Genomic DNA, 55921 nt, shown 5'->3' on the forward strand with positions numbered 1-55921 from the left:
GACATCAGCCGCAAACTAAAATCCCCATAGCCATCAACTGTGGCCCGCGGGTTCCTGCATGAGAGGCTTTCGTACGCCTCACGGCACCCGAAACCCTTCAGCATAGCAGTCATTAGAGTTAGCTGTGCCACTGCCTTAAAGCGGACAATACCGGCGACCGCGCTGGAGGTCGCGGGTGCGCCATTTCCAGATACTCCCGACACTTTTCGGGAGCGGACTTTCGCTTATCGTCCGGAACCGGACCGTTGGCAGTCCTTGGCGGCGGGGCGTAACGAACGGCTCGATTGGGCGGTTCCACGCTGTTCCGGGAACTTGCATGCTCCTTTCCGTTCAAAAACGTTGATCCGCAGGCGGACGCCGCCCCGCCGGCTATCCATTCTGGCCAGCCGGCGCTCGTCGTCGGGCGGTCGTTGGCGTGGCGTACACCGGGAGCGGGAACACTCCTCTGCGGACCAATGATGCACCGTAAATACCGTAGGTGCAAATTTCGGGTGTTCGAAACGCGAAAACCAAGGCCAATAAATCAAATTAAATCAATGACTACCTCATCTTAGCAAGCGAGGCATTATTTCTTTTTTGTCGTCGTTACTATTTATGTATTCCCGTCGGCATCCGACGGACGACTGTGAAGGCAGCCTGAAAGGAACCATGGGGGAAGCTTTCTGATTTGGTCCCCGAAAACCAATGAAATCAATGATCCTGGCACATCCTCCGGGCCCGCCCACGACTCAGTTTGCTAAAGCGCGTCGCGACGGCTGCCCCTTCACATCCTCGAGGCCACAACTTGTGAACTCAAGGCTGCTTCTGAGTGGGGTGCTCCGTTGATTTCATTGGGAAATTCCGTCCGGGGGCGCTACCACAGAAGGGAAGATTTAGTATATATTTCAGTGAGTTAATATGATTTTGGTAGCGGGAGAGCGCTACCGCCTTTCCCCCCACTCATCGGATCGGCGGTTCCTGCTCCGTTGTCTTGGATGAGGATTCATTTTGAATTGCCCGCAGCCGAAATCGTCAGACCGGCAGCCCGAGCTGCTTTCGAAGGCTTTTGTCGAATGCGGACGCGGGGACGAAGCGGCGCAGGAGACTGACCTGGCGCGCCATTTTGCCCGCCGCATAGCGCCTCTTGGGCGCGGGATCCGTCGCAGCCGCCAAAACGGTCTTGGCTACCACTTCGGGCGCATCGCCTTTTTCCATCGATTTCCGCACGGCTATGGTCATGCCAGCGCGCGCGGAGTCATAGACATCAAGCAACTGATCGGGCGCGGCGAGATTGTCCTCGAATGACGTACGGGTATAGGCGGGCTCGACCAACGAAACGCGAATGCCGAACGAGCGCAATTCGTGATCGAGCGATTCGGAATAGCCCTCGATGGCATGTTTGGTCGACGCGTAAAGCGCGAAATAGGGAGCGGGGATGAACCCCTGTACCGAACTCAAATTGACGATTCTGCCCTTCCCTTGGCGTCGCATTGCCGGCAACACCGCGTTGGTCACGCGAAGGACGCCGAAGACGTTCACGTCGAACAGCGCCAGAGCCTGTGCGATTGAGGACTCCTCCGCGCCGCCAAACAGACCCATGCCGGCATTGTTGACAAGCAGGTCGATGCGTCCGGCCTTGGCTATGACGTCATCGACCATTTTCGAAACGGACGCGTCGTCGGTCACGTCGCACGTCAGCATGGTAACGCCGTCGGATTGTTTGGAGGCAGTGCGACGACTGGTTCCGAATACGCGATAGCCCGCGCTTAGCAAGGCGTCGGCGGTAGCCCGCCCGATGCCGGAAGATGCCCCTGTCACAAGGGCGACGCCTGGATTGGTCTTGTTCATGGAAATTATTTCTTTCTTTGTGTTGAACCGGAGTTGGAGAAGCATGGAAGGTCGGTGTGAAGGGTGCCAATCATGAGCGCCCCTGGCGCTCGCGTCGGGCCGCTGGGGCGGTCCAGCGCCTGAACAAGGCGCTGGCATTCACGCCGCCAAAGCCGAAACCATTGGAGATCGCGTACTCCATCTCCGTTGGCCGGGGCTCGTTTGCGACGAAGTCGATGCCGTCGGCGGCCGGATCGGGAGCGCTCAAATTTAGTGTCGGCGGTGCCACCTGGTCCCTGATCGCCAGGATCGCGAAGATGGCACCAAGCCCTCCGGCCGCGCCCAGCAGGTGTCCGGTCGCGGATTTCGTTGCGCTGACAGCTATCGCGAAATTGCGCCCGAATACGCTCTTGATCGCTTCGATCTCACCCAGGTCGCCGACTGGCGTGGAGGTCGCATGTGCATTGAGATGACGAACCTCGCGCGGCGAAATCCCTGCTTGCGCGATTGCGATCTCCATGGCCCGGCGCGCACCGCCGCCGTCCTCGGGGCCAGAGGTGACGTGGTGAGCATCCGCTGTCGTGCCGTAGCCGATGAGCTCGGCGAGCGGTGTTGCGCCGCGCGCCAGCGCGTGGCTCAACGCCTCGATGACCAGCACGCCGGCTCCTTCGCCCATGACGAAGCCGTCCCGCGATATGTCGAAGGGACGCGAGGCTTGCGCCGGCGCCCAATTGAAGCCGGTTGAAAGAGAGCGTGCGGCAGCAAACCCACCGAGACTGACGATGTTCATGCATGCTTCCGTGCCGCCGCACACGGCAATATCAGCTTCGTTCGCGCGGATGAGACGGGCCGCGTCGCCGATCGCCTGGATGCCGGCCGCGCACGCCGTCACCGGTGCGCCCAATGGACCTTTGAAGCCATGACGGATTGAGATCTGGCCCGCTGCGAGGTTCACCAGGAAGGATGGCACCGTAAAGGGCGACAGGCGGCGGGCGCCACGCAGGTCGACCGTGCGCACCGCCTCGGTGATGGCGGGGAAGCCGCCGACCCCTGAAGCGATGATCGTTGCTGTGCGCAGGCGATCCGTTTCCGAGGCAGGCCTCCATTTCGCCTGCGCAAGCGCCTCTTCCGCCGCGGCCAGCGCAAAGAGAATGAACCGATCTACCTTGCGCTGATCCTTCACGGACAGGACGCCATCAGGATCGAAGCCAGCGTCGGGGTCTTCTTTCAAGGAGGGAACCACGCCGCCAATCTTCGCCGGCAGGTCTCCCACCACATCGTCCGGAAGCCTACGGACGCCCGAACGACCGGCCAGCAGGCGCGACCATGACGCTTCGACATTGGCAGCAAGGGGCGTGACCGCCCCCATGCCTGTAACAACAATCCGTCGCATCTATTCTCCTATCACTTGGGTGCGCCGACAGCACTGCCCACGCCGTTCAAGCGGCGACTGCTTCGCGAACCCGATCGGACGCCGCATCCAGAAAAGCCTGCGCAAGGTCGGGGTCGTTGACGACCCGTGAGAGCAGCACCGCCCCGACCATTGTCGACAGAATGGCCATGGCCTTGCCGCCGGTCTCCTCGCCGTCGGCCTTGCCAACCCAACTAGCGAGCATCTCAAGGTATTCCTTGATCCCGGCTTCGAATGACGCCTTCACCTCGGCGCCCTGCCTGGCAGCATCCGAGCCGAGCGCAACGACCGGGCAGCCGTCCATCCTTTCTCCGCGATGGTCCATGCTGAGATAGAATGAGATCACTGCCTCGAGTGGATTCTCAGGGTTTGCCGCAGTTGCGTCCGACCACCTGTGGGTGGCGCTCTCCATCGCCCGCCTGGACGCCTGCGCCGCCAGGTCCTCCTTTGACGCGAATTGCTTGTAAAAGGCGCCCTGGGTCAGCCCCGCGCCCTTCATCAGATCCTTGAGGCCGATGCCGTCAAAGCCGCGCTCCCGAAAAAGGCGGCTTGCCACATTGATCACGGTTTCGCGGTTTTCTGCGGCTTGAATTCGGCTCACGCGCATCGTCGATTTCCTTTTTGATTGCGTTCGTAATCTATAATAGATATAGAGGATGAATGCAATCTATCAAGAAGAGAGACGAGATGATCCGCAAAACCCCGAGGGCATCGCTCGCCTGGCAAGGATGTGACGGTCTCGACCGAGACTGACACGCATCTGCGGGCCGACGCGACAATGCGTTGATCCTACACGCATACCGCACTGCTTCCGGCAACGGATTCTTTGCGTCCGTGCGGCTTGCCACACGGTGCTCTCGATCGTGCCATCCATTAAATTTGGAGGAGAGGTGAAATGCTATACAGTTATTTTGTCGAGAAATCGATCCGACAGAGCTTCGACCACATCAACAACCATCGCTGGGATGCGGCGGTGAAAGCACTCGCGCCGCATGTCCATCACCGCGTTTCCGGCGCCCACGCACTTGGCGGTGAGCGCCACGATAAAGAAGCTCTGCGCCGCTGGTTTCAGCGCTTCGGCCGTGTCCTGCCCACTCTACATCTCACGGTCAACCACATCTGGGTGAAGGGCTGGCCGTGGCATACCACCGTGTTTGCCCACTGGGACGGTACCGCAACGCTGCTCAACGGCGACACGTCGTACGTCAACCGTGGTCTCCACATGTTCACCCTGCGGTGGGGAAGAGTCTATGCAATTGAGGAATTTTTCGATTCGCAAGCGGCGGCTCGCGGTCTTGCCGCCCAAGGTGCATCTGGCCTCGAAGAAGCTGTTGCCGAACAGATTGTAAGCTAGCAGAAGGGGCAGTCAGAGGCCCACTGGTTACTTGACCGCTGGTGCGCTACCCGTGGCCATCATCGCTAGGCGGGCGGTCGCCAGTACATCTGTTCGGAAAATGCGACCTGCCACCCGGGGGCGTCCTCCGGTCCTCGATTATCAGAATCGACCCGCTGAACTCGCGTGGACGAGCACTATGAAGCTTGCCATGTGCTCGGGGTAACGTTGCGGCGGCGACTCCGTTCTTGGCGCGCTCCTGAAGAAAGCGGCTTGCCACATTGATCACGGTTCGCAGTTTTCCGCAGCTTGAATTCGGCTCACGCGCATCATCTTTTTTGATTGCGTTCGTAATCTATAATCGATATAGAAATCGAACGCAATCTAATTTGAGATGAGGCGACGAGCGTGAAAAAGAGAACCGTTATCGTATTGGGATCGACCCTGACGGCGATGTCATGGGTGGCGGCATTCGCCACGTTTGCTACTCCCGCGCAGGAAGCTCCTTTGGTGACCGACCCAAGGCAGGAGGCACCATTCGTCAGACTTGTGTCGGCAGCGCCGGTCACCGAATCAGAACGTGGCTTCACCGGCATCATCGGGGCGAGGGTGCAAAGCAATCTCGGCTTTCGGGTTCCCGGCAAGATCGTGGAACGGTTGGTGGACGTTGGTCAGCAGGTCAAAGCCGGTCAGCCGCTGATGCGGATTGACGATACCGATCTGCGCCTCGCGCTTTCGGCGAAACGCAATGCCGTCGCGGCAGCGCGTGCAACAGTCGTTCAGACTGAGCCGGATGAACGGCGGTACGCCAGCTTGCTCCGCGCCGGTTGGGTTCCACGGCAGCGCTACGAGCAGGCGAAGGCTGCGTTGGATACTGCCCAAGCGCAACTTGCCTCGGCCGAGGCCGACGCACGGGTCGCCGAGAACGAGGCGGCCTATGCAGTCCTGTTGGCGGATGCGGATGGAACGGTGATTGAAACGCTTGGCGAGCCGGGGCAGGTCGTCGCTGCCGGCCAGCCAGTGATCCGGACCGCCAAGTCCGGCCCGCGCGAAGCGGTTGTCGCGTTTCCCGAAACGATCCGGCCGGCGATCGGCTCGGCAGCCGAGGCCAGCGTGTATGGTGGCGATGTGCGTCGTTATTCAGCGCATCTCCGGCAGCTGTCGGACTCCGCCGATGCCCAGACTCGCACTTATGAGGCCCGCTATGTGCTCGACGGCGAGGCTGCCGCAGCACCTCTTGGTGCGACGGTCACCATTCGGCTCGCAAACCAGGTGAAACAGCCGGAGGTCCAGGTGCCGCTGGGAGCCGTGCTCGATGACGGCCGGAAGACCGGCGTTTGGGTGTTGGACGGCGCCACCTCAACCGTACACTTTCAGCCCGTCCAGCTTGTTCGTGTAACCAGCGAAACCGCTGTGATCTCCGGATTGAACTCCAACGTTCCCATTGTGTCGCTAGGCGCCCACCTCCTGCAGGAAGGCGCTCGCGTCCGGACCGAGTCCGAAAGCGGGAGCAACTGATGAGCTTCAATCTTTCCGCGATCGCCGTTCGCGAACGCGCCGTCACCTTGTTCTTCATCCTCCTGCTGGTGGCTGCCGGAGCCTACGCCTTCCTCATGCTCGGCCGGGCGGAGGACCCGAATTTCACCATCAAGACCATGACGGTTACGACGGCATGGCCGGGCGCGACGGCGCGCGAGATGCAGGATCTCGTCGCCGAACCGTTGGAGAAGCGGCTTCAGGAACTGACCTGGTACGACAGGGTGGAGACGACCACACGGCCAGGTTATGCGTATATGACGGTCACGCTGAAGGACAGCACACCGTCATCCGTCGTGCAGGAGGAGTTCTACCAGGCTCGCAAGAAACTCGGTGATGAAGCCCGCAACCTGCCGCCCGGCGTCTTCGGCCCCTTCGTGAACGACGAATATTCGGATGTGAGCTTCGCCCTCTATGCGCTGAAGGCCAAAGGCATGCCGATGCGGGAGCTGGCGAGGCAGGCCGAGGTGATCCGCCAGGACCTCCTGCACGTGCCCGGCGTCAAGAAGATCAACATCCTTGGTGAACGCCCTGAACAGATATTCGTCGAGTTTTCCTACGCCAAACTGGCAAACCTCGGCGTGTCGGCACAGGACATCGTCGGTGCCTTGCAGCGGCAGAACACCGTCACGCCAGCAGGTTCGATCGACACCCTAGGGCCGCGCCTCTTCATTCGGGTCGACGGCGCCTATGACAGCGTTCAGGCGATCGCCGACACCCCGATTGTCGCTGGGGGGCGGACGCTGAAGCTATCCGACATCGCCGAGGTCAGCCGCGGCTATGAGGACCCTCCCACATACCTCATCCGACGCCAGGGCGAGCCCACCATCATGCTCGCGGCCGTTATGCAGGAGGGCTGGGATGGTCGCGCGCTCGGCAAGGCCCTGGAGGACAGGACTGCCGCGATCACACAGACACTGCCGCTCGGCATGACGCTCGACAAGGTGTCCGACCAGGCCGTCAACATCACCTCGGCGGTCGACGAATTCATGTTGAAGTTCGCGATGGCGCTCGGCGTCGTGCTGCTGATCAGCCTGCTCAGCATGGGCTGGCGCGTCGGGATCGTCGTGGCGGCTGCCGTCCCTCTGACGCTCGCCGTGGTCTTCCTCATCATGCTGGAAACCGGCCGGTTCTTCGATCGCATCACGCTCGGCGCCCTCATCCTGGCGCTTGGTCTTCTCGTGGACGACGCCATTATTGCTATCGAGGTGATGGTGGTGAAGATGGAAGAGGGGATGGACCGCATTAAGGCGGCGGCCTATGCATGGAGCCACACTGCGGCGCCGATGCTATCGGGAACTCTGGTGACGATCGCCGGCTTTGTGCCGGTGGGTTTTGCGCGCTCGACGGCTGGCGAATACGCCGGCAACATCTTCTGGGTCGTGGGGTTCGCCCTCATCGTCTCCTGGATCGTCGCGGTAGTCTTTACGCCCTATCTCGGTGTCAAGATGCTGCCCGCGATCAAACCGGTCGAAGGCGGTCACCACGCTATTTACGACACGCGTAACTATCGACGTTTGCGGCGGGTCATCACGTTTGCTGTGCGCCATAAGTTCGTAACCTGCGGTATCGTTGGCATCGCCTTCGCGCTTTCCGTCGTCGGTATGGCCGGCATCAAACAGCAGTTCTTCCCGACATCCGACCGCCCTGAAGTGTTGGTGGAGGTTCGCCTGCCGGAAGGTGGTAGCATCGAGACAACGACCGCTGCGGTCGAAAAGCTCGAAAATTGGCTGGACAGCCAGCCCGAGGCCAAGATTGTCACGAGCTACGTCGGCCAGGGCGCTCCGCGCTTCTTCTTTGCGATGGCTCCGGAACTGCCTGATCCTGCTTTCGCCAAGATCGTCGTGCTGACCCCCGACGCGGAGGCGCGTGAGGCGTTGAAGCACCGGCTCCGAGAGGCAGTGGCGCAAGGGCTTGCGCCCGAGGCGAATGTCCGCGTTACGCAGCTCGTGTTCGGCCCCTACACGCCGTTCCCCGTCGAGTTCCGGGTCATGGGCCCCGATGCGACGCAACTCTACAGCATTTCCGAAAAGGCTCTCGACATCATGCGGAGCGTCCCGGATGTGCGGCAGGCCAACCGCGACTGGGGCAATCGCACGCCCGTGCTTCGCTTTGTCCCCGATCAAGATCGACTGAACCTCATCGGCCTCTCGCCGGCGGAGGTGGCTCAGCAACTGCAATTCCTTCTCACCGGCATCCCCGTTACGCAGGTTCGCGAGGACATCCGCAACGTCCCCATCGTGGCACGCAGCGCCGGCGGCGAGCGGCTGGATCCGGCGCGTCTGGCGGATTTCTCGCTGATAAGCCGGGACGGCCGCTCGATTCCGCTCGACCAGATCGGGCATTCGGAAATCCGTCAGGAGGAGCCAATCCTGAAGCGCCGTGACCGCACGCCCGTTGTCACGATTCGCGCGGACATCAATGAGGCTACCCAGCCTCCGGAGGTCTCCAAGCAGATCATGAAGGCCCTTCAGCCGCTGATCGAGTCCCTTCCGGTCGGCTATCGCATCGAAATGGGCGGATCGATCGAAGAGGCTGAAAAGGCCAACACCGCGCTGGGCAAGGTTTTCCCGGCTATGATAGCCGCCATGTTGATCGTCATCATGCTGCAGGTGCGATCCTTCTCGACGATGTTCATGGTTATGCTGACGGCGCCGCTTGGCCTTGTCGGCGTCGTGCCGATGCTGCTCACCTTCCACCAACCTTTCGGGTTCAACGCCATTCTGGGTATGATAGGACTGGCCGGCATCCTGATGCGCAATACGCTGATCCTGACCGAACAGATCAAGGAGAACCGTGCTGCCGGCATTGACGACTATCACGCGGTCATCGAGGCCACGGTGCAACGCACACGGCCCGTCATCCTGACCGCACTTGCCGCCGTGCTCGCCTTCATCCCCCTCACGCACTCGGTTTTCTGGGGATCGATGGCCTATACGCTGATCGGCGGAACGGCGGCTGGCACGGTGTTGATCCTGCTCTTCCTTCCCGCGCTCTACACCGCGTGGTTCCGGATCAAGCCGACTGCGGATGAGGTCCCGACTGCGGATGAAATCCATGAGGTTTCGACGGAGGAACTGGAAATGCGACCAGTTATGGCTGCTGAGTAGGGCACCGTTGCCGAGCCTCGTTTGTCTGCACGGGGCGACTGGCGGGTTCGTGTGCCGATGCTAGTGAGAGCAATCAGTATGGCTAACGGTAGCGGATGCCCACGTAACCGATTGATCTTATTGACCAAATGGTAGCGGGAGAGGGACTTGAACCCCCGACCCCAGGATTATGATTCCCGTGCTCTAACCAACTGAGCTACCCCGCCAGGGCGGCGAAAGGCCCGAAATCCGCCTCAAATCGAAAGGCATGTCGGGGCGTTCGCCAAGGTCGCGCGGATATAAGGTTGGGAGGGTGAGCCTGTCAAGCTTCGAAGCAACCGCCGTGCCGGCTTATTGTCGTTGTCGAAAAGCTTTGCTGCGCAGACATTTGGTTGCTGCCGCCGGGGTTGAGTTCGCAGGGGCACGTCGCTATGTCTCGGCCACGAGTTTTTAGAGTTGAAACAGATGAAACCGCGCATTGCAGTCCTCGGTTGCGGATACTGGGGCAGCAACCACATCCGCACCCTCAAGGCGCTCGGCGCGCTGCACGCGGTCTCCGACGCCAACCGGGCTCGCGCCGAAGGCTTCGCCAGCGAGCAGGACTGCCTGGCGATCGAGCCCGACCAGCTGTTCGTCCGTGACGATATCGACGCCATCGTCATGGCGTTGCCGCCGCAATTCCATGCCGACCTTGCCGTGCGCGCCGTCGAGAGCGGCAAGGACGTGCTGGTGGAAAAGCCGATCGCGCTGACGGTGCCGGACGCCGAGCGCGCGGTGCAGGCGGCCAAGGACAATGGCCGCGTCTTCATGGTCGGCCATGTCTTGCGTTTCCATCCCGCCTTCGAGACGCTGAAGGGGCTGATCGACAAGGGCGAGCTCGGCGAAGTCCGCTACATCCATTCGCATCGGCTCGGGCTCGGCAAGTTCCACACCGAGAACGACGCGCTGTGGGACCTGGCGCCGCACGATTTGTCGATGATCCTGGCGATCACCGGCACCGAACCGATCGAGGTGCGCGGCGAGGGCGCTGCCCTGCTCGACAATCTCAGTGACTTCGCGCATCTGCACATGCGTTTTCCCAACGGCCTGCGCAGCCATCTCTTCACCTCGCGGCTCAATCCCTATCGCGAGCGGCGGCTGACCGTGGTCGGCACCAAGGCGATGGCGGTGTTCGATGACGTCGAACCATGGGAACGCAAGCTTGCCGTCTACCGTCACGCTGTGTGGCAGGACAGCGGCCAATGGGCCTTCACCACCAATGAGCCGTCCTATGTCGCGGTTGCCCAAGGCATGCCGCTGACGCGCGAGCTGGAGCATTTCATCCAGTGCATCGAAACGCGGGCCGAGCCGCGCACCAGCGGCGAGGAAGCGATCAGGGTGTTGCGTATCCTGACCGCGGGTACGGTCACGCACACCACGTCCAATTCCTGAGAGCCCGTTTGGAAACTCTACTCTCGCGGCCATCCGATGGCGTTTTCTGCGCTTCCGTTGCTCACGGACCAAGTGTCCGCTGCGCCACGGTTCTCGAAACCACCATCACATGACTCGCCAGAGCGAATTTCGAAACAGTCTCTGAGAGGGTAGCGGTTTACTCGGCGGGGATCTGCGCCGGCCTGGCGGCAAGCCGGGTCAGCATGGCTTCGGCCTCGGCGCCACGCTCCGAGCGCTCGATGAAGCCGCCGCCGAACACGCGCGCTTCGTTGCCGTCATCGGAATAGAGCACGCAGGCCTGTCCGGGCGCGATGCCGGATTCGCCGTCGACCAGTTCCACCCATGTGGCGCCATTGCCGTGATGCAGCACGGCAGGGCGGGGCGGGCGCGTCGAACGGACCTTGGCGAACAGCTCCAGGCCGCCGGCGGGGACATCGGCCAGCGGCCCGTCGCCCAGCCAGTTCATGTTGCGCAGATAGATCTTGTGCGTCTCCAGCGCCTCGCGCGGGCCGACCACGACGCGGGCGCGGTCGGCGTCGAGATGGACGACGTAAAGCGGCTCGCCGGATGCGATGCCGATGCCGCGGCGCTGGCCGATCGTGTAGCGCAGGATGCCTTCGTGGCGACCGAGCACGCGGCCGTCGATATGGACGATGTCGCCCGGATTGGCCGCCGTCGGCTTCAGCTTGGCGATGATGTCGGAATATTTGCCCTGCGGCACGAAGCAGATGTCCTGGCTGTCCTGCTTGGCGGCAACCGTCAGCCCCATCTCCTCGGCGATGGCGCGAACCTGCGGCTTCGACAGGCCGCCAAGCGGGAAGCGCAGATAGTCGATCTGCGCCTGCGTGGTGGCAAACAGGAAATAGCTCTGGTCGCGGTCGGCGTCGACCGGCCGGAAAAGCGCGCGGTGGGAGCCATTGGCGCCGGAGCGGATATAGTGGCCGGTGGCCAGCGCGTCGGCGCCAAGCTCCTTGGCGGTGGCCAGAAGATCGGCGAACTTCACCGTCTGGTTGCAGGAAACGCACGGGATCGGCGTCTCGCCGGCGACGTAGCTCTCGGCGAAGGGATCGATGACCGCCTTGCGGAAGCGTTCCTCGTAGTCGAGCACATAATGCGGAATGCCAAGCGTCTCCGACACCCGGCGGGCATCGTCGATGTCCTGTCCGGCGCAGCATGAGCCGGCCCGGTGCGTCGCCGCTCCATGGTCGTAGAGCTGCAAGGTGACGCCGACGACGTCATAGCCCTCGCGCTTCAACAGGCCGGCGACGACGGACGAATCGACACCGCCCGACATGGCGACGACGATGCGGGTGTTTTCGGGACGTCCGGGAAGATCGAGGCTGTTCATGGTTCTTTCGTTCTGCGCGGCGCCTAAATGCCAATGACGGGAATATAGGTCAAGCTTTCCGGCTACGCCAGCTTGCACGGCCGATCGACAGGCAGCGACCGGTCTGGCGAATGGAGAGATTTTTCCGCGTGGCGCCGGCGCTTCCAGGCTGATGTTTCAAATGCCGACGAAAAGACTAACGCGGCGTTCATGATCCTTACCTAGTCATTAGGGTCTGCTTAGGCAATTTTTAAAGCTGTGGCGGTAACGTGGCGGGGATTGGGTCTTTGAGTTTTTTGTAGAGAGTACGATGACCGATCTGATTAGACCGAGAGTCAAGTATGTTATCGGGCCTGACGGCAGCCCTCTTACGATTGCCGATCTGCCGCCGACGAATACACGTCGCTGGGTTATCCGGCGCAAGGCGGAAGTGGTTGCTGCGGTGCGCGGCGGGCTCTTGAGCCTTGATGAGGCATGCCAGCGCTACAAGCTCACCACCGAGGAATTCCTGTCCTGGCAGGCGTCGATCGACGAGTATGGCCTTGCCGGGCTGCGCACGACGCGCATCCAGCAATACCGGCATTAGAGTCGGTCTAAACACGATCAAAGGGCGCGGCAATCCGCGCCCTTTTGTTTTCGAGGCGATCTTTTGGCGCTCAGGCCGTCAGCGCCACTTTGCCGATCGGCCTGGTGGCGAGAAAGGCGTGAGCGGCACCTGCCTGCTCGAGCGGGAAGCTTTTCGCCACGTGGACGGTGAGCTTGTTCGCATCGATCAACCGGGCGAGTTCCAGCAGGCCTTCGCGGTCTGGCACGACGGACATGCGCTCGACCCGGATGCCCCGCGCGCTGGCCTGCGTCTTCGTCGCGTCGCTGACATTGAGCAACGACACCAGCACGCCGCCGCGCTTGAGCACCTTCAGCGAGTGTTCGGCATGGTCGCCGCCAATAGGCTCCAGTACGAGATCGATGTCGCGAACCTTGTCGGCGAAATCGCCCTTGGTGTAGTCGAGAACCTCATCGGCGCCGAGCGAGCGGGCGAAATCGAGCTTCTGCGGGCTGGCGGTGGCGATGACGTAAGCGCCGCGCGCCTTGGCGATTTGCACCGCCAGATGGCCAACGCCGCCGGCTGCGGCGTGGATCAGCACGCGCTGGCCTGATTTCAGTCCGCCATGGCGGACGAGGCCTTGCCAGGCGGTGAGGCCGGCCAGCGGCAATGCACCTGCCTGGACCTGGTCGGCGCCCTTCGGCTTCAGCGCGATTTCATCGGCTGGCACAGCCGCCAGTTCGGCGTAAGCGGCCGCCTGCTTGGGGAAGCGCGGCATGCCGAACACCTCGTCGCCGACCTTGAAGCGGGTGACGCCGGCGCCCAGCGCCTCGACGGTTCCCGAGATATCCCAGCCCAGGATGAAGGGCGGCTCGCCGAGCAGGGAGTAATAGCCAGCGCGGACGGAGCCATCGACCGGATTGATGCCGGCTGCCTTGACACGGACCAGCACCTCGCCGGCCTTTGGTGTGGGGTCGGGCCGATTGGCGATGACAAGGACGTCGGGTCCGCCAACGGAATTCTGGATAACGGCACGCATGGGATGTCTCCTGCTTGGTTGGTGCCACTATCATTTGGATAGTAATAGTCTCTTGTCCAGTATGTACCTATTTGATATATAGGTACCCCATGGATAGTGGTGACGGTTCTCCTTTCGGCTATGATGCGTACCGGCGGACATGTGCTTCGCACACCGTGCTCGAGATGCTGGCCAGCAAATGGGTCTATCTGGTGGTTTGCGCGCTGCGCAAAGGCCGGCTGCGCAATGGCGAGCTTGCCCGCAAGCTCGAAGGCATCACGCCAAAGATGCTGACGCAGACGCTGCGCGTGCTCGAGCGCGACGGCCTGGTGCGGCGCGAGATCTTCCCTGTCATTCCGCCGCGTGTCGAATATGAATTGACCGACCTTGGTCAGAATCTGGCGGGACTGCTCAACCAGATCAGGTCCTGGTCGGAACAGCATGCGCCCGACATCAAAGAGGCCAGGGCGCGGGCGGCTGCCGAAAATGAAGGCGATTGGGCCGCTTAGCGGAGCTCTCAGCTCTGCTCAATCGAGCCTTTCGTGGCCGTCCGGCCAAGGCCGGAAGCCGAATTTTGCGCTCGCCGGCAAACGCCGACGTCGCGGACAGACCCGACTTCAGCCGATCATGGCGCTGCGGCCACCGACCTCGGATTCGCGAATCTTAGTGTCGCGCGATTCGAGCATTTCAGCCTTGGAAAGCTCCGCTTCAGCTTCGCCGAGTAATGTTTCGGCAGTGCTTCGCTGCTGGGCGAGGTCGCTTTGCGAATTTCTGAGGTTGTCGCGACGCAAACGCGCCGCCTTGGCAAAGGTCGGATAGGCAAAATGGTTGATGTCGGTGATGCCGGCTTTCTTTTCTTCGGCGGTGATCTGAAGCTCCAGTTCGACGGCCATGCGCTCGAACTCGGCGATCATCATGTCGAGCTGCAGCAGCTGCCGCCGCTTCTCATTCACCTGAAACTGTTTCAGCCGAACGAGGTTTTCACGTGACTTCATGATTCGGTACTCCCGGAAACGCACACCCGCACATATCGTCCAAACCACTTGGAAAGGCCCAAGCGTCACCCGTGTCCACCGGCTTTCCCCGAACTATGGGAAACAAAACCCTAAAGTTTTTTGCCGGCGGTAACCATTCGTTTACGGGCATTGTTAATCATACGGGTCAGGACTTAAGGCCGGGTAAAAATTCCGGCCGCCGATGCGGGAGCCGCGTCGATGAGTCTCTGGAGTCGCTTAGTCCAGGTTGTTAATGTGTTGCATTAGGAATTGGGTTCTGTGATTCGTTATTAGATTCAAGAGGGTGTAGAAAGAGGTTAAAAAATCTGGTACCGTCGTGGACGGGAAATTAGGTTTTGTTAACCATTTAATGGCAGCCTCTGCACAAGGCAACCACTGCTCCGGGTCCGGACGGGTCGTGAAATGGTCCGGCAGCAGAAAAGGGGAATGAAATGCGTGTTCTGCTGATAGAAGATGACAGTGCAACCGCACAAAGCATCGAACTGATGCTGAAATCGGAAAGTTTCAATGTCTACACGACCGACCTCGGTGAAGAGGGTGTCGATCTAGGCAAGCTCTACGACTACGACATCATCCTTCTCGATCTCAACCTGCCTGACATGTCGGGCTATGAAGTCTTGAGAACGCTTCGCCTGTCCAAGGTGAAAACGCCGATCCTCATCCTCTCCGGCATGGCCGGCATCGAGGACAAGGTACGCGGCCTCGGCTTCGGTGCCGACGACTACATGACCAAGCCGTTCCACAAGGATGAGCTGGTCGCCCGCATTCATGCCATCGTGCGGCGCTCCAAGGGCCATGCCCAGTCGGTCATCACCACGGGCGACCTAGTGGTCAACCTCGATGCCAAGACCGTTGAAGTCGGCGGCCAGCGCGTGCACCTCACCGGCAAGGAATATCAGATGCTGGAGCTGCTATCGCTGCGCAAGGGCACCACGCTGACCAAGGAAATGTTCCTCAACCACCTCTATGGCGGCATGGACGAGCCCGAGCTGAAGATCATCGACGTCTTCATCTGTAAGCTGCGCAAGAAGCTCGACGCGGCATCCGGCGGCCAGAATTACATCGAGACGGTCTGGGGTCGCGGCTATGTGCTGCGCGAACCGGAAGACATCCGCGTCAGCGCCTGAGCGACGAACACCGTCCGAACTTTTCTTCGACAAAAAAGCCCGGCTCCGGCCGGGTTTTTTTCGTGATGGGCTGATAACTATTTGTTTTTACGCAATTCCCTAAGGGAAAGCGCTACGCGCTTTTCCCGGGAAAACCGTTACACACTTTTCCTGGAATTGTTCCAGGCCGCCGACTCAGGCGGCGATCTTCAAGGTGCGAAAACGCTCGAGAAGTTGCGGCCGGTTGAACGGCTTCAGGAGATAGCCCTGGGCGCCGGCGCGCTTGGCCCGCATGATCGAAGCGATATCGAGCTCGACCAGTGAAATCAGGATCTGCGGCTTTGTCGGGCTCTCCATGGCGCGCACGCGACGGATGAGATCGACCGCCGCCACGTCCGGCAAGGCGCCGTCGACGACGATGATGTCAGGCATGTCGGCAGCGCACATCTCCAGCGCGTCAAGTCCGCTGGCTGCCTCGATGACAACCATGTCGGAGCCGCCCAGGATGCGTTTTGCAACCTTCCTGATGACACTTGAATCGTCGACGAACATGCAGCGTTTCATTTCCGGGTCCTTTTGCCTGTTGGCAATCCGGTAGCGTCGGGGGCATCCGAAAGGCACCATAGGCCGATCTGGTAAAGAAGCCGAAAAGCGTTTAGGTAAAATTTTTGCAAAGATGCCGTTTGCGGGCTGTTCTTCGCAATGCTTCGGCGTGGCCCGCCCGGTGAAGCTCATCTCACCTCGATCGAGATGCCGCCGCAGGTATTACGAATTGAAATACTTTGCTTCTCTAGGGCGTTGGCGTGAATTTCAGGCGGCTGAAAGCACGATTTCTTCCGGCGTCGCGTGGATCGATATCGTCATGTTGGCTTCGCGCGCCAGAAGCAGCGTGTAATAGGGCTGCACGGAATGCGCGTCGATCGGTTCCTCCGGCTTGTGGCCGGAATGCAGTTCGAGGAATTTCGGCGGCACGCGCAGCATCGGGCCGCTCGCCGCAAGCGCGAAACGTGGCTCGGTTTCGAGGTTTTCCAACGTCACCGAAAGCTTGCCGCCGCGCGGAATGGCGGCGTTGGCGACGAGGAGCAGGTTGAGCAGCAGCTTGACCTTGTTCTTGGGCAGCAGCGCGCGCGGTCCGTTCCAGGTCAGTTCCGGCTTTTCGTTCTTGAGGAAGGCGATGGCGACCGCTTCGGCATCGCCGGTATCGATCAGCATGCCGGCCGAGCCGGCGGCGCCGAAAGCGATGCGGGCGAACTGCAAGCGGGCCGAAGCGTTGCGGGCGCTCTGGCGGATCAGTTTCATGGCGTCCTCGTCGGCGCCACCTTCGTCGAGCAGTTCGAGCCCGTTGTTGATCGCGCCGACCGGCGAGATGATGTCGTGGCAGACCCGGCTGCACAAAAGCGCTGCCAGATCGGGTGCGGAAAGGGTGAACAGATCGGCCATCGGCAAAAATCCCTGCAAAATTTCATAACTCATGGCCGAGCGATCGATTCGTCGCCGTCCACACGAATCACGCTCTCCCCTCGGGCCTTCTGAATACACAGCGCCCGTGCGTGCAGCAACAAATCCAAAATTGTGGTTATGGCAAATGGCGCGTTCGCGCAGGCCGCCGACCCCACCTGAGCGAGCCAAAACAGCCTTTGAACCGCCATGTTCATGTGCGAGCTTAATTGTTGAAAAAGGATTACGGCATAGTTTGCCCGTAACAGTTACCCTTAACGGCCGGCTAAAAGAGCCGTACGGGTGCGAGGCGTCGGCGAAAGTGCTCCCTGACGGAGATTGGAAGCATGTTTTCCCGATTCTACGACCGGACTTTTTTCCGTGTCCCAGACCGGACTTTTGTCCGTGTCGTCTCAATGGCGGTCGCGCTCATGGGCGTTCTCGTCTTCTCGACTTCGACCCTGCGAGCCCAGGAATATACCGCTCAAGAGATTGTCGATTCCGGTCACAAGTTCTTCGGCGCGACATCGGGCGGTCTGGCCACGGTTATCGAGAAGATTTTTGCTTCCTACGGACTGCCCAACGGCTATCTGCTGGGCGAAGAGGGCTCGGGCGCGCTGATCGGCGGCCTGACCTATGGCGAAGGCACGCTCTACACCAAGAATGCCGGCGATCACAAAGTGTTCTGGCAAGGCCCGTCGCTCGGCTGGGATTTCGGCGGCGAGGGGTCGCGGGTGATGATGCTGGTCTACAATCTCGACGATGTGGGCAACCTCTACAACCGCTATGGCGGCGTCGCCGGTTCGGCCTATGTGGTGGCCGGCGTCGGCTTCAACGTGTTGAAGAACAACAATGTGCTTTTGGTGCCGATCCGCACCGGCGTTGGTGCCCGGCTCGGCGTCAATCTCGGCTATCTGAAGCTTACCGAACGCGCCACTTGGAATCCGTTCTGAGCTAAACCCGTTCCGTTGCGGCAAACGCTTGCCGCAACGCTGGATTTCCGCCATGCCAACGTGGCACAATCCAGCATTAGCGGTTGCCGTCCACAAACGGGTAGTCACTTGGTTCAGTCGGTCCTGTTCTTCGTCCTCGGCTTTCTCTGCGCCGGCTTTCTGGCGGTTATGGTTGCTCCGGCGATATGGCGCCGTGCCGTCGCCCTGACGCGCAAACGCATCGAAGCCTCGATACCTCTGACGCAAACCGAGATCCTGGCGGATAAGGATCGCGTCCGCGCCGAGTACGCCATGTCGACGCGCCGCCTCGAAATCAGCGTCAAGGCTTTGCGCGAGAAGGCGGCCGAACAGCTCGTCGAGATCAGTCGTGGCCACGAGGCGATGAAGGGCCTGGCGATCGAGCGCATGGACAAGAACCAGGCGCTGAGCGAACTGGGTGCCAAGAGCGAAATGCTGCGGCAGCGCGAGGAGGAGTTGCACCGTCTGTCGGACCGGCTCAAGGAAACCGAACGCAAGCTGGAGAAGCGCGCGCTCGAGCTCGAAAAGCTGGGGCGCATGTATGACGACGCCAGCTTCTCCTCCAGCAGCCGGCAGATCGAACTCGTGGCGCGCGAATCCGAGATGCAGAAACTCGCCAGCGACATCGCGCTGCTGCGCGGCCAGCGCAAGGAGGCGGACAGGCGCGGCAAGGAGATCGCGGCCGAAAGCAAGGCCGCGCGCGACGCCGTGAAAGCCGAGAAGAAAAAGACCGCCGAGCTCGACAAGAAGGTCGAGCGGCTGCTGGCCACTCTTGCCGATCGCGAGGACAAGCTCGACCGTCGCGAAAAGGAACTGGCGCGGCTGCGCGACAAATTGAAAGCCGAGGACAGCACGCCGGCCCTGCGGCTGGTCGGCAGGGGCGGCGATATCGCCAAGAGCGATGATTTCGACAAGGCAATCGCCAAGCTCGACAGCGACCGCGAGCGGCTCGAGGCGAGGCTGACGGCGCTGGCGCTCGAGAACAAGCGGCTGAAGGCGGATCTCACCGCGCTGGCCGCGTCCAATCCCGCGGACGGCAGCTCCGCCTTGCGCGAGCAGATGAACGAACTGGCAGCGGAGGTCGTCCACCTGACGGCCAAGCTCGAAGGACCTGATTCGCCGATCGCCAAGGCATTGGCGGCACCGTCGGATGCTCGCTCCGGCAACGGTGACCGCAGTCTTGCAGATCGGGTGCGGGCGCTGCAGAAGGCTGACGCAGCAAGCTGAGATCAGTTCCTGTTTGCCGAGAAATGATGCAGCGCGATGGCTGACGCTGCGGCGACGTTCAGGCTGTCGAAGCCTTCCGACATAGAAATCCGCACGGTGTGCAGGCGTGCGAGCAGGCTGTCCGGCAAGCCTTCGCCTTCGGTGCCGAGATAGAGCGCCAGGCGCTCGCTTCGCCGCGCATCGCGTATGTCGGTCTGCCCGCGTGGCGACAGCGCGAATTGCGCGAAGCTCCGTTGGGCGAGCATTGGCGAGAAGCCGTCGGTGTCGGTGAATGACGCGAAAGGTATCTTGAGCGCGGCGCCGACGGAAACCCGGATCGCCTTGCGGTAGAGCGGATCGCAGCATGTCGCGTCCATGAGCACCGCATCGGCGCCAAAGGCGGCGGCGTTGCGGAAGATCGAACCCATATTGTCATGGTTGGCGATGCCGACGAGCACCACGACCAGCGCGCGGGCCGGCAAGGCATCGAGCAGGGCCTCGGCCGACCGCGGCGTCCCCTTGCGGCCTATGGCCAGGATGCCGCGATGCATATGAAACCCGGCGATTGCATCCATCACCGCGCCGGCGGCGACATAGACCGGCAGGTCCGCCGGCGCCTTGCGCAGGATGCCCTCGAGGCCGGCCAGCCGGTTTTCCAGGATCAGCATCGATTCGGCGCCAAAGCGCCCAGTCGAGAGCAGCAGGTCGAGCACCACCTTGCCTTCGGCGACGAAGCGGCCTTGCCGGCCCGCAAGGTCACGCTCGCGGATATCGAGATAGGCGGCAACGCGCGGGTCTTGCGGGTCGTCGATGCGAATGGGATCCATGCGTTCCTCGTGGCCACCGCAGCGGCCCAAAAATCCGGACCGATTGCCGAGGCTCACCTTTGGTTCGGAAAGCACGATGCGACAATTCAGGACGATCAGCTATACGCACATCGTCCTGAAAGAGTCGGCGAGGTAAGTGGCTATAGGGCGGTCAGGTTCCGGCGCGACGCAAACGGTGCGCCATCTGGGAGAGGTCCTCCTTGCCGCCGAAAATGCCGTCCAGCATGCCGAGCAGTTCGCGCACGGCATCGGATTTGCAGGAATAGTAGATCATCTGCCGGTCGCGACGGGTGTCGACGAGGTCGAGCGCCCGCAACTTGGCCAGATGCTGCGACAGGGCGGATTGACTGAGCATCACCTTCTCGGCGATGGCGCCGACCGACATTTCACCGTCGATCAGATAGCTCATGATCAACAGCCGTTTCTCATTGCCCATCAGCATGAGAAATTCGGCTGCCGATCCGGCATTCGCGATTAGCTTAGTCGAGACCATCGATCCCCCATGCTTCTTGTTCATCCTGACGCCATGGGGGCAATGGCATCTGATTCCATAAACTCAGTTGTGAATGGGCGCTGCGATTCAGCGTCACCGATAAAAGGTAGAACATTTCCTTCAAATCTCAAGTGTTGCTTTTTATTCAGCATGATTTAGTTCAATTTTGGCGTCGGCCGCGGCCCGGCCGGTCCTGACCATATCGACCAGAATGGGACGCAATTCGGGCGCCGCCGCCAGGGGTTGCGGAAAGAAGACCCGGCAGACATCGTCACCCGACACCAGATCCATGCCATCGGCATCGAATCCGGCAATAATCCAACCTTTGCCGGACACGTTCGCAAAATGCTGTGCATAAACGGCGATCGCATCGAGATGGTCGGCGTTCATATGATCGATGGCGGATTGTTCGCTCGCCGCCAGGTCCTCGACGATCGGTCCGCTGGTGAGCAGATGCGATCGATCGAGCTGATAGGCCTTGCCAAAGCCGCCGTTGAGGCTGGCGCGTTGCGGCTCGAGGCGGAAGATCGAAAAGTCGCCGAGACCGGCGTAGAGTTTCGCCTTGGGATTGCGGTTGAGATAACGGCGCTCGGTGCGGGTGTGTTCGCTCGATCCGCGCTCAATCCGTGCCGCCTGGCAGATCAGTGTCAGGCGCGGGTGCGCCAGCGGGTCGCCCTTGCCGGGTTCGCCAAGCAGCAGGGAACAGCGCGCATCGGCAAGCAAGGCGCCGGTGTGCGCCGAGAGCATCGACACCAGGATCAGCGGCGCGCCATCGATGTCGGTGGCCACGCCGACCCTGCTGACCAGCGGCGAACCTGTCTGTGGTTCGATCACTGCCAGCGCGCCAAAGCGGGCGCTGCGCAGGAGCGTCTTGCCCAGTCGGATCGCCTCGGCATCCGTCGCGCGGATCACGTCCTTCTTCGGTTCGTCCAAGGCATCACCGCAATAAGCTGATTTTACCTCTCCGCTTATCTGTCAAACAAACCGGATTTGACAAGGCCGTCAATCTCGTTTTTCGAAAACCCGAAGCGTGCAAGCACTGTCGACGGGGCGAGATCGTTGTCGGCGGGCTTGGTCGCCAGTGTCGGCCGCGAGCCGGAGAAACGCGGCGCCGGGGCCGGGCGCTCAAATGCGCCCGCCGTCACAAAGGCGTTGCGCACCCGATTGTGTGGGTGATGCTTGGCCTCCTGCAGTGACAGGACGGGGGCAACGCAGGCATCGGTTTCGGCAAACAGCCGGCCCCAGTCGTCGCGCGATTTCTGCCGGATCCGATCGGCAATGGCTGCGCGCATCGGCGGCCACAGGGCCTTGTCGTACTGGCCACGTACAAAACGCTCGTCGAGCGGCAGCAGACTGGCGAATTCGGCAAAGAATTGCGGCTCGAGGCAGCCGATGGCGACATGGCGTCCGTCTGATGTCTCATAGGTGTCGTAGAAGGGGGCGCCGGAATCAAGCAGGTTCGCGCCGCGCCTGTCGCTCCACGAGCCGGCCGCCATCAAGGCGTGCACGGGCGCCGCCAGCATCGAGGCGCCTTCGATCATCGCGGCGTCGATTACCTCGCCCTTGCCCGTGCGCGATCGTTGGAACAGGGCGGCCAGCACGCCGGCAACCAGCATCACGGCACCGCCAGCGTAGTCAGCGACGAGGTTGAGCGGCGGGACGGGGCGGTTGTCAGCGTGGCCAATTGCGTGCAGCAGGCCTGAATAGGCGAGGTAGGTGATGTCGTGGCCGGCGCGGCCCGCCAGCGGCCCGTCCTGGCCGAAGCCGGTCATGCGGCCGTAGATCAGCGCAGGATTGCGCGCCAGCGCCGCTTCCGGGCCGAGCGCCAGCCGCTCCATGACACCGGGGCGAAACCCTTCCAGCAACATGTCCGCCTTTTCGGCGAGGCACAGCACCAGATCGGTGCCTTCCCGGCGTTTCAGGTCGAGGCGCAGGATGGCGCGGCCGTGACGGTCGATGTTGTATTCATCCGGCAGTGACGGGGGAGCTCGGTTCGATTCTGCCCGTTCGATGCGCAGGACTTCGGCGCCCATCTCCGACAGCATCAGGCCGGCCAGCGGCACGGGGCCAAGGCCGGCCATCTCGATCACCTTCAGTCCGGCAAGCGGGCCGGTCTTCCCGGCAGCGGACAGGCCGGCGCTCATGACCGGCTATTTCGGCGCCATGCGAATGGCACCGTCGAGACGAATGGTCTCGCCATTCAACATCTGGTTTTCGATGATGTGCAGCGCAAGCGCCGCATATTCGGATGGCTCGCCGAGGCGGGAGGGGAAGGGCACGGCGGCGCCCAGCGAATCCTGCACGTCCTGCGGCATGCCGGCCATCATCGGCGTCTTGAAGATGCCGGGCGCGATGGTGCAGACACGGATGCCGGAACGGGCGAGGTCGCGCGCCACCGGCAGTGTCATGCCGACGACGCCGCCCTTGGACGCCGCATAGGCGGCCTGGCCGATCTGGCCGTCATAGGCGGCCACCGAAGCAGTGTTGACGATGACGCCACGCTCGCCGCCTTGCAGCGGATCGAGCTTCGCGGCGCGGTCGGCGACGAGGCGGATCATGTTGAACGTGCCGATCAGATTGACCTCGATCACCTTGCGGTACTGATCGAGCGGATGCGGACCATCCTTGCCGATTGTCTTCACGCCAATGGCGATGCCGGCGCAATTGACCAGGATACGCGGCTCGCCAAGCTTGGCCGCGACCTCGGCGAGAGCCGCAGTTCCACTGTCGGCGCTGCTGACGTCGCATTGGACGGCAATACCGCCGATCTCGGCCGCGACCTTCACCGCGCGCTCAATACCGACATCGAAGATGGCGACGCGGGCGCCCTTGGCGGCCAGCGCGCGCGCCGTTGCCTCGCCAAGACCGGAGCCGCCGCCGGTAACGATCGCGATCTGGCCATTCGGGTTCATGCCGACATCCTTTGATCTCAGGGACAGTGAAACGGATCAGGCGCCAGATCGACGGGGAAGGTCAAGCCATCGCTGCGATATGATCGGCAACCCTGGCCTGTTCGGCGTGGCAGACCTCGCCGGAGAGCCTGGCGACCGCGCCCGGTGCGATCTCGTGCGACAGCAACCGGTCGAGATCGACAGGGCGCGGCATCGAAATCTGGCCGCGCGGGATCCGCTTGAAACCGAGCGGTCCGTAGTAGGGCTCGTCACCGACCAGCATCACGGCGGGCGCGTTGGCCTTGGCGGCGGCCTCCAGCGCGATCGCCACCAGCCGGCGACCGATGCCGAGATTCTTGAAGGTTGGCCGCACCGCAAGCGGCCCGAGCATCAACGCGCGGCCGGCACCGGCAGCGATGCGGGTCATGCGCACCGAGGCGACGACGAGGTCGCCGTCGACAGCGACAAAGGACAGCGAGCGTTCGTGCCCGCCCGCTTCGCGGATCTTGTAGGCGGCCAGCACGAAGCGGCCGGGCCCGAAGGCTTCTTCATTGATGGCTTCGATCTGGAGGTCATGCGCCGGGGTTTCCGGCAGGTATTTCACGTCGGCAAGGCTCATGGTCTTTGCGATCCGGTATCGGAGGAAAGGTTTGCTGCAAACGGCAGCATTCGCCAGTCAGCGCTTCATCAAGCGCGGGCGCCCTTTCGTCGTCGGTCAAACCGGATCCAAGCAAAGTCGAACATGCGGATTGTCCGCTAGCATCAATTTCTTGCCGCTGCAATCGGCGGCTTGATGGTCCACCCGTCCGCTTGACGGTCTGTTCAGCGCCAGGTGATTTCCACGGCGTGGCTTCGCACCCTACATGGGAGCCAAGCAGGAAAGGACATTCGATGGGATTGCTGGTCGAAGGCAAATGGCAGGACCGCTGGTATGACACCAAGGACAGCGGCGGCAAGTTCGTGCGGGCGCAATCGCAGTGGCGCGACTGGATCACCCGCGACGGGACGCCGGCCGAGGGCCGCAGCCGCGGCTTCAAGGCAGAGCCTGGCCGTTATCACCTCTACGTCTCGCTTGCTTGCCCGTGGGCGCACCGGACGCTGATCTTGCGCGCGCTGAAGAAGCTGGAAGGCATCATTTCGGTGTCGGTGGTGCATCATTTCATGGGCGCCAATGGCTGGACGTTCGCGGCGCAAGATGGCGCAACCGGCGACACGCTCTACGGCCTCGACTTTCTGCACCAGATCTACACCAGGGCCGATCCTGCCTATTCGGGCCGGGTGACGGTGCCGGTTCTGTGGGACAAAAAGGAGCAGACCATCGTCTCCAACGAATCCTCCGAGATCATCCGGATGCTGAATTCGGCCTTCGACGAATGGGGCGATGCCAGCCTCGATTTCTATCCGAAGGCGCTGCGCGGCGAGATCGATGCGATCAACGCGCTGGTCTATCCCGCCGTCAACAACGGCGTTTATCGCGCCGGCTTCGCCACTACGCAAGGCGCCTATGAGGAAGCGTTCGGCGAACTGTTCTCGGCTCTCGACACGTTGGACGACCGCCTCTCAAAGCAACGTTATCTGGTGGGCGATCGCATCACCGAAGCCGACTGGCGGCTGTTCACCACGCTGGTGCGCTTCGACCCGGTCTATGTCGGGCATTTCAAATGCAATCTGCGCCGCATCGCCGACTACCCGAACCTGTCCAACTATCTGCGCGACCTCTACCAGGTGCCTGGCGTCGCCGGGACCGTGAACCTCAACCACATCAAGGCGCATTATTACGGCAGCCACGAGACCATCAATCCGACGCGGATCGTGCCGGTTGGCCCGGAACTCGACTATGGCGCGCCGCATGACCGCATGCGGTTCAAGAAAGCGGCGTGACCTACCAGTAGGGCGAGGGCTGCTCGCAGCCAAAAACCTCGGCGATCCGCCGTAGCGTCGCTGGCGTCGTGCCTTCCGGTAAACGGTCCAGGGGAAAGAAGCCGGACTCGGCGATCTCGCGGTCCGGCAGCTTCGGCGTCGTCTGGCTGAAATGCTCGATCAGATAGAAACCGACATGGTCGCGCCGGCTGGCGCGACGGTTGAAATGCATCGACTTCAGCGCCGGCGGCGAAGTCAGTGCGATGTTGCCTTCCTCGGCCAGTTCGCGCGCCAGCGCCTCGGCAAGCGTCTCGCCGGCTTCGACGCCGCCGCCGGGAAGCTGCCAGCCCGGCACATAAGTGTGGCGAATGAGGAAGATGGAATTGGACGCGGTGTCGTGGACGAGACCGCGCACGCCAAGCGTCATCGGCCGCCGCAGCACGAAATAGAGATGGAACAGCCGGGCCCGGAGGCCCGCCCAACCGGTCTGGCGGAAGGTCTTCTCCGGATCAGTCTCCATTAGGTGCGAAACCGTGGGTGGAAAGGAAACCTTGGGTGGAAAGCGGGGCGCCCGTCGCCTATGAAGGATGGATGTTCAGGCTCGCGCATATTTCCGATGTCCATCTGGGGCCGCTCCCCGATGTATCCTATCGCGATCTCGCCTCCAAGCGCGTGCTCGGCTACGTCAACTGGCAGCGCAACCGCCGCCGCCACATGCATGATGCCGTCATCGACGCGATCGTCGCCGACATCAAGGCGAACACGCCGGATCACCTCGCCGTCACCGGCGACCTAGTCAACCTGGCGCTCGACGGCGAGATCGAGATGGCCAGGCACTGGCTGGAGACGCTGGGATCGCCGCATGATGTTTCAGTCGTTCCTGGAAACCACGACGCGTATGTACCCGGCGCCTTCGACAAGATCTGCCGGTCCTGGGCGGCGTGGATGAGCGGCGACGGCATCAACACGCCGGTCGACCGTAATGCCTTTCCTTATCTACGCGTGCGCGGCGATGTTGCGCTGATCGGCGTCTCGACGGCGCGTGCCACGGCGCCGTTCATGGCCAACGGCTTCTTCATGGAGGGTCAGGCGAAACGGCTTGGCAAGCTGCTCGACACGACGGCCAGACAAGGGCTGTTTCGCGCGATCATGATCCATCATCCGCCGGTGCGCGGCGCCGTCCCTCAGCACAAGCGGCTGTTCGGCATTGCCCGCTTCCACAAGATCATCCGCGGCCATGGCGCCGAACTTGTCCTGCACGGCCATTCGCATCTGCCGTCGCTGTTCTTCATCGGCAACCGGGGCGCCAAGGTTCCGGTGGTCGGCGTCGCTGCCGCCGGTCAGGCGCCGGGCGGCAAGCACCCGGCGGCGCAGTACAATCTGTTCGACATCGATGGCGAAAAGGGCAATTGGCGGATCCGGCTGACGCGGCGCGGCCTGACCGGGCCTGCCATACCGCCATCCGATCTGCAGACGCTGGAGCTTGGCGCGGAGGCCGGCGCGGCTATGGCCGCAAGCTGAGAACCATGGCGACGATGCGGTCCCAGAACAGGACGACCGACACCGCCAGTCCGACCAGCGCGCCGGCGGCGATCACGCCAAGGCCGGACAGAAAGGCCGACCAGCGCTTGCTGCGCGTCGTCGACCGCAGTGGCGGTTCGGCTTCCAGTACATCGGCGCGTTTCATGCCGGCGACAGCCAGTTCGACCCCGCCTTCCATCATCCTCTGACGCTCAACGATCCGCTCGGCGACATAGCGCGTCACCTGATCCGCAACGGGCTTCATCTCGGTCGATTCGGCAAGCACCACCCGGCCGATGCGGGTGTCCTTGAGGAAGCGATAGGTGCGGCGGTCGCGCCCCATGGCGACATGGCTGACGGCGTCGATCCACAGGCGCGGCTGCAAGCCGGACGAGACGACAAAGTCGAAATTGTCCATGTCGGCGGGAACGTCGGCAAAAACCGGCGCCAGTTCGGCGGCAAGCAGATCGAGGCGCATGCGATGGGCCTCGCGCATATCGACGACGACGTCGTCGCGGTCGGCGAAGGCATTCTTCACATCACGGACGGCATCGGACAGTTGCTTCGACGGATCGATGGTCTTCTCGCCTGCTTCCTTCATCGGCGTTTGCCTCGCGGGTTTGGTTAACACGGGGTTAACACAGCCGCCGGCAAAATGCACTGGCGAGATCAACGGGATCGAGGCGTGTCCAGCTTAAGTGTTGTGCGCGAAAGGTCAGCTGGCCGCGGCAGCGAATTTCTGGCGCTGTGGCCTGGCGCGCCGGTTGGTGTTGCGGCGAATGATCTCGGCGACGAGGTCGGGTGCTTCCTCGGCCAGCATATGGCCGGCCTCCAGCACATGGTGGACATGAAAATGCGACGGCAGATCATCCGCCTGGGTAAAGGGCAGCACCGCGTCGTCGGTTCCCCACGCCACCATCACCGGCATGTTCAGCCCGTCGAGACGATCGTGCGGGATGACGCCTTGCCGATCGTCCAAGGTCATGGCGGCTGCGATCTCGGTCAGCTTCGGCATCTGGCCGGGACGTCCGCGCATCTCGCAAAGCATGTCCACGATGCGCTCCGGGGGCGGGCTGTGGGGGCCGGACATGGCAGCAAGGCAGGCGCGAATCTCAGACCGGTCTGCTGCGCCGGCATAGCGGCGCAACAGCGGGCCGTTGATCTCGGGGCCAAGACCGCCCGGCGCCAGAAGCGTCAGCGAGGCGACTTTTTCGGGCTCGGCCAGCGCCATCAGCATCGCCACCGCGCCGCCCATCGAGTGGCCCACGAGATGAACGCGCTTCAGTCTCCGTTCTGAGAGATCGGCGAGCACGGCCCTTGCCGCTACCTTGGCCGGACCGGCCGCGGGAAAATCGAGCGACAGCCCATGCCCCGGCAGATCATAGGCCAGCGTGTGCGTGGCAGGAGCCAGGGAGGAAATCACCTCGCGCCAGACATCGTGGCTGCCGCCGAAACCATGCAGCAGGACTATGGCCCTCGAGCCAGCACCCTGTTCGGCGGCAAAAAGCGATGCGGTCATGAAAGCTGATTTTTGTTATTGCAGGATGCGCGACACCAACTGTGGCTGAATTGCTCCTAGTCTAGCGTGATGACCAGTAAAATTTTCGCGATTTGTACGGTTGCGGACGAAACTCGGCCACCAACCGGCATTCGGCTGTTGGAGCGCAGGAAATCCATTGGGACGCGGCGCGCCTAATCTGCGGATGTCGATTGGAGATAGAGCGGTTCGTCACTTTTCCTGGAATTGCTTCTAGCTTGCGTTGCCGAGTCCGGCGGCGCGCAGAGCTTGGACCAGCCGGTCGGTCAGGTCGGCCGGATATTTCCGCTCTACGAAGGTCGCGCGCGGATCCGCTGCAAATTTTGGGAACTTGGTGTTCAGTTCGTCCAGCAGCGTGCTCACCAGATTATCCTGTCCGGCAACCTTGGCGCCGATCAGCCGCGCCGCCAGATAGTGCGATTTCGTTGCCGTCGTCCTCAGTGCCATGCTGGCCGCGACGGCCTTGTTCATGTCGCCGAGCATGAATTCGCCGACGAACAGCCCGTAGTCCCACCATGTCGGGTGGCCGCTGAAGGTCTCCGCCGCATGGGCCAGGATCGGCGTTCCCTCCGCGTATCGGCCGGCGAAAATCAGCCCGTAGCCGTAGGCGGCAGCCATGCCGAGATCGTAGGGATTGAGTTCGTAGGCCTTGCGCATCCAGCGGATCGCTTCGTCCGTATTGCCGAGACGCGAACTGACGTAGCCGTAGGCGCGATGTGCATAAGGGCTGGTCGGTCCCATCTGCACGCCGCGATGGGCAAACTCCACGGCCTTTTCAATCGTCGCATTGGGCGGATAGGCGTAATGATCGGAGACCGCCTCGACCTGCAAGGACGCAAGTTCCGAATAGACGAGCGAGGACGTCGCTCCGCCATTGGCCAAATTTTCGAGGCAGCGATAGGCAGCCTCATGGGTTCTGGCGTTCTGGTCGAGATAATATTTGTCGTTGAGCAGCAGGCATTGCGTCAGACCGTTTGGCGCACCGGTCTGCTCGATATAGTTGTAGATCGTGCCCGAGGCGGGAAGCGCCGAACTCAGCATGTCGGCGATACGGTCTTCGACTGCGGCTGGTGCGCTGTCGGCAGGGGTCAGATTGCGTGAAAGAAGCACCCTTCCGGACGCCATGCTTTGCAGTTCGATGGTGATATCGCCTGCGTTCGGTCCAGGCAGGATGTCGAATATGAAGCTGGTGGCATCGTCGGCCGGATCGGTGACGGTGTCGCGGCCGATGAAGTCGATCGTATCGAAGCCGCTGAGGCCGGCGCGCAGCGACGCGGCGACACGGCTGGCGTCAGTGCCTTCGGCCTTGACGTCGATATGGACGAGCGGCAGGTCGTCGGCCATTGCCGATGACGCAATGCTGCTGGTCGCGCCGGCGGTCTCAAGCGTTGCCGACATGTCGCCGCCGCCGGTCAGCAAGGCGCTGCTGCCCTGACGAAGGATCAGCACGCCCAGCATGGCGATGACCAGGGTGATCGCCATCCAGAAGAAGCGGAGATGGCGCACCACAGAGGGGGTGGGCGTCGCGGAAGCCGGCAAAACCGGATCCGGCATGCCCGTGCTGGCGTCGTTGGCCCGATCGGCAGATACAGTGCCGTCCAGCTTCAGCGCGGAAACATCCGGCAACCGGATCGCGTTCAGTTCATAGGCAGGAACATAGCCGCCGCGCGGAATGGCAATGCGGACCGGCTCGGCAATGCCCTCATTGGCAAAATAATGCTGCAGAAGCTCGCGCAGCCTGCCCGCCTGAACCCGCACCACGGCATCGGTGGACGGATCGAAATCGCCGTCCTTGCCGAAAACATCCATAGCGATGGAGAAGCCCTTGAGCCTATCGGCTTCGCCGGCTTGTTCGCGTTCGACAAGATAACGGAGCAACTTGCGCGCGCGTTCAGATCGTCCGAACGTTTGGCTGGCAAGCAGTCGCTCCAGTGTCTCGCGCACTGCGGGGGCGGCAGGCGTGGCATGCTGCAAGTGTCGATCCTCTCGAAGTCGGCACAGGTTGAGGCGCGATCATATAGTTCCCGCACCGCCACACAAGTATGCACCCATTATGCGATCACGTACCCCACTGGATAATTCTTTGGTGGTTAATGATGCGAAGGATCGGAACCGGTCACCGAATGGGGAGGGTTCCGACCCTTCGTTCTGGTCGTGCGTCAACCGGCCTTTTTGACGACGATACGGTTGGCCGCCGACATCACCGCTTCCAGCGAGGCGGCGACGATGTTGGTATTGATGCCGGCGCCGAACAGCTTGCCATCAGGATATTCCATCTCGACATAGGAGATGGCCGAGGCGTTCGAGCCGCGCTGCATCGAGTGCTCGGAATAATCGAGCACCGACATCTCGATGCCGAGATGGCGCGACAGCGCATCGACGAACCCGTCGATTGGACCGGTTCCGGTTCCGGTGATCGTCACTTCCTTGCCGTTGTCGAGGATGACCGCCTCGACGACGCGACGGCCCTTGATCTCGGTGCTGGGATAGGTGTGGTGATCGAGGAATTTCAGCCGCGCGGCCGGCTGATCGACATAGGTCTCGAGGAAGCGCTCGTAGATGCGCCTGACCGGCACTTCCTTGCCCTCGGCATCGGTGATCGCCTGGATCTCCTGGCTGAACTCGATCTGCAAATTGCGCGGCAGGTTGAGGCCGTAATCGGCCTGCAGCACATAGGCGATGCCGCCCTTGCCCGACTGCGAGTTGATGCGGATGATCGCTTCGTAGCTGCGGCCGACATCGGCCGGATCGATCGGCAGATAGGGCACTTCCCACAGGCTCGTGTTGGCCTTCTTCAGCGCCTTCATGCCCTTGTTGATGGCATCCTGGTGCGAGCCGGAAAAGGCGGTGTAGACGAGCTCGCCGACATAGGGATGGCGCTCGGGGATCTTCAACTGGTTCGAATATTCGTAGACATCCTTCATCCGGTTGATGTCGGAGCAGTCGATCCCCGGATCGACACCTTGCGTGTACATGTTGAGCGCCAGCGTGACGATGTCGACATTGCCGGTGCGCTCGCCATTGCCGAACAGCGTGCCTTCGACACGGTCGGCGCCGGCCATCAGGCCGAGTTCGGTGGTGGCGATGCCGGTGCCACGGTCATTGTGCGGATGCAGCGAGACCAGCAGGTTCTCGCGGTTGTCGAGGTTGCGGCACATCCATTCGATGCGGTCGGCGTAGATGTTGGGCGTCGACATCTCGACCGTCGACGGCAGGTTGATGATCAGCTTGTTGTCGGGCGTCGGCCTGACGATCTCGGTGACGGCGTTGCAGATCTCCAGCGCCACTTCGAGCTCGGTGCCGGTAAAGCTCTCCGGTGAATATTCGAAACGATAGCCGCCGCCGGCCTTGGCCGCCATGTCGGTGATCATCTTGGCCGCGTCGGTGGCGATGCGCTTGATGCCGCCGACGTCCTTTTCGAAGACGACGCGGCGCTGCAACTCACTGGTCGAATTGTAGAAATGGACGATCGGGTTGGTGGCGCCCTTGAGCGCCTCGAAGGTGCGGGTGATCAGTTCCGGCCGGCACTGCACCAGCACCTGCAGCGAGACGTCGGCGGGTACGTTGCCTTCCTCGATACACCAGCGGGCGAAGTCGAAATCGGTCTGCGAGGCCGACGGGAAGCCGATCTCGATCTCCTTGAAGCCCATGTCGAGCAGCAGGCCGAACATGCGCGCCTTGCGCTCGTGGCCCATCGGATCGATCAGTGCCTGGTTGCCGTCGCGCAGGTCGACCGAGCACCAGATCGGCGCCTTGTCGATGACCTTCGAGGGCCAGGTGCGGTCGGTGAGGCCAACGGTGGGGTAAGGTTGATATTTACGGGCTGCATCCGGCATGCCCCGGGCTGCCATGTCGGGCGTGCCCTTTGCCGCATCCTTGCCGGCTACGGCGGCATGGGAGCGGATTTCTTCTCGTGCGTTCATCGTCGTTTCTCCCGGCGGCTCACGGATCCACCCTCAGATGGATTGATGGCGAGCGGCGCCTTTACCAGATTTTCGTTCGCTTGATGTGACGTGCCAATTTTGAGACGGCCAAGGAGCATGCGCTTGCGCGGCGGTTCGACCGCCGGGCGCTCCTTCAGCGAACCCGGCGATCGCCGATAAGGCCGAGAAGAAGCAGGGTCGAAGCCAGCGCGCGCACGGTCTCACCGGAAAAACCGGTCGGACGGGAAGCGTTGGTGGCGCGCGTGTTCATGGCGGTTCTCATACAGGAGCGGCTTGTGGGAGGCAAGTGGGGGCCGCATGGCGGACCGGGTTCGGTTGGATATTATCGCTAACGTGAGTGCTCTTCCCCACGCGCTGCAAATGCGCCAGACTTGGGCGTCGAAGGGGCTGCGATGTCCTGTTGCCGGGAGGGGTCATCCATGAATTTCGTGTTCTTCTCGCCGCACTTTCCCGTCAATGGCGCGGATTTCTGCGACCGGTTGAAGAAGGCCGGGGCCAGGGTGCTCGGCATCGGCGACGCACCCTATGAGGCGCTCGACGGCAAGCTGAAGGCGGCGCTCAGCGAATATTACCGTGTCCCCGACATGGAGGATTACGATCCGGTGTTCCGGGCGATGGGGCATTTCATCCACAAATGGGGCCGTATCGACCGTTTTGAATCGCTCAACGAGCACTGGCTGGAGCTGGAAGCCAACATCCGCACCGACTTCAATATCTACGGCACCAAGCTCGATTTCGTGAAGAATCTGAAGCGCAAGAGCCGCATGCGCGCCTTCTTCCGCAAGAGCGGCGTCGACACCATCGCGCAGCGCAAATGCTCAGACCGGGCCGGCGCCATGACCTTCATCCGCCGCGTCGGCTATCCGGTGGTTGTCAAGCCCGACAGCGGCTCGGGCGCCTCGAACACGTTCAAGATTTCCAACGCTGGGGAGCTCGACCAGTTCTTCAGGGACAAGCCCGAGGATGTGACCTTCGTCATGGAGCAGTTCATCGAGGGGCTGGTGGTGACTTTCGACGGGCTGGTCAACCGCGATGGCGAGGTGGTGCTGGCCGCCAGCCACCGCTACGACCAGAGCGTCATGGAGGTGGTCAACAAGGACCGCCACATGAGCTACACCTGCTTTCCCCGGATCAGCCCGGCGGTCGAGGAGGCCGGCCGCAAGATCCTGAAGGCGTTCGACGTGCGCGAGCGCTTCTTCCACATCGAGCTGTTCGAGACCAAGGACGACCGCGTCATCGCGCTCGAGGTCAACATGCGCCCGCCCGGCGCCTGGATGACCGATGCCATCAACTACACCTTCGACATCGACGTCTATGCCGCCTGGGCCGACATGGTGGTCAGGGATGCCGCCGGCGGCCCCTACGAGGGCAAGTATTTCACCGCCTATGCCAGCCGCAAGCGGCGCCTCAGCTATTTGCACAGCCATGAGGACGTGCTAGCCGCCCATCGCGACAAGATTGTCCACCATCAGGCCATCGAAGAGGTTTTCAGCCGCGCCATGGGAAATTACGCCTACCAGATGCGCTCGAAGGACGAAGCGGCGCTGCGCGAAGCGGTCGCCTACATCCACGCGGAAAAGGCGTGAGGCGATGGACATCTCCTATCACAAGACTTTCGCCCGCAATCTCGACCGCGACATGGAATACAAGCGCTACGGCCATGCCGGCCGGCCGGTGGTGGTGTTCCCGACCTCGCAAGGGCGGTTCTACCAATTCGAGGATTCCGGCGGGGTCGGCGCGCTGGCCGAGTTCATCGACACCGGCCGCATCCAGCTGTTCACGGTCGACGGCATCGATTCGGAATCCTTCTTCGACAAGCATGCCGACGCCGCCCACCGTATCGCTCGCCACGAGGCCTATTTCCGCTACGTGCGCGAGGAGGCGCTGCCGGAATTCCTGTCCACGGCCGCGCAAGCCAATGGCGGGCGCAAGCTGAAGCCGCTATTCTGCGGCTGTTCGATGGGGGGCTACCACTCGTCGAACTTCGTCTTCCGCTTTCCCGAACTCGCCAGCGGCGTCATCGCGCTGTCGGGCGTCTATTCGGCCCGCGACTTCTTCGGCAAGGCGCTTGAAGGCGACATCTTCTACAACTCGCCGCTCGACTATCTCCCCGGCATCGTCGATCCCAAGCTGCTCGCCCGCCTGAAGGCGCTCAGGCTGATCTTCTGCTGCGGGCAGGGCGCCTGGGAGGAGCGCATGCTGGTCGAGACGCGCCGGCTGGAACAGGTCCTGCGCGACAAGTCGATTCCCGCCTGGGTCGACTATTGGGGCGGCGATGTCAGCCATGACTGGCCGTGGTGGCACAAGCAACTGGCCTATTTCTTCGGCCGCTGGCTGGATGACGATCTGATGCACAGGCTGGATTGAGGTGCATTGATATTCAGGTGAGGCTGGCCTGCAAATGGCGGCTTCCTGCGCTTCCGGTGCTCACGTACCTAAGTACGCTCCGCTCCGGTTCTCGGAAACCACCATTTTCGACTCAGCCAGACCTGAATCTCAACGCACCTTGGGCACAGACGAATGACCATACCCGACCCCATCCGCCACTTTTTGGAAGCCACCAATGCCGGCGACACGGAAGCCTTTCTCGACACGTTCACATCAGACGCATCGTTGAGCGACTGGGGCCGGTCTTTCCAGGGCCGCGAGCAGATCGCGGGCTGGAACCAGTCGGACAATATCGGCGTGCAGTCCCATCTCCGCATCGTCCGTATCGCGGCGGCCGAAGGCACCTATCGCGTCCGCATCGCCGTCACAGGCAACGGCTTCAACGGCGAGGGCGACATGACCTTCACGCTGCACGGCGATCGCATAGCGAGCCTCGTCATCGCCTGACTTTCACTGGTCAGCGAGGCGCTGCAGGCGGGCAAACTGAGCACGACGACCATATCGATGGCCGCGGCCAGTTCAGGATGCTGTGGCCATCCAACCGCTATCTGTCGCCGAAGGTTCGCGTCTTCGTCGACTTCCTTCCTGAGCGGCTTGCTGTCGGGCGATAGGCCAGGAAGCCGAGCGGCTCACGGTCTTGTGACTTCCCTGACGTCTCGCCAAAATATGATTACTTTCATCAAGTTTGCTATGGAAACGCCGGCGACGCTGTGGCATGCCCGACGATGGGACGACGCTGAGATCTTTCTGGCGGCTTCGTTTCAACCGCTATCGAAAGGCTCGAGCATGGACCAACTGAGCGCGCTAACCCGTATCAGCGACGAGGCGATCAGGTCGGTGATGGACCGGCTGCGCGCCGAGCACGGCGAATTCGAGATCGACACCGGCATCGCCAACCGATGGGAGCTTCGCCTCTACTACGGTTCGTTGAGCGCTACGCTCGAAGATGAAAGCGTGCTGATCCAGGTCGCGGCGCAAGACGAAACCTGCCTGTCCTACATGAAGATGACGGTCGCCGGCCATATCGCCGAACATCTCGGCACGACCAGCGGCATCCATTGGCAAGGCGATGGCAGCGATGCCGGCATGCCGGTGTTCTTCCGCGAGATCACGGTGATGTCGTCGACGCGGATTTCGGCGCACATGCAGCGCCTGCGCTTCGCCGGCAGGGATCTCGCCCGGTTTACGCATGGCGGCCTGCATATGCGGCTGCTGCTGCCGCCACGCGGCAAGCGGCCGGTCTGGCCGTCGATGGGCGTTGACGGGCTGCTGGTCTGGCCCTCGGGCCACGATGCCCTTGCCGTGCGGGTCTACACGATCCGGGCGGTGGATGCCGCAAGCGGCTGGCTCGATGTCGATTTCGTGCTGCACCCCGGCTATGACACGCCAGCCGCCACCTTCGCGCAAAACGCGCGGGCGGGAGACGTCATCGGCATGATCGGACCTGGCGGCGGCGACACCCCCGTGGCGGAGACCCTGCTTCTACTCGGCGACGACACCGCACTGCCCGCCATTGGCCGGATCCTCGAGCATATGCCGCCGTCAACCCGCGCCGAGGTCCTCATCGAGGTCGATCGCCCGGAGGACCGCATCGCGCTGGCGCAAGGGGACAACATCGACGTCACCTGGCTTTACCGGCATGGTCGCGAGGCCGGCACCGGCGGCCTGTTGCCGGCCGCCTTGCGCGAGCGCAGCCACATGGCGCTTGCCGACGGCCTCCATGTCTGGGCCGGTTGCGAATTCGGCGATTTCCGCGAGATCCGCAAGATCGTGCGCAAGCAATGGGGCCTGTCGCGCGACCGGCACCTGGTCACCGCCTACTGGCGCCGGAGCGCGCAGGGTGATGATGAGGGCGACGACGAATAACTGGGGTCACTTTTGGGCGACTTGCGTCAGTCATGGCGGGCCAGGAAGGCCTCGGTGACAGCCATGCAATCCTGCCTTTCCTCGACATGCGGCATGTGGCTCGAGAGCGGGAAGACATGGCCCTCGACCGTGGGAATATGGTCGAGGAAGGGTTGGACACAGGCTGGCGTGGCTTCATCGAAAAAGCCGCGAAAGGCCAATGTCGGCGCCTCGATCAGCGGCAGCCGGTCGATGATCGTCCAGTCGCGCATGGTGCCGACGACGTGGAATTCGTTGGGACCGTTCATGGTGTGATAGACGGTGGGATCGGCGTCGATGGCGGCGAAGGTGCGCGCCACCTCCGCCGGCCAAGGCACGACGCGGCAGACGTGCCGGTCGTAGAATGCCCGGGTCGCCGAGAGATAATCGGGATGGTCCGTCGTGCCGTCCGCTTCGTGGCGATCGAGCGCCTGCCGCACCGCCGCCGGCAGCTCCGCCCGCAACTGCCCCGCGCCTTCGACCCACAGCTTCATCGAGGCAAGCGAGTTGGCGAGCACCAGTGCCTTGAGGCCCGATGGCCGGCGCACCGCGTGCTCGGCGGCGAGCATGCCGCCCCAGGATTGGCCGAGCAGGGCGTAGCGCTGCTGGATGCCCAGATGGGCAAGCAGCGCATCCAGTTCGCCAAGGAAGAATTCGACCGTCCAGAAGTCGCCGCCCTTGTCCGGCAGATGGGTGGATCGGCCGTTGCCGATCTGGTCGTAATGGATCACGGCGCGGCCGAAGCCGGCAATGTCCTTGAAGCTGTCGACATAGTCGTGGGTACAGCCGGGCCCGCCATGGGCAACGACCAACGGCAGCCTGGCGGAGTCAAGGTCTCCCGTCACACGGTACCAGGTCTTGTATGGCCCGTAGACGCTGAAACCTTCCGATACTGCAAGATCGTCCATCGTGTTCCTCCGCCTGGCTGGCTCGGCGGCGACCGCCGATCAGCGGCCTCCGACGTTGTTCGCGGCAAAGGGTATAGAGACGGACGGGCAGGCGACCAGCTAGCAATAACGTTAGTTTTGACCGATCTGGCGGGACCGGTTCTGGCCCTGGCTGATCGGTCCAAGCAACCGGTAATGGGCCGCCAGGGCAATGGCGTGGAAACGGTTGCGGGCGCCGAGCTTGCGGCTGGCGGCGTTGAGATGCAGCGTCGCGGTCGGCACGCTCCGGCAGATCTCATGGGCGATCTGCTTGGCCGTCAACCCGCAAGCCGCCAGGCTCAGGCACTGGCGTTCCCGCGATGTCAGGTGGAAATACTGGCTTGTCCTGGTGCGCTGGTCGAAGCCGGCATAGACGCAGTCATGGAACAGGTGGCCAAGGTCGCCAATGCCTGGCAACATCATCTGTGCCTCGGCTTCGAAATTCGGCTCCGGATCGAGGCGGATCGCAGTGAAGGTAGCGAGATCGCCGCCGTCGAAGCGGATGGGTACCGTCACGCCGCATGTCATCTTGGTGTCCAGGAGGTAGCCTACCACCGGATCATGCTTGCGCTGGAGGATGCGCCGCATGACCGGGCTCTGCGACCCCTTGTGCGACCATAGGAACGGTCGTGACACCGCGAGTGCCGCCTCCTGCACCGGATCGATCTGATAATAGCCACCCTTGCACCAGAGATCCTGCATGCCGGACGGCACGTTGGCGAGCGCCATCAGCGAAGGCGTGATCAATTCGCCATCGTGGCTGACCGGGACCGGCGTATAGTCGTAGATCAGCGAGGTGAAGCCGGCGGGCGCAAGCACACGCATCGCTGCCGCCATCGCGGCCTCGACATCCATCCCTATGTGAAATTCACTTTCGAAATCGCCGGACACGCCCTGCATGAGCAAAAGCTTACTCGCCAGCCAATGTTTGTCAAACGGGCATGTTCACCAAATGCCCAACAAATGAGCAATACGCGGTCACGGCTTGTTGTCCGCGACGCGTCCGCGTGCCAAAACTATCTTTATTCACAGCTATCCCGCCGGGTTTCGCGCGCCATAGGCTGTGTGCGATGGATCACGGTCCGGCGTGTGCCTGGCGCACGTTGCGGATCACCCACTTTCCCAAGAGGAGCAAGACGATGCGATCCCGGAAGGTTCTTAGCGCAATGATGGCCGGTGTCGGCCTGGCTGGCCTCATGCTGATGGCGCCCGTCACCGGTGCCGCCGCACAGGAAGGCAAGGTCGGCGGAACGCTCAAGCTTCTCGCCAACGCCGCTGCCGGCACGATCGATCCGCACATCAACTACACGCTGCAATATTTCCAGATCAACTACATCCTCTATGACGGGCTGGTGACCTTCCGCAAGACCGGCGACAAGACCGGTTTCGAGGTGGTGGCGGACTTGGCCGAGAGCTTGCCCAAGCCTGAAGACGGCGGCAAGAAATACGTCTTCACGCTGCGCAAGGGCATCAAGTTCGCCGACGGATCGGACCTGACGACGGCCGATGTCGTGGCATCGTTCCAGCGCATGTTCAAGATCAGCGGTCCAACCACGGGCACGCTCTACAACGGCATCGTCGGCGCCGACAAATGCCTCAAGACGCCGGCGACCTGCACGCTCGAGGGCGGCGTCGTCGCCGACGAGGCGGCAAGCACCGTGACCTTCAATCTGGTGGCGCCCGATCCCGATTTCCTGCAGAAGATTTCGATCCCGCATGCGGCGATCCTGCCCGCCGAAGCGTCGCTCAAGGATTCCGGGACCGTGCCCATCCCCGGCACCGGGCCCTACATGATCGCCAGCTACGATCCCAACAGCCTGCTCAAGATGGTGCGCAATCCGCATTTCAAGGAATGGAGCAAGGAGGCGCAGCCGGCCGGATATCCCGACGAGATAGACTATGGCTTCGGTCTCACCGACGAGGCGGCGGTCACCGCCGTGGAGAACGGCCAGGCCGACTGGATGTTCGATCCGCCGCCGGCGGACCGTTTGGCGGAACTGGGCACCAAATACGCCAAGCAGGTGTCCGTGCATCCGCTGACGGCGATGTGGTATGCGCCGATGAACACCAACCTCGCGCCCTTCAACGACATCCGCGTGCGGCAGGCCGTCAACTACGCCATCGATCGCGCCGCCATCGTCAAGCTGTTCGGTGGCAGCAACCTGGCGCAGCCGTCGTGCCAGATCCTGCCGCCGAATTTCCCGTCCTACGCACCCTATTGCCCGTTCTCGGCCAATCCTGGTGAGAAATGGTCCGCACCTGATCTGGAGAAAGCCAAGGCGCTGATCGCCGCCTCCGGAACGGCCGGCCAGGAGGTGACGATCATCACCGAGGACACCGAGGTGTCGAAATCGATCGGCGTGTATCTGCAGGATGTGCTGAACGGCCTGGGCTACAAGACCTCGGTCAAGCCAATCTCCCAGAACATCCAGTTCACCTACATCCAGAACACCAACAACAAGGTGCAGATTTCCATCTCGCAGTGGTTCCAGGATTATCCGGCGCCTTCGGATTTCCTGCAGGTGCTGTTCAGCTGCGCCTCGTTCACGCCCGGCTCGGACGCCTCGGTCAACATCTCCGGCTTCTGCGACAAGTCGATCGACCAAAAGATGGCCGAGGCTCAGACCGGCATGATCGCGGATCCGGCCAAGGGTGCGCAGCTGTGGACTGCCGTCGACAAGGCGGTGACCGACGCAGCACCCGTGGCCGTACTCTTCACGCCCAAGCGTGTCGACCTGATCTCGCCGCGGCTGAAGAATTTCGTCTTCAGCCCGCAATTCTACTGGATCATGAGCCAGTCTTGGGTCGAGTGATCGTGGGTTGAGTGATCAGGCCCAATCCGATCCGCGGCGGAGCGATGCGCAATCCTCCGCCGCGGTTGCTTTTCCCGCCGATCTGAAATTCATACCCATCATGGACAATACGAGTGGCGGGCAAGCGCTGGTTCGGAGCCGCCGGGGTGCCGAGGGGCCATGGCGCACCGCGTGGCGCAAGCTCAAGGCCGATCGGGCCGCCATCATGGCGTTCGGTGTGCTGGTGCTGATCACTGCTGCTTGCCTGGCCGCCCCCCTCTACGCCCGCCATGTGGCGCGGACCGATCCTTTCGCCACCAACCTCAATGGCGAGATCGTCATTAACGGCGAGACCAGGCAGGTGCTGGAACCTTCGACCGAGGGGCTCGGCCTGGGGTTCACGCCGCTCGGACCGACCTGGGATTTCGGGCCCTATATGCTGGGCGCCGACAACCAGGGCCGCGACGTCGCCGCGCGCCTGCTCTACGGCGGGCGCAATTCGCTGCTGATCGCCGGCGCCGCGGCGGCGATATGCCTTGGCCTGGCGACACTGCTCGGCGTCGTCTCCGGCTTCTTCGGCGGGCTGGTCGATACCTTGCTGTCGCGCATCCTCGATGTGCTATGGGCGTTTCCCATCTTCCTGCTGGCGATTTCGCTGTCGATCGTGCTGATCACGCAAAGCATCACCATCGGGCCGATCGAAATCCGCTCCGGCAGTCTCTGGCTGCCGATCTTCATCATCGGCATCGTCTATGTCCCCTATGTCGCCAGACCCATCCGCGGTCATGTCCTGTCGCTGATGCAGGCCGAGTTCGTCACGGCGGCGATCGGCATCGGTGCGTCGCCCTGGCGCATCCTGTTGTATGATATCCTACCCAACGTGATCACCCGGGTCATCGTCTTCGTGCCACTCATCCTGGCGCTGAACATGATGACCGAATCCTCGCTGTCCTTCCTGTCGATCGGCGTGCAGCCGCCCGACGCCAGCTGGGGAACGATCATCCAGGACGGCCAGGGGCTTCTCTATTCGCGCCCGATCGTCGCCCTGGCGCCAGGGATGGCAATCGTCATCTGCGTGCTGGCGCTGAACATATTGGGCGACGGGGTGCGCGACGCGCTCGACCCGAAATCGTCGATCAGGGTCGCCTGATGCTGACGGCGCTCCTGTCCAGGCTGGGTCAAATGGTGCTGGTGATGTTCGGCATCAGCGTCGTCGCCTTCCTGATCTTTTTCGCCACTCCTGGCGCTGACCCGTCGGCGCGCATTGCCGGGCGTAACGCATCGCAGGAGACGCTGGTCCAGGTGCGGCACGATTTCGGCCTCGACCGGCCGCTGCCCGTCCAATACGCGCTGATGATGGAGCGACTCTTCATCAGCCGTGACCTCACCTCCTTCGTCAATCGCGGCCAGAAGGTCGTTCCAACGGTGCTCGAGGCGATCCCGATCACCTTGTCGCTGGTGCTTGGCGCTGCAGTCTTGTGGGTTCTCGGCGGGTTGATCGTCGGCGTGGTCGCCGGAGCGACGCGCGGCACATGGCTCGACAGGACGCTGATGATCCTCAGCCTGATCGGCGTGTCGATTCCGGTCTTCTGGCTGGGCGAAGTCGCCAATCTGGTCACACAGAGCCGCTGGCATGACAGCTGGCTGTTCTCGTGGGTGCCGCCGCTCGGCTATATTCCCTTCACCGAAGATCCCTGGGGCTGGTTCAAGGCGCTGGTCATTCCCTGGTTCACGCTCGCCACGCTCTACATCGGGCTTTACGGCCGCGTGCTGCGGGCCTCGATCATCGAGACCATGCAGGAGGATTTCATCCGAACCGCGCGCGCCAAGGGCATCGGCGAGCGGCGGGTGCTGATGCATCATGGGCTCAGAACCTCGCTCGTCGCCTTCGTCACCATGTTCGGGCTCGATTTCGGCGCCCTGGTTGGCGGCGGCGCCTTGCTGACGGAGGTGGTCTTCGGCCTGCAAGGGGTCGGCAAGCTCACCTACGGGGCCTTGCAGACGCTCGATCTGCCGATGATCCTGGCGACAGTCATCTATGCCTCGTTCTTCGTGGTCATGGCCAATTTCATCGTCGACGTCGCCTTTGTCTTCATCGATCCGAGGGTTAGAGATGCCCACTGACAAGCCGCTGCTGGTCGTCGAGAATCTGTGCGTCTCGTTTCGCACGGAGGGTGGTGTGGTGCCTGCCGTCAGCGGCGTCTCGTTTTCGCTCGAGCGGCGCGAAATCATCGGCGTCGTCGGTGAAAGCGGCTCGGGCAAGAGCCAGACCTTGCTTGCCATCCTGGGGCTGATCAGCAGCCCCAACGCCGTCGTCACCGGGTCGGTCCGGTTTCTCGGTCAGGAGTTGCTGGGGCTCAAGCGTCGTGCGCTCGACGCCGTTCGCGGCCGGCAGATAGGGATGATCTTCCAGGATCCGATGACGGCGCTGACGCCGGTCCATACGATCGGCAACCAGATCATCGAACAGATCCGCGCGCATGAGAGGGTGTCGCGCACTGCCGCGCGCAAGCGGGCGGTGGACTTGCTCGACGCGGTTGGCTTGCCGAGCCCCGACAGTGCCGTCGACCGTTACCCGCACCAGCTGTCCGGCGGCATGCGCCAGCGCGCCGTGATCGCCATGGCGCTGTCGTGCAATCCGGCGCTGCTGATCGCCGATGAGCCGACGACGGCGCTCGACGTGACAGTGCAGGCGCAAATCCTGGAGCTGATCGGTCGATTGCGCGATGAGTTCGGATCCGCCGTGATCCTGGTCACCCATGACCTTGGCGTGGTCGCCGAAGTCGCCGATCGCGTGCTGGTGATGTATGCCGGGCGCGTTGTCGAGGAGGGCGGCAAGGGGCAGCTTTTCCGCGAGCCGCTTCACCCCTACGCATGGGGCCTGTTCGGTTCGATTCCGCCGATGCACGGTCCGCGTCCCGCGCGGCTGACGGCCATTCCCGGCAGTCCGCCGAAACTGAGCCAGATGCCGCAGGGCTGCGCCTTCGGGCCGCGCTGCGCGTTCCGGCATGATGCCTGTGCCGCGCAGCCTTTGCTTGGCGGTGCGGGAGGACACCGGTCGGCTTGTTTTCTTCCGCAGGACAGGCGCCAGGATCTGCGCCGGACGCTTGCCGCCAGGGCCGTGCCGGCATGACCGAGACCAGGCCAAAGCCGCTGGTGCGGACCAGCGATCTGTCGAAACACTATCCGGTCGGGCGCTCGCCCTTTCAACGGCGGATCGTCCATGCCGTCGAGCAGATCTCGCTCGACATCTTCCCGGGCGAGACGCTTGGCATCGTCGGCGAGTCGGGCTGCGGAAAATCGACGCTGGGGCGCTGCCTCGTCCGGCTCACCGAAATCACCTCCGGGTCGCTGGAATTCGAGGGCCGGGACATCACCAGGGCCTCGCAACGGCAGCTTCGGCCTATACGCCGCCAGATGCAGATGGTGTTTCAGGATCCGGCCGCCTCGCTCAACCCACGCCGCCGCGTCGGCGATCTCCTGGCGGACCCGTTTCGCGTGCACGAAAAGCTGTCGCGATCGGAAATGGCGGATCGCGTCGAGGATCTGCTAGTCCGCGTCGAACTGCTGCCCGAGCATGCCCAGCGCTTTCCGCATGAATTCTCGGGTGGACAGCGCCAGCGCATCGGCATCGCGCGCGCCCTGGCGCTGCGGCCGCGGTTGATCGTTGCCGACGAACCGGTATCGGCGCTGGATGTGTCGATCCAGGCGCAGATCATCAACCTGCTTGCCGATCTGCGCGACGAGCTCAACCTGACCTACGTGTTCATTGCCCACGACCTCTCGGTGGTCAGGCAATTCTCGTCGCGGGTGGCGGTGATGTATATGGGCTCGATCGTCGAAACCGGACCGGTCGACGCTGTCTTTTCTGCGCCGCGCCATCACTACACCATAGCACTTCGCTCGGCGGTGCCGGTTCCCGACGTCGACAACCGGCCGGCCCAGCGGATCATACTCAAGGGCGATTTGCCGAGCCCGCTCGACCCGCCGTCAGGCTGCCGTTTCCATACGCGCTGCGTGGCGGCGACTTCAGTATGCCGCCACGAACGTCCCGTGCTTTCGCTCGTCGACAAGAACCACTTCGTCGCCTGCCACCATCCGAGGACAGGCTAAAGCATGATCCCGAAAAATGGCGTCCGGTTTTCGGAAAAGATTATGCTCAAACAATAAGATAGAGCCACATCCCGATTCCATCGGGATGTGGCTGTAGCCTGCCTTCAGAAGCGATAGCGCAGGCTGGCGAACAGCGAGCGGCCCTCGTCGCCGTAGCAATAGCCGGCCGAGCAGATGGTCTGCCTGATATCGAACAGGTTCTTGGCGTTGGCCTGCAGCTTGACGCCTTCGAGCTTCGGGTTGCGGGTGCCGAAATCGTAGGACAGCGAGGCGTCGACGAAGGCGCGTGCGTCGTTCTTGAAGGTGTTGGTGTCGTCGCCATAGCTCGAGCCGGCGACGCGCACGCCCGCGCCCAGTCCCAGTCCTTCCAGCGTGCCGTTCTCGAACTGGTAGTGGCCCCATAGCGACAGGATGTGGTTCGGCGTCGCCGACAGCTCGTTCCCATCGGTTCCTTCGGCGCCGCGCTCGATCCTGACGCGCAGATAGGTGTAGGAGGCGATGAAGCTGAAGCCGTTGTCGAGCGAGGCATTGGCCTCCAGTTCGACGCCGCGCGAATTCAGGTCGAGCTGGCGCTGCTTGTTGATGCCGGTCGAGGCGTCGAAGACGACGCCGTCCTTCTGGTCGATGTCGAACAGCGCCGCGCTGACGGTCGCATTGTGGTCCGGTATCTCGTATTTGACGCCGATCTCCTTCTGCGTCGCGATGGTCGGGCGGGCGATGCGGCCGACAGTGCTGGAGACGTCGTCATAGACGAAGCCGATGTTTGGCGAGAACGAGGTCGAATAGTTGACATAGGGCGTGATGCCCCATTCGGTCTGGTAGGACAGGCCGAGCCGGCCGGAAAAGGCGCTGTCCTTCTGATCCGACGTGCTGAAATCGGCGGCGGTGGAGGTGGTGTCGACCCAGTCGTAGCGGCCGCTGGCGAACAGGGTGAAGTCGTTCCACTCCATCTGGTCATGCAGGTAGGCGCCGAGCTGGTTCATCTCCTGTCCGCCAGAGTGGGGAACCGCAGCCGCCTTGATGTCGTCGACCGAGACATAGGACAGACCGCTGCCGGCATCATAGTCCGACCAAGCATAGTCGATGCCGCCGACAGCGGTATGCTTGACCGGGCCGGTGTCGAACTCGAACTGCGCCATGTTGTCGACGACGAAGTTCTTCATGTTCTCGGTGTAGTGGCCCCAGTAGCGCTGCAGTGGCTGGTCGGCGCCGATCGAGTAGTGGCCTGCGTACTCGATGTCGCTGTCGACGGCGTTGTAGCGCAGGTTCTGCCGCACCGTGAGCAGGTCGTTGAAACGGTGCTCGAACTCGTAGCCGATACGGCCCTGGCTCTGGGCGAAATCGTTCCAGGCCGGGTCGCCCTCATAGACGTTGGACAACACGCCATAACTCGAATTGTAGAAGGCCGCCGTGCCGCCGGTGACCGATTTCGAATATTCGCCGAGGATTGTCAGCTTCGTATCCTCGTCCGGCTTGAAGGTGACAGCCGGCGCCAGATAGATCTTGTCGTCGGGATAGGCAGGCAATTCGGTCTCGCTTTTGCGGCCGAGGCTGGTGAAGCGATAGAGGATGCTGCCGTCCTCGGTTACCGGCCCGGAAGCGTCAAGCGCGGCCTGGAACCGGTTGTGCTCGCCGGCAAGCAGTTCGATTTCGCGGAACGGCTCATCCTTGGGGCGCTTGGTGACGAGATTGACGATGCCACCCGGGCCGCTGACGCCGTAAAGGGACGATGCCGGGCCCTTCAGGATGGTGACGCCCTCAATGCCGTAGGGCTCGGTCTTGAACCAGGCGGAGGGGCCGTTGTACTGGCGCAGCCCGTCGCGGAACATGCCGTTGTAGAAGGCCTGGAAGCCGCGCAGGAAGAACGCGTCGTAGCGGGTGTCGAAGCCGAAGCTGTTGGGATTGGCGCTGGCCGTGTAGCCGAGCGTTTCGTTCAGTGTGCGCGGCTGCTGGTCCTCGATCTGCTTCTGCGTCACCACGGAAATGGCCTGTGGGATCCTGGCGATCGGCGTATCGGTCTTGGTGCCGATGCGGTCCTTCTTGGCGACGTAGCCATCCTGAACCAGGATCTCGTTGCTCTGCGCAGTGACCTCGATCTTGCCAAGGACGGGAGCAGTCTCGCTGTCCTGGGCGCGTGCGGCGCCAGGCTGGCCGAGCATCGCCGTACCGCCCAGCAATGATATCCCCAGGCGCCATGTCGTCGGCCGCGTTCGCATCAACTCGTCTCCACTGTCTCATGCAGGATTGCGCTCCCGCGCTCTCAAATATGAGTATGTTAGTCAAGTATTTTTTCGTGACTTGTGCGCAGACTGCCGGGTGCTGTCACACAGCGGCAACGCTGGTCAGGATTCGGCTTTGCCTGGAGCGGTTCATCGTTTCACGGAAACGCAGAACCGCTCCCTCTCTTTGTTTTGACGCAATTCCGGACGGAAAACCGTTTCACACTTTTCCTGGAATTGCTCTATTGCCTGACGCTTCTCGCCATCAGGCGCGCGACGCTCGGGCCGACCAGCAGCACGATCAGGAAGCGTGCCGATTGCAGCGCCATGACGAAGGAGATGTCGACGTTCTGCGCGGCGGCGGCAATGATGGCGATGCTGTCCATGCCACCGGGGCTGGTCGCCAGGTAGGCGGTCAGCGGATCGATGCCGAGCAGATGGCTGATCATGAAGGCAAGGCCGCCGCAAAAGGCGATCAACGCCACGATCGAGCCGATGATCTGCGGCAAGGCGCGCGTCGCATGGCGCAGGATCGGCCGGGTGAAGTTCAGGCCGATCGACCAGCCGACCATCGCGTAGCTGACCGCCAGCAGCCATTGCGGCAATTGCATCTCCACGCCAAGGCCGAGATGGATGACGGTGCCGAAGATGAAGGTGCCGAGAAAGAAGGGCGAGGGCAGCCGACAAAGCTTTCCCGCCAGGCCGCCGACAAGCGCAATGCCGATGGTGGCGGCGAAGGCTTGGCGGTCGATCGGCGGAAACCAGATGATGGGCGGGATTTCGACGCCCGACGTGTCGACCCACATTTTGGCGACGAGCGCCGCCGTCATCGAAACGAAGATGACGCGCAGGTACTGCATGAAGGCGACGAGGCGCTGGTCGGCGCCGAAGGCACCGGCCATCAGCACCATGGCGGTGGCGGCACCTGGCGACGAGCCCCAGACGGCGGTGGTGCCGGGCAGGATGCGCCAGCGGCTGATCAGCCAGCCGAGCAGGCTGGAGGCCGTGACAGTGGCCACCACGACGCCGAGAAACAGCGGCCATTCCCGGTAGAGGACCGGAAAGATGTCGGCCGAGATCGAGCTCGCGACGAGGCAGCCGACAATCGCCTGGGCGGCGCCGAACAGAAGACGCGGCGCGCGCACCGTGGCGCCATTGGTGCCGGCGACGATGGCCGCCAGCATCGGCCCGATCAGCAGCGCTGCCGGCAGGGCGGCGAATTCCAGCGCGCCGGCAAACAGGGCGGAGACGGTCAGGATCGCCAGCCATTGCCAGAGCTTGCGCATGCGCGCCATGCGCTCGATGGCGGGCAGGTCCGGTGGTGGCGGCTCGGCCGAGGAATCCATGTTTTGGTCTTAGACACGAAGCCGGGTGATGCGAACCCCGCTGCGCCGAAAAAGGATGCTTGCCTCAGCCGGTCTCGGCGTCGGCGAGGCCGAAGCCGCCGACAGGGTGGGTTTCGACCTGGAATTCAAAGCCGGCGATGAACGGCCGCGCCTTGGCGATCGCCGCCTGGACTTCTGGGAGCTGCAGCGAGGCCTTGTGGCTTTCGGCGTCGGTCCACACTTCGGTGACCCAGATCGCATCGGCATCCGCGGGGTCGCGGGCGATGATGTAGCTCAGGCAGCCCGGCAGGGCGCCGGTGCTGGTGCTGGCGCGCAGGACATCCATGACCGCGTCGCGCTGGCCGCGCGCCGCCCGCATCTTGCCGATCAGTCCGTACATTCCTCTGTCTCCCTTCAAGGTTTTCGACAAGATATGCAGATCGTCAGTATGCAGATAGCCGGTCAAGGCATCAACTGGCCGCCATTCACCTCGATCACCTGGCCGGTGATGTAGCCGCTCAAGAGGTCGGAAGAGAGGAACAGGTAGGCGCCGACGCAATCCTGCGCGGTGCCGGCACGTCCCTGTGGAATGGTGGCGACCATGCCCTTCATCTGCTCGTCGGTCGAATAGCGCTCGTGGAACGGCGTGAGGATGGTGCCGGGCGCCACCGCGTTGACGCGGATGCCGAAGCCGATCAGCTCCTTGGCCATGCCGCGCGTCACGTTGGAGACGAAGGCCTTGGCCGAGCCGTAGAGGCCGGCGCCGCCGCCGGCGCCGTTGCGCGCGGCGATCGACGAGGTGTTGACGATGAAGCCGCCCTGTTTCTTCAGCCACGGGATCGCCTTGCGCGAGGCGGTCAGCACCGAACGTGCATTGAGGTCCATCACCGCGTCGTAATGCGCCTCGGTCTGCTCGGCATAGGGCACGCGACCGAGCATGCCGCCGGCATTGTTGACCAACCCGTCGAGTCGGCCGAAATGCTGCGCGCTGTCCTCGACGACGCGCTCGACATCGGCGGGAACGGAGAAATCACCCTGGACGAGGAACACCTCGCCGCCCTCGTTGGCAATGGTCTTGGCCAGAGCCTCGGCGGCGTCGCGGCTCGAATTGTAGTGCAACGCCACCTTGCATTTCTGCGCGGCGTAAGCCGACGCCAGGGCCGCGCCTATGCCGGTCGATGCACCGGTGACCAGTACCGCCTTGCCGGCGAGATCGGGAATGCTGAGTGTGGTGGTGGCTGGCACGCGCGTCCTCCGGGATTTCTGCCAGTCCTTCGTAGGCCTTTGGTGCCCGGATGTTCAAGCCTCAGGGGCGCAGATAGACGTAGCCCTGGCCCTGCAGTTCCGCGAGTTTGACGACGCCGCCCCTGTCGGCGGTATGGAAACCGTCGAGCAGGTCGGTCAAGGAAATATCCATGCCTTGCATGGTGTTGGCGCAGGCATGCGGATTGAGCCCCTGCTGCACCAGGCTGGCGAAGCGACCGGAAATCGCGGCCGATATGCCTTTCGACTTGAAGGCGGCAAGGGCCGGACCATGCACGACCAGCACGATGTCGACATTACCGCCGGTGCCGTCATAGTGGTTCTTGATGTTGCCGAGAACGAAATTGACCTTGTCGAGATCGCTCAGATGATAGGCCACCTTCTGCCTGGCAGGCTCCGTGGCGGCTGCCTGCACCACCCGCAGGCCAAAAAACGTCCCGGTTCCGGCAAGAACCGCGCGGAACATATCGCGCCGGCGCATCGCATTCTCCTCCGCTTGGCGGCGCACCGCAAAATGCGTGGCTGCGGCCGCAATACTAGCATAAATTGACATTACGTCTGCCGATGCGAGGAGGGGGTCACATGGCATCTGGGAAATGGAAGACAGTAGCCAGCGCCGGATTTGGCGTCGTGCTGCTTGCCGGCTCAGCCTTCGCCGATGACGCTCTCAAGCTCACCGAACTCAGCCCCAACGGCGCCGACGCCTGTTTCGGCCGCGTCTATGACGCAGCACATCTCAAGGCGCATCCGAAGCAGAAGGTGGCGCGGATCTTTTTCTACTACGGCCATGATCCGGTCAGCCGGCCGAACGAGGAGCCGACCGCGAATTCCGACTCGTCCTACAACGCCTTCGTCGCCACAACCGTGCGCGGCGCCAAGGCGCCGGAATGGGCCGGCGGCTGGTGCAATCACGAGTCCGAGGACGGCAAATCAGGCCCGATCCATTGCGGCATGGATTGCGACCGCACCCTGGCCTCGCTGAAAGTCGATGACAAAGGACGCCTGATCCTCACCGACGTGCAGCCAGATCTTTATCTCGATGCCGGGTCGGAAGAGGAACTGGGCGCGGCGGAATATGACAGGCAGGCGCTGGGCAAGGAGGATGACAATTTCCGCCTCGACCCGATGCCGGCCGCGACCTGCAAGGCGGAGTTCGCGCGCATCGATCCGATCGACCCGGCGCTCGGGCCCCCGCTGCGCGAACGGCTGAAGCCGGATCAGGCCTTCTGCTATGGGCGCGACTACGATGCAGCGCATCTCGGCTCCCATCCCGACCAGTTGACGCAATCGATCCGGGTTTTCCGCGGCCCGGTGGAACTGGCGTCTTTTGCTTCAGGGGGCGACGCGGCCAACTGGCCCGACGGCGCCGACATTGCCGTTACCGTTACCACGAGGCAGAAATCGGCCAAGGTCACGCAGACCTATTCCTGCCAGGGCGAGGCCGACCAGTGGCGCTGCGCGGCAAGTTCGAAGATGAGCGATTTTTCCTGCGACATCGCGCAGAAGGAGATTTTCCTCAAGCGCGGCGCCAACGGCACGATGATGCTGGCCAATCCCAACAGCAGCCTGGCGATCGTCGACCTGTGCTCAAAGGCCGCCGACGGCAAGACGAAGTCCGACGACAAGGTCTACCGGCTGCAGCCGATGCCGCAATCGGCCTGCGCGCCGTGAGCTGAACTTCAGGCGAAGGGCACAGCGGTCGTGCCCTTGGGCAGCTTGGCTTCGTCGTCGGGCTCGACATGGATGGTGACGCGCACCGAGGGGATTTCGGCTTTCAGCGCGTCCTCGATGCGGTCGCAGATGACATGGCTGGCGCCGACCGACATGTCGGCGTCGACGACCAGATGGAACTCGATGAAGGTGGCGCGGCCGGCGATGCGCGTCTTGAGGTCATGCACCTCCAATGCGCCCTTGCAGTTGGCCGAGATTACGTCGCGGATGTGCATGTGTTCTGCCGTGTCGACAGCGCGGTCCATCAGGCCGTTCATCGACGAGCCGATGACATGCCAGCCCTGCCACAGGATGTTGAGCGCTACGAGGACGGCCAGTGCCGGGTCGAGGATCTGCCAGCCGGTCAGGATTGCCCCGACCAGGCCGCCGAACACACCGACCGAGGTCACCACATCGGTCATGATGTGGTTGCCGTCGGCGACCAGCGCCGGCGATTTCTCGGCCCTGCCGGCGCGGATCAGCGTCCAGGCCCAGAAGGCGTTGATGACCGTCGCGATGCCGTTGACCGCGAGGCCGTTCCAAGGCTTTTCCATGGGCGCCGGCGCCTGCCAGGAGCGCCAGACCTCGTTGAGGATCAAAAGGGCGGCGAGAACGATCAGCACGCCTTCGAGCACCGCCGAGAAATACTCGGCCTTGTGATGGCCGAAGGGATGATCCTGGTCGGCCGGCTTGTAGCTGACCTGGATCGCCCAGAAGGCGGCCATCGAGGCAATGACGTTGACGATCGATTCCAGCGCGTCCGAATAGAGCGCCACCGAGCCGGTGATGTACCAGGCGGCGAGCTTCAGGCCGAGCACGATTGCGGCAATGATGATCGACCAGAAGGCAAGGTTGGCGACCTTGCGCTTCGCGGCGGCTTTGGCCGCGATCGCCATCGTGTTCTCGGCTTCGGCCATGGTCGTCAGGCGGCCTTTTCCTTGGCCTTGCGCGGCAGGTGGGCGACGATGTTCTCGATGATGCGCATGCCGGCATTGTGGCCGAGCGTCATGATCGATTCCGGGTGGAACTGCACCGCGGCAATCGGCTCCTTGCGGTGCTCGAAGGCCATGATGACGCCGTCCTCAGTCTCGGCCGTGACGATGAAATCATCGGGCAGGCGCACCGGATCGGCAAAGATCGAGTGATAGCGGCCGACGGTGACTTCCTTGGGCAGGCCGGAAAAGATGATGCCCGGCTTCGAGACACGGATGCGCGACGGCTTGCCATGCATCGGCACATGCAACTGCCTGAGCTCGCCGCCATAGGCCTCGGCCAGCGCCTGCAGGCCAAGGCAGACGCCGAAGATCGGCAGGTCACGGGCGCGGGCCTTCTTGATGGTGGCGGCGCAATCGAAATCCTTCGGCGTGCCGGGGCCGGGCGACAGCACGACAAGGTCGGGCTTCAGCCGGTCGAAGACTTCCTCCGGCACCGGCGTGCGCACGGTCGAGACGTTAGCCCCGGTCTGGCGGAAATAATTGGCCAGCGTGTGGACGAAGCTGTCCTCATGGTCAACGAGGAGGATGTTGACGCCGTCGCCGACGCGGGCGGTGGTGCGCTCGGTGCTGGCGGAATTGCCTGTCTTGGCGTCGCGGATGGCGGAGAGCATGGCGGATGCCTTCAGTTCGGTTTCGGCTTCTTCTTCCTCGGGAATGCTGTCGAAGAGCAATGTGGCGCCGGCGCGCACTTCGGCAATGCCATCCTTGATGCGGATGGTGCGCAAGGTGAGGCCGGTGTTCATGTCGCCGTTGAAATTGACCATGCCGATCGCGCCGCCATACCAGGCGCGCGGGCTCTTCTCGTTCTGCTCGATGAAGCGCATGGCCCACAGTTTCGGCGCGCCGGTGACGGTGACCGCCCAGGCATGCGACAGGAAGGCGTCGAAGGCATCCATGCCTTCGCGCAGCCGCCCTTCAATGTGGTCCACGGTGTGGATCAGGCGCGAATACATCTCGATCTGGCGGCGGCCGATGACGCGCACCGAGCCCGGCTCGCAGACCCGCGACTTGTCGTTGCGGTCGACGTCGGAGCACATTGTGAGCTCGGATTCGTCCTTCTTGGAGTTGAGCAGCTTCAGGATCTGCTCGGAGTCCGAAATGGCGTCGTCGCCGCGCTTGATGGTGCCCGAGATCGGGCAGGTCTCGACACGGCGGCCGTTGACGCGCACGAACATTTCCGGCGAGGCGCCGATCAGATATTCGCCTTCGCCCAGGTTGATGAAGAAGGAATAGGGCGAGGGGTTGATCGACTTCAGCTTGCGCGAAATCTCGGACGGCTGCGTCTCGCAGCGCTCATAGAACATCTGGCCGGGCACGACCTCGAACAGATCGCCGCGCTTGAACGAATCCATGGCCTTGCGAACCAGATTGGCGTATTCGCCCGGATCGTGGTCGCCGCGCGGCGGGATGCGGTCGGGGCTCTTGAACGGCTCGGCGATTTCGTCGCGGGGCAGGCCTTCCGTCGAAAACCCATCGCCCGAATAGTCGTAGCGGTCGGTCCAGGCCTTGGCCGAATAATGGTCGACGACCAGGATCTCGTCGGGCAGGAACAGGACGAGATCGCGCTGGCTTGGCTTGCGTTCGAGCTTGTAGTCGACCGGGTCGAACTGGAAGGCGAGGTCGTAGCCGAAGGCGCCGTAGAGGCCGAGATTGGCGTCTTCCTCGGTCTTGAACAGAGCGGTGATGGCGCGTAGCACGGTGAACACCGAGGGGACGCGGCTGCGTTCCTCCTCGGTGAAGACACGGCCGGGTTTGGCGACGTCGAGGCGGATCAGTTTCTTGGAGTTCTCGACGATGGCGACATCGGCCAGGTTGCCGAGCGCCTTGCCGATGGCCGGCAACAGCGCCTCGCCACGGCCGTTCAGCGCCTCGATGCGCATGGCGCGGCCACGCGCCGAAATGACCAGCGGCGGATCGATGATGGCGGTGTCCCAGCGCGTGTAGCGGCCGGGATATTCGTAGTTCGAGGAAAACACCGCGCCCCGGCGCGCATTCAGCCCGTCGACATAAGCGTCAATCGCGCCCGCATAGGGCCGGTCGTGGCGCTCGCGGATGATGGTGATGCCACCCGCCGTCACGAAACTTTCCGCCCCGTTTTCCAGAACCTTCATCGTCACTGCCGTCTCCATCAGCTTCTTGGGGCAACGGACCCGGGAATGGCTTGAAAAAACAAATGGCCGCCCGGACATTCCGTTGCGGCCACCTTCTATTTTCACGCGTACGCGTTCGAACAGGCCGCTGTCAGCTGGCCCACCACCAAATGGTCTTGGTCGAACGCATGTTCATGGCGAAATCCATAGCTGCGAAAAACCGGATGCGCAACAGGTTTGAAAATCTGTTCGTTGGCCGTCGCTTCTGCAGCTCATGGCACATCGCCTGAGCCAGCGGTCCCGTCTAGGCTGGATGTCCAACAGCAGAATATGGGAAAACACCAATGACCGAGCAGATCGACCGCGCGCGGACGTTCAATTCCCTCCACGTCAAGGGAAACCCGATCGTTCTCTACAATGCCTGGGACCCGGGCTCGGCCAAGATCGTCGAGAAAGCAGGGGCCAAGGCCATCGCCACGGGAAGCTGGCCGGTGGCGGCCGCCTTTGGATACGCCGATGGCGAGAAAATCCCGCTGGAGCTGGCGCTCGACAACATCAGGCGCATCGCCGCCGCAGTCGACCTGCCGGTGACCATGGACCTGGAGGGCGGTTACGGCGTCGACCCTGATATCGTCGCCCGGACCGTAACGCGTGCCGTGCAAGCCGGCGCCATTGGCTTCAATTTCGAGGATCAGATCGTTGGCGGCACCGGCCTGCACGACATCGCCGTGCAGGTGAAGCGGATCGAAGCCGCTGCCGCAGCGGTCAAGGCGTCAGGTATCCCGGCATTCCTCAACGCCCGAACCGACATCTTCCTCAAGGCCAAGCCGGATGCGCACGACAAGGCGCTGCTTGACCAGGCGATCGAGCGGGCGCATGCGTTTGAAAAGGCCGGAGCGAATGGGTTCTTTGCACCGGGTCTTGGCGATGAAGGCCTGATCGAGGCGCTCTGCAAGGCAATTGCGTTGCCGGTCAACATCATCGCGCTGGCGCATGTGCCGCCGCGCCAGCGGCTGGCGGAACTCGGCGTCGCCCGCATCAGCCACGGCCCGGTGCCCTACCGGCAGATGGCCGAATGGCTGGAGTCGAAGGCGCGGCTGGCGATCTCAGGTTAGTTCAGTCCTCCAGTGTCCCGGAGCGCGCGTCGGCGCTCTTGCTGTCGCCGACGAGTTTCAAAAGATCCTCGCCGGCGCGGATGATGCGGCGCGAGCGGCGGGTCAGGATAATGCCGTCCTGCGGCGCGAACACTTCGGTGCGGCCATCGGTTTCACCCGGTGCATGCACGATGGTGGCGAGGCGCGCGCCCTTGGCGACGCGGTCGCCGGGCTTCACATCGTAAAGCACGGCACCTGCCCGGGGTGCCGGCATCATGTCGATGTTTTCCAGCGGGGCCACGACACCGGTGAAAGGACTAGGTGCCGGCAGGGCGGTATCGGTGATCACGCCGCGCGCCACCAGCAGCCGGTAGAGGCCTTCGGCGTCGGCGGCGGCCAAGGCGCCGTCGACATCGAGGATGCCGCGATATTCGACCGTGGTGGCGACGCGACGGTCGAGCTTGGCCACCTCATCGGGAACGTTCTGGTAGGGCATGATCGAGGCGCCCTCGAACGTGCCGTCGGTGTCTTCGCTCCACAGCATCACCGCATCGACGCCCATGGCGGCGGCACAATCGGCCATCGCCGGCCACAGGCTGGTATGGACATAGAGATAGGCGAGGCCCTCGTCGTCGCAATGCAGGTCGAGCACGATGTCGTGGCCGAGGGAAAGCTGCACCAGCCGGGTCTTCAGCCGCTGGTCGACGGAGCCAAGGGTGGTGTCGGGCAAGAGTGCTACGTCGGGCGCGGCAAGCAGCGGAAAGCCGCGATTGAAGTTGGTGCGGGTGCCGAGATGGAAGCGGCCCTGATGCTCGCCG

At 62.7% G+C, this 55921-nt stretch carries 51 protein-coding genes, 1 tRNA gene and 1 pseudogene (1 of these 53 cut by a window edge); 23 read left to right on the forward strand and 30 right to left on the reverse strand.

From position 1 onward, the window contains the following. Window positions 1–1011: 1011 nt before the first annotated feature. The 3 genes from ACFFNA_RS14870 to ACFFNA_RS14880 all read right to left on the reverse strand — a co-directional run bounded on the left by ACFFNA_RS14870 (window position 1012) and on the right by ACFFNA_RS14880 (window position 3824). Window positions 1012–1827, reverse strand: a complete 816-nt coding sequence (locus tag ACFFNA_RS14870; protein ID WP_378919344.1) for an oxidoreductase — start codon at window positions 1825–1827, stop codon at window positions 1012–1014. Between the two features lie 70 nt (window positions 1828–1897). Then, complete coding sequence (gene fabF / locus ACFFNA_RS14875; RefSeq protein ID WP_378919346.1) at window positions 1898–3199, reverse strand: beta-ketoacyl-ACP synthase II; 1302 nt, start codon at window positions 3197–3199, stop codon at window positions 1898–1900. 46 nt (window positions 3200–3245) lie between these two features. Continuing rightward, window positions 3246–3824 carry a TetR/AcrR family transcriptional regulator gene (locus tag ACFFNA_RS14880; protein WP_111542752.1) on the reverse strand — a complete coding sequence of 193 codons (579 nt, stop codon included), beginning with the start codon at window positions 3822–3824 and terminating at the stop codon, window positions 3246–3248. 288 nt (window positions 3825–4112) lie between these two features. Between ACFFNA_RS14880 and ACFFNA_RS14885 the strand changes: the two genes are divergently transcribed. From ACFFNA_RS14885 to ACFFNA_RS14895, 3 genes are all read left to right on the forward strand, one after another. Continuing rightward, window positions 4113–4571, forward strand: a complete 459-nt coding sequence (locus tag ACFFNA_RS14885) for a nuclear transport factor 2 family protein (protein WP_111542753.1) — start codon at window positions 4113–4115, stop codon at window positions 4569–4571. A gap of 432 nt (window positions 4572–5003) precedes the next feature. Then, window positions 5004–6068, forward strand: a complete 1065-nt coding sequence (locus ACFFNA_RS14890) for an efflux RND transporter periplasmic adaptor subunit (protein WP_378919454.1) — start codon at window positions 5004–5006, stop codon at window positions 6066–6068. Beyond that, window positions 6068–9196 carry an efflux RND transporter permease subunit gene (locus ACFFNA_RS14895; protein ID WP_378919348.1) on the forward strand — a complete coding sequence of 1043 codons (3129 nt, stop codon included), beginning with the start codon at window positions 6068–6070 and terminating at the stop codon, window positions 9194–9196. The genes ACFFNA_RS14890 and ACFFNA_RS14895 overlap by 1 nt, the downstream gene beginning before the upstream one ends. A gap of 129 nt (window positions 9197–9325) precedes the next feature. Here ACFFNA_RS14895 and ACFFNA_RS14900 read toward each other — a convergent pair. Then, window positions 9326–9402, reverse strand: a tRNA-Met gene (locus ACFFNA_RS14900). 238 nt (window positions 9403–9640) lie between these two features. On the opposite strand from ACFFNA_RS14900, the gene ACFFNA_RS14905 reads away from it, so the two are divergent. Next, window positions 9641–10606, forward strand: a complete 966-nt coding sequence (locus ACFFNA_RS14905) for a Gfo/Idh/MocA family protein (protein WP_378919351.1) — start codon at window positions 9641–9643, stop codon at window positions 10604–10606. A gap of 157 nt (window positions 10607–10763) precedes the next feature. On the opposite strand, the gene mnmA is transcribed toward ACFFNA_RS14905, so the two are convergent. Further along, window positions 10764–11954, reverse strand: coding sequence for a tRNA 2-thiouridine(34) synthase MnmA (gene mnmA / locus ACFFNA_RS14910; protein WP_378919353.1), 1191 nt, complete (start codon window positions 11952–11954; stop codon window positions 10764–10766). 289 nt (window positions 11955–12243) lie between these two features. Between mnmA and sciP the strand changes: the two genes are divergently transcribed. Next, a complete protein-coding gene (sciP, locus tag ACFFNA_RS14915) occupies window positions 12244–12519 on the forward strand; it encodes a CtrA inhibitor SciP (RefSeq protein WP_111542793.1) in 276 nt (91 codons plus the stop codon). A gap of 70 nt (window positions 12520–12589) precedes the next feature. Here the strand turns inward: sciP and ACFFNA_RS14920 are convergent, their stop codons facing one another. After that, complete coding sequence (locus ACFFNA_RS14920) at window positions 12590–13516, reverse strand: NADP-dependent oxidoreductase (RefSeq protein WP_378919355.1); 927 nt, start codon at window positions 13514–13516, stop codon at window positions 12590–12592. Between the two features lie 89 nt (window positions 13517–13605). On the opposite strand from ACFFNA_RS14920, the gene ACFFNA_RS14925 reads away from it, so the two are divergent. Continuing rightward, complete coding sequence (locus tag ACFFNA_RS14925) at window positions 13606–14004, forward strand: winged helix-turn-helix transcriptional regulator (protein ID WP_111542794.1); 399 nt, start codon at window positions 13606–13608, stop codon at window positions 14002–14004. A gap of 108 nt (window positions 14005–14112) precedes the next feature. Here the strand turns inward: ACFFNA_RS14925 and ACFFNA_RS14930 are convergent, their stop codons facing one another. Then, window positions 14113–14490 carry a flagellar export protein FliJ gene (locus ACFFNA_RS14930; RefSeq protein ID WP_378919456.1) on the reverse strand — a complete coding sequence of 126 codons (378 nt, stop codon included), beginning with the start codon at window positions 14488–14490 and terminating at the stop codon, window positions 14113–14115. Between the two features lie 452 nt (window positions 14491–14942). Between ACFFNA_RS14930 and ctrA the strand changes: the two genes are divergently transcribed. Next, window positions 14943–15638, forward strand: a complete 696-nt coding sequence (gene ctrA, locus ACFFNA_RS14935; RefSeq protein WP_006203583.1) for a response regulator transcription factor CtrA — start codon at window positions 14943–14945, stop codon at window positions 15636–15638. 174 nt (window positions 15639–15812) lie between these two features. Here ctrA and ACFFNA_RS14940 read toward each other — a convergent pair whose 3' ends face one another. Both ACFFNA_RS14940 and chpT read right to left on the reverse strand, forming a co-directional pair. Further along, complete coding sequence (locus ACFFNA_RS14940; RefSeq protein ID WP_378919368.1) at window positions 15813–16181, reverse strand: response regulator; 369 nt, start codon at window positions 16179–16181, stop codon at window positions 15813–15815. 246 nt (window positions 16182–16427) lie between these two features. Next, window positions 16428–17057 (reverse strand): histidine phosphotransferase ChpT, encoded by a 630-nt coding sequence (chpT, locus tag ACFFNA_RS14945; RefSeq protein WP_111542797.1) that lies wholly within the window; start codon window positions 17055–17057, stop codon window positions 16428–16430. A gap of 413 nt (window positions 17058–17470) precedes the next feature. On the opposite strand from chpT, the gene ACFFNA_RS14950 reads away from it, so the two are divergent. Together ACFFNA_RS14950 and ACFFNA_RS14955 are read left to right on the forward strand one after the other, a co-directional pair. Further along, on the forward strand, window positions 17471–18007 hold the full coding sequence (locus ACFFNA_RS14950) for a DUF1134 domain-containing protein (RefSeq protein WP_245445784.1): 537 nt from the start codon (window positions 17471–17473) through the stop codon (window positions 18005–18007). A gap of 108 nt (window positions 18008–18115) precedes the next feature. After that, window positions 18116–19252 (forward strand): coiled-coil domain-containing protein, encoded by a 1137-nt coding sequence (locus ACFFNA_RS14955; RefSeq protein ID WP_378919371.1) that lies wholly within the window; start codon window positions 18116–18118, stop codon window positions 19250–19252. A 2-nt stretch (window positions 19253–19254) separates the two neighbouring features. On the opposite strand, the gene ACFFNA_RS14960 is transcribed toward ACFFNA_RS14955, so the two are convergent. The 6 genes from ACFFNA_RS14960 to ACFFNA_RS14985 all read right to left on the reverse strand — a co-directional run bounded on the left by ACFFNA_RS14960 (window position 19255) and on the right by ACFFNA_RS14985 (window position 24061). Continuing rightward, a complete protein-coding gene (locus ACFFNA_RS14960; RefSeq protein ID WP_111543703.1) occupies window positions 19255–20058 on the reverse strand; it encodes a TrmH family RNA methyltransferase in 804 nt (267 codons plus the stop codon). Between the two features lie 151 nt (window positions 20059–20209). Then, window positions 20210–20551 carry an ArsR/SmtB family transcription factor gene (locus tag ACFFNA_RS14965; RefSeq protein WP_111543704.1) on the reverse strand — a complete coding sequence of 114 codons (342 nt, stop codon included), beginning with the start codon at window positions 20549–20551 and terminating at the stop codon, window positions 20210–20212. 141 nt (window positions 20552–20692) lie between these two features. Further along, the gene (locus tag ACFFNA_RS14970) at window positions 20693–21484 is read right to left on the reverse strand and encodes a HugZ family pyridoxamine 5'-phosphate oxidase (RefSeq protein ID WP_378919372.1); all 792 of its coding nucleotides are present in this window, start codon (window positions 21482–21484) and stop codon (window positions 20693–20695) included. A gap of 35 nt (window positions 21485–21519) precedes the next feature. Next, window positions 21520–22695, reverse strand: coding sequence for a CaiB/BaiF CoA transferase family protein (locus ACFFNA_RS14975; RefSeq protein ID WP_378919373.1), 1176 nt, complete (start codon window positions 22693–22695; stop codon window positions 21520–21522). 6 nt (window positions 22696–22701) lie between these two features. Then, window positions 22702–23463, reverse strand: coding sequence for a 3-hydroxyacyl-CoA dehydrogenase (locus ACFFNA_RS14980; protein WP_378919375.1), 762 nt, complete (start codon window positions 23461–23463; stop codon window positions 22702–22704). 61 nt (window positions 23464–23524) lie between these two features. Then, window positions 23525–24061, reverse strand: coding sequence for a GNAT family N-acetyltransferase (locus ACFFNA_RS14985; RefSeq protein WP_378919377.1), 537 nt, complete (start codon window positions 24059–24061; stop codon window positions 23525–23527). A 272-nt stretch (window positions 24062–24333) separates the two neighbouring features. Here ACFFNA_RS14985 and ACFFNA_RS14990 point away from each other — a divergent pair, with 272 nt between their 5' ends. Then, window positions 24334–25323, forward strand: a complete 990-nt coding sequence (locus ACFFNA_RS14990; RefSeq protein WP_111542804.1) for a glutathione S-transferase family protein — start codon at window positions 24334–24336, stop codon at window positions 25321–25323. Window position 25324: 1 nt separating this feature from the next. On the opposite strand, the gene ACFFNA_RS14995 is transcribed toward ACFFNA_RS14990, so the two are convergent. Next, window positions 25325–25822 carry an NUDIX domain-containing protein gene (locus ACFFNA_RS14995; protein WP_378919379.1) on the reverse strand — a complete coding sequence of 166 codons (498 nt, stop codon included), beginning with the start codon at window positions 25820–25822 and terminating at the stop codon, window positions 25325–25327. 71 nt (window positions 25823–25893) lie between these two features. On the opposite strand from ACFFNA_RS14995, the gene ACFFNA_RS15000 reads away from it, so the two are divergent. Next, window positions 25894–26823 carry a metallophosphoesterase family protein gene (locus ACFFNA_RS15000; protein WP_111543705.1) on the forward strand — a complete coding sequence of 310 codons (930 nt, stop codon included), beginning with the start codon at window positions 25894–25896 and terminating at the stop codon, window positions 26821–26823. Here the strand turns inward: ACFFNA_RS15000 and ACFFNA_RS15005 are convergent. The 4 genes from ACFFNA_RS15005 to leuA form a co-directional block, all read right to left on the reverse strand. Next, complete coding sequence (locus ACFFNA_RS15005) at window positions 26807–27424, reverse strand: hypothetical protein (RefSeq protein ID WP_111542806.1); 618 nt, start codon at window positions 27422–27424, stop codon at window positions 26807–26809. The two genes, ACFFNA_RS15000 and ACFFNA_RS15005, sit on opposite strands and share 17 nt — an antisense overlap. Before the next feature lie 114 nt (window positions 27425–27538). After that, the gene (locus ACFFNA_RS15010) at window positions 27539–28342 is read right to left on the reverse strand and encodes an alpha/beta fold hydrolase (protein WP_111542807.1); all 804 of its coding nucleotides are present in this window, start codon (window positions 28340–28342) and stop codon (window positions 27539–27541) included. Window positions 28343–28573: 231 nt separating this feature from the next. Beyond that, window positions 28574–30334, reverse strand: coding sequence for a tetratricopeptide repeat protein (locus ACFFNA_RS15015; RefSeq protein ID WP_378919382.1), 1761 nt, complete (start codon window positions 30332–30334; stop codon window positions 28574–28576). Window positions 30335–30519: 185 nt separating this feature from the next. Further along, entirely contained in the window at window positions 30520–32283 is a 1764-nt protein-coding gene (gene leuA, locus ACFFNA_RS15020) for a 2-isopropylmalate synthase (RefSeq protein ID WP_378919384.1), read from the reverse strand. Between the two features lie 440 nt (window positions 32284–32723). Between leuA and ACFFNA_RS15025 the strand changes: the two genes are divergently transcribed. From ACFFNA_RS15025 to ACFFNA_RS15045, 5 genes and pseudogenes are all read left to right on the forward strand, one after another. Then, window positions 32724–33890 carry an ATP-grasp domain-containing protein gene (locus ACFFNA_RS15025; RefSeq protein WP_378919386.1) on the forward strand — a complete coding sequence of 389 codons (1167 nt, stop codon included), beginning with the start codon at window positions 32724–32726 and terminating at the stop codon, window positions 33888–33890. Between the two features lie 4 nt (window positions 33891–33894). Then, window positions 33895–34671, forward strand: coding sequence for an esterase family protein (locus ACFFNA_RS15030; RefSeq protein ID WP_378919388.1), 777 nt, complete (start codon window positions 33895–33897; stop codon window positions 34669–34671). A 153-nt stretch (window positions 34672–34824) separates the two neighbouring features. Beyond that, window positions 34825–35139 carry a nuclear transport factor 2 family protein gene (locus tag ACFFNA_RS15035; protein WP_111542812.1) on the forward strand — a complete coding sequence of 105 codons (315 nt, stop codon included), beginning with the start codon at window positions 34825–34827 and terminating at the stop codon, window positions 35137–35139. Window positions 35140–35171: 32 nt separating this feature from the next. Next, window positions 35172–35303 (forward strand): annotated as a pseudogene (locus ACFFNA_RS15040) (LysR family transcriptional regulator); the annotation flags it as partial. A gap of 175 nt (window positions 35304–35478) precedes the next feature. Further along, window positions 35479–36558, forward strand: a complete 1080-nt coding sequence (locus ACFFNA_RS15045; RefSeq protein ID WP_378919390.1) for a siderophore-interacting protein — start codon at window positions 35479–35481, stop codon at window positions 36556–36558. Window positions 36559–36584: 26 nt separating this feature from the next. Here the strand turns inward: ACFFNA_RS15045 and ACFFNA_RS15050 are convergent, their stop codons facing one another. Together ACFFNA_RS15050 and ACFFNA_RS15055 are read right to left on the reverse strand one after the other, a co-directional pair. Beyond that, on the reverse strand, window positions 36585–37484 hold the full coding sequence (locus ACFFNA_RS15050; protein WP_378919392.1) for a proline iminopeptidase-family hydrolase: 900 nt from the start codon (window positions 37482–37484) through the stop codon (window positions 36585–36587). 111 nt (window positions 37485–37595) lie between these two features. Then, window positions 37596–38402 carry a helix-turn-helix transcriptional regulator gene (locus ACFFNA_RS15055; RefSeq protein WP_378919394.1) on the reverse strand — a complete coding sequence of 269 codons (807 nt, stop codon included), beginning with the start codon at window positions 38400–38402 and terminating at the stop codon, window positions 37596–37598. 239 nt (window positions 38403–38641) lie between these two features. Between ACFFNA_RS15055 and ACFFNA_RS15060 the strand changes: the two genes are divergently transcribed. The 5 genes from ACFFNA_RS15060 to ACFFNA_RS15080 all read left to right on the forward strand — a co-directional run bounded on the left by ACFFNA_RS15060 (window position 38642) and on the right by ACFFNA_RS15080 (window position 44407). Next, window positions 38642–40315, forward strand: coding sequence for an ABC transporter substrate-binding protein (locus ACFFNA_RS15060; RefSeq protein WP_378919396.1), 1674 nt, complete (start codon window positions 38642–38644; stop codon window positions 40313–40315). Between the two features lie 100 nt (window positions 40316–40415). Next, complete coding sequence (locus tag ACFFNA_RS15065; protein WP_111543708.1) at window positions 40416–41444, forward strand: ABC transporter permease; 1029 nt, start codon at window positions 40416–40418, stop codon at window positions 41442–41444. Further along, window positions 41444–42418 carry an ABC transporter permease gene (locus ACFFNA_RS15070; protein WP_111542816.1) on the forward strand — a complete coding sequence of 325 codons (975 nt, stop codon included), beginning with the start codon at window positions 41444–41446 and terminating at the stop codon, window positions 42416–42418. The genes ACFFNA_RS15065 and ACFFNA_RS15070 overlap by 1 nt, the downstream gene beginning before the upstream one ends. Further along, complete coding sequence (locus ACFFNA_RS15075; protein ID WP_378919399.1) at window positions 42408–43427, forward strand: ABC transporter ATP-binding protein; 1020 nt, start codon at window positions 42408–42410, stop codon at window positions 43425–43427. Before ACFFNA_RS15070 ends, ACFFNA_RS15075 begins: the two co-directional genes overlap by 11 nt. Further along, complete coding sequence (locus tag ACFFNA_RS15080; RefSeq protein WP_378919401.1) at window positions 43424–44407, forward strand: ABC transporter ATP-binding protein; 984 nt, start codon at window positions 43424–43426, stop codon at window positions 44405–44407. The genes ACFFNA_RS15075 and ACFFNA_RS15080 overlap by 4 nt, the downstream gene beginning before the upstream one ends. 104 nt (window positions 44408–44511) lie before the next feature. Here ACFFNA_RS15080 and ACFFNA_RS15085 read toward each other — a convergent pair whose 3' ends face one another. From ACFFNA_RS15085 to ACFFNA_RS15105, 5 genes are all read right to left on the reverse strand, one after another. Continuing rightward, window positions 44512–46623 (reverse strand): TonB-dependent siderophore receptor, encoded by a 2112-nt coding sequence (locus ACFFNA_RS15085; RefSeq protein WP_378919403.1) that lies wholly within the window; start codon window positions 46621–46623, stop codon window positions 44512–44514. A gap of 245 nt (window positions 46624–46868) precedes the next feature. After that, window positions 46869–47972, reverse strand: a complete 1104-nt coding sequence (locus ACFFNA_RS15090; RefSeq protein ID WP_378919405.1) for an AbrB family protein — start codon at window positions 47970–47972, stop codon at window positions 46869–46871. Window positions 47973–48036: 64 nt separating this feature from the next. Beyond that, the gene (locus ACFFNA_RS15095) at window positions 48037–48351 is read right to left on the reverse strand and encodes a putative quinol monooxygenase (protein WP_378919407.1); all 315 of its coding nucleotides are present in this window, start codon (window positions 48349–48351) and stop codon (window positions 48037–48039) included. A 62-nt stretch (window positions 48352–48413) separates the two neighbouring features. Then, complete coding sequence (locus ACFFNA_RS15100; RefSeq protein ID WP_378919409.1) at window positions 48414–49196, reverse strand: SDR family NAD(P)-dependent oxidoreductase; 783 nt, start codon at window positions 49194–49196, stop codon at window positions 48414–48416. Between the two features lie 61 nt (window positions 49197–49257). Continuing rightward, window positions 49258–49695, reverse strand: a complete 438-nt coding sequence (locus ACFFNA_RS15105) for a DsrE family protein (protein WP_378919411.1) — start codon at window positions 49693–49695, stop codon at window positions 49258–49260. A gap of 101 nt (window positions 49696–49796) precedes the next feature. Between ACFFNA_RS15105 and ACFFNA_RS15110 the strand changes: the two genes are divergently transcribed. Further along, window positions 49797–50885, forward strand: a complete 1089-nt coding sequence (locus tag ACFFNA_RS15110) for a hypothetical protein (protein ID WP_378919413.1) — start codon at window positions 49797–49799, stop codon at window positions 50883–50885. 8 nt (window positions 50886–50893) lie between these two features. Here the strand turns inward: ACFFNA_RS15110 and ACFFNA_RS15115 are convergent, their stop codons facing one another. Together ACFFNA_RS15115 and ACFFNA_RS15120 are read right to left on the reverse strand one after the other, a co-directional pair. Then, window positions 50894–51841 (reverse strand): cation diffusion facilitator family transporter, encoded by a 948-nt coding sequence (locus ACFFNA_RS15115; RefSeq protein WP_111542824.1) that lies wholly within the window; start codon window positions 51839–51841, stop codon window positions 50894–50896. 5 nt (window positions 51842–51846) lie between these two features. Next, window positions 51847–54036, reverse strand: coding sequence for an anthranilate synthase (locus ACFFNA_RS15120; RefSeq protein ID WP_378919415.1), 2190 nt, complete (start codon window positions 54034–54036; stop codon window positions 51847–51849). A 317-nt stretch (window positions 54037–54353) separates the two neighbouring features. Between ACFFNA_RS15120 and ACFFNA_RS15125 the strand changes: the two genes are divergently transcribed. After that, window positions 54354–55124: an isocitrate lyase/PEP mutase family protein gene (locus tag ACFFNA_RS15125; RefSeq protein WP_378919417.1), complete on the forward strand. Its 771-nt coding sequence runs from the start codon at window positions 54354–54356 to the stop codon at window positions 55122–55124. Between the two features lies 1 nt (window position 55125). Here the strand turns inward: ACFFNA_RS15125 and ACFFNA_RS15130 are convergent, their stop codons facing one another. Beyond that, a protein-coding gene (locus tag ACFFNA_RS15130; RefSeq protein ID WP_378919419.1) for a M14 family metallopeptidase crosses the window boundary here: on the reverse strand, window positions 55126–55921 show its 3' portion. Its footprint extends 260 nt past the window's final position; only the last 796 of its 1056 coding nucleotides appear in the window; its start codon lies off the right edge, out of view — the gene reads right to left on this strand; the stop codon is at window positions 55126–55128.

Source organism: Mesorhizobium kowhaii, from assembly GCF_042431665.1.
Lineage (GTDB): Bacteria > Pseudomonadota > Alphaproteobacteria > Rhizobiales > Rhizobiaceae > Mesorhizobium > Mesorhizobium kowhaii.

What these genes read in the sequence shown, in the direction of transcription:
- ACFFNA_RS14870 (WP_378919344.1), bottom strand. Translation starts at nt 1,827, where the DNA reads ATGAACAAGACCAATCCAGGCGTCGCCCTTGTGACAGGGGCATCTTCC.
- fabF (WP_378919346.1), bottom strand. Translation starts at nt 3,199, where the DNA reads ATGCGACGGATTGTTGTTACAGGCATGGGGGCGGTCACGCCCCTTGCT.
- ACFFNA_RS14880 (WP_111542752.1), bottom strand. Translation starts at nt 3,824, where the DNA reads ATGCGCGTGAGCCGAATTCAAGCCGCAGAAAACCGCGAAACCGTGATC.
- ACFFNA_RS14885 (WP_111542753.1), top strand. Translation starts at nt 4,113, where the DNA reads ATGCTATACAGTTATTTTGTCGAGAAATCGATCCGACAGAGCTTCGAC.
- ACFFNA_RS14890 (WP_378919454.1), top strand. Translation starts at nt 5,004, where the DNA reads ATGTCATGGGTGGCGGCATTCGCCACGTTTGCTACTCCCGCGCAGGAA.
- ACFFNA_RS14895 (WP_378919348.1), top strand. Translation starts at nt 6,068, where the DNA reads ATGAGCTTCAATCTTTCCGCGATCGCCGTTCGCGAACGCGCCGTCACC.
- ACFFNA_RS14905 (WP_378919351.1), top strand. Translation starts at nt 9,641, where the DNA reads ATGAAACCGCGCATTGCAGTCCTCGGTTGCGGATACTGGGGCAGCAAC.
- mnmA (WP_378919353.1), bottom strand. Translation starts at nt 11,954, where the DNA reads ATGAACAGCCTCGATCTTCCCGGACGTCCCGAAAACACCCGCATCGTC.
- sciP (WP_111542793.1), top strand. Translation starts at nt 12,244, where the DNA reads ATGACCGATCTGATTAGACCGAGAGTCAAGTATGTTATCGGGCCTGAC.
- ACFFNA_RS14920 (WP_378919355.1), bottom strand. Translation starts at nt 13,516, where the DNA reads ATGCGTGCCGTTATCCAGAATTCCGTTGGCGGACCCGACGTCCTTGTC.
- ACFFNA_RS14925 (WP_111542794.1), top strand. Translation starts at nt 13,606, where the DNA reads ATGGATAGTGGTGACGGTTCTCCTTTCGGCTATGATGCGTACCGGCGG.
- ACFFNA_RS14930 (WP_378919456.1), bottom strand. Translation starts at nt 14,490, where the DNA reads ATGAAGTCACGTGAAAACCTCGTTCGGCTGAAACAGTTTCAGGTGAAT.
- ctrA (WP_006203583.1), top strand. Translation starts at nt 14,943, where the DNA reads ATGCGTGTTCTGCTGATAGAAGATGACAGTGCAACCGCACAAAGCATC.
- ACFFNA_RS14940 (WP_378919368.1), bottom strand. Translation starts at nt 16,181, where the DNA reads ATGAAACGCTGCATGTTCGTCGACGATTCAAGTGTCATCAGGAAGGTT.
- chpT (WP_111542797.1), bottom strand. Translation starts at nt 17,057, where the DNA reads ATGGCCGATCTGTTCACCCTTTCCGCACCCGATCTGGCAGCGCTTTTG.
- ACFFNA_RS14950 (WP_245445784.1), top strand. Translation starts at nt 17,471, where the DNA reads ATGGCGGTCGCGCTCATGGGCGTTCTCGTCTTCTCGACTTCGACCCTG.
- ACFFNA_RS14960 (WP_111543703.1), bottom strand. Translation starts at nt 20,058, where the DNA reads ATGGATCCCATTCGCATCGACGACCCGCAAGACCCGCGCGTTGCCGCC.
- ACFFNA_RS14965 (WP_111543704.1), bottom strand. Translation starts at nt 20,551, where the DNA reads ATGGTCTCGACTAAGCTAATCGCGAATGCCGGATCGGCAGCCGAATTT.
- ACFFNA_RS14975 (WP_378919373.1), bottom strand. Translation starts at nt 22,695, where the DNA reads ATGAGCGCCGGCCTGTCCGCTGCCGGGAAGACCGGCCCGCTTGCCGGA.
- ACFFNA_RS14980 (WP_378919375.1), bottom strand. Translation starts at nt 23,463, where the DNA reads ATGAACCCGAATGGCCAGATCGCGATCGTTACCGGCGGCGGCTCCGGT.
- ACFFNA_RS14985 (WP_378919377.1), bottom strand. Translation starts at nt 24,061, where the DNA reads ATGAGCCTTGCCGACGTGAAATACCTGCCGGAAACCCCGGCGCATGAC.
- ACFFNA_RS14990 (WP_111542804.1), top strand. Translation starts at nt 24,334, where the DNA reads ATGGGATTGCTGGTCGAAGGCAAATGGCAGGACCGCTGGTATGACACC.
- ACFFNA_RS14995 (WP_378919379.1), bottom strand. Translation starts at nt 25,822, where the DNA reads ATGGAGACTGATCCGGAGAAGACCTTCCGCCAGACCGGTTGGGCGGGC.
- ACFFNA_RS15000 (WP_111543705.1), top strand. Translation starts at nt 25,894, where the DNA reads ATGTTCAGGCTCGCGCATATTTCCGATGTCCATCTGGGGCCGCTCCCC.
- ACFFNA_RS15005 (WP_111542806.1), bottom strand. Translation starts at nt 27,424, where the DNA reads ATGAAGGAAGCAGGCGAGAAGACCATCGATCCGTCGAAGCAACTGTCC.
- ACFFNA_RS15010 (WP_111542807.1), bottom strand. Translation starts at nt 28,342, where the DNA reads ATGACCGCATCGCTTTTTGCCGCCGAACAGGGTGCTGGCTCGAGGGCC.
- leuA (WP_378919384.1), bottom strand. Translation starts at nt 32,283, where the DNA reads ATGAACGCACGAGAAGAAATCCGCTCCCATGCCGCCGTAGCCGGCAAG.
- ACFFNA_RS15025 (WP_378919386.1), top strand. Translation starts at nt 32,724, where the DNA reads ATGAATTTCGTGTTCTTCTCGCCGCACTTTCCCGTCAATGGCGCGGAT.
- ACFFNA_RS15030 (WP_378919388.1), top strand. Translation starts at nt 33,895, where the DNA reads ATGGACATCTCCTATCACAAGACTTTCGCCCGCAATCTCGACCGCGAC.
- ACFFNA_RS15035 (WP_111542812.1), top strand. Translation starts at nt 34,825, where the DNA reads ATGACCATACCCGACCCCATCCGCCACTTTTTGGAAGCCACCAATGCC.
- ACFFNA_RS15045 (WP_378919390.1), top strand. Translation starts at nt 35,479, where the DNA reads ATGGACCAACTGAGCGCGCTAACCCGTATCAGCGACGAGGCGATCAGG.
- ACFFNA_RS15050 (WP_378919392.1), bottom strand. Translation starts at nt 37,484, where the DNA reads ATGGACGATCTTGCAGTATCGGAAGGTTTCAGCGTCTACGGGCCATAC.
- ACFFNA_RS15055 (WP_378919394.1), bottom strand. Translation starts at nt 38,402, where the DNA reads ATGCAGGGCGTGTCCGGCGATTTCGAAAGTGAATTTCACATAGGGATG.
- ACFFNA_RS15060 (WP_378919396.1), top strand. Translation starts at nt 38,642, where the DNA reads ATGCGATCCCGGAAGGTTCTTAGCGCAATGATGGCCGGTGTCGGCCTG.
- ACFFNA_RS15065 (WP_111543708.1), top strand. Translation starts at nt 40,416, where the DNA reads ATGGACAATACGAGTGGCGGGCAAGCGCTGGTTCGGAGCCGCCGGGGT.
- ACFFNA_RS15070 (WP_111542816.1), top strand. Translation starts at nt 41,444, where the DNA reads ATGCTGACGGCGCTCCTGTCCAGGCTGGGTCAAATGGTGCTGGTGATG.
- ACFFNA_RS15075 (WP_378919399.1), top strand. Translation starts at nt 42,408, where the DNA reads ATGCCCACTGACAAGCCGCTGCTGGTCGTCGAGAATCTGTGCGTCTCG.
- ACFFNA_RS15080 (WP_378919401.1), top strand. Translation starts at nt 43,424, where the DNA reads ATGACCGAGACCAGGCCAAAGCCGCTGGTGCGGACCAGCGATCTGTCG.
- ACFFNA_RS15085 (WP_378919403.1), bottom strand. Translation starts at nt 46,623, where the DNA reads ATGCGAACGCGGCCGACGACATGGCGCCTGGGGATATCATTGCTGGGC.
- ACFFNA_RS15090 (WP_378919405.1), bottom strand. Translation starts at nt 47,972, where the DNA reads ATGGATTCCTCGGCCGAGCCGCCACCACCGGACCTGCCCGCCATCGAG.
- ACFFNA_RS15095 (WP_378919407.1), bottom strand. Translation starts at nt 48,351, where the DNA reads ATGTACGGACTGATCGGCAAGATGCGGGCGGCGCGCGGCCAGCGCGAC.
- ACFFNA_RS15105 (WP_378919411.1), bottom strand. Translation starts at nt 49,695, where the DNA reads ATGCGCCGGCGCGATATGTTCCGCGCGGTTCTTGCCGGAACCGGGACG.
- ACFFNA_RS15110 (WP_378919413.1), top strand. Translation starts at nt 49,797, where the DNA reads ATGGCATCTGGGAAATGGAAGACAGTAGCCAGCGCCGGATTTGGCGTC.
- ACFFNA_RS15115 (WP_111542824.1), bottom strand. Translation starts at nt 51,841, where the DNA reads ATGGCCGAAGCCGAGAACACGATGGCGATCGCGGCCAAAGCCGCCGCG.
- ACFFNA_RS15125 (WP_378919417.1), top strand. Translation starts at nt 54,354, where the DNA reads ATGACCGAGCAGATCGACCGCGCGCGGACGTTCAATTCCCTCCACGTC.